The organism is Formosa sp. Hel1_33_131 (genome assembly GCF_001735745.1).
Classification (GTDB): Bacteria; Bacteroidota; Bacteroidia; order Flavobacteriales; family Flavobacteriaceae; genus Hel1-33-131.
In genome coordinates this window covers 2,226,013-2,283,683 of the sequence record NZ_CP017260.1, presented here as the reverse complement: position 1 = coordinate 2,283,683, position 57,671 = coordinate 2,226,013, and the positions used below count along the sequence as shown (strand labels likewise).

At 36.9% G+C, this 57,671-nt stretch carries 45 protein-coding genes and 4 tRNA genes (2 of these 49 only partly in view); 17 read left to right on the top strand and 32 right to left on the bottom strand.

Annotated elements, in window-relative coordinates; translation table 11 throughout:
• A protein-coding gene (locus FORMB_RS10540) for an ion transporter (RefSeq protein ID WP_069677415.1) crosses the window boundary here: on the bottom strand, positions 1–3 show its 5' end (the start). It extends 687 nt beyond the left edge of the window; 3 of the gene's 690 nt are visible here — the first part of the coding sequence; it begins with the start codon at positions 1–3; its stop codon lies beyond the left edge, outside the window.
• Between the two features lie 13 nt (positions 4–16).
• Positions 17–1,045 carry a type I restriction enzyme HsdR N-terminal domain-containing protein gene (locus FORMB_RS10535; RefSeq protein ID WP_069677414.1) on the bottom strand — a complete coding sequence of 343 codons (1,029 nt, stop codon included), beginning with the start codon at positions 1,043–1,045 and terminating at the stop codon, positions 17–19.
• 474 nt (positions 1,046–1,519) lie between these two features.
• On the opposite strand from FORMB_RS10535, the gene FORMB_RS13040 reads away from it, so the two are divergent.
• The gene (locus FORMB_RS13040) at positions 1,520–1,738 is read left to right on the top strand and encodes a hypothetical protein (protein WP_157498148.1); all 219 of its coding nucleotides are present in this window, start codon (positions 1,520–1,522) and stop codon (positions 1,736–1,738) included.
• 4 nt (positions 1,739–1,742) lie between these two features.
• Here the strand turns inward: FORMB_RS13040 and FORMB_RS10530 are convergent, their stop codons facing one another.
• Positions 1,743–2,129, bottom strand: a complete 387-nt coding sequence (locus tag FORMB_RS10530) for a hypothetical protein (protein WP_069677413.1) — start codon at positions 2,127–2,129, stop codon at positions 1,743–1,745.
• A 159-nt stretch (positions 2,130–2,288) separates the two neighbouring features.
• Positions 2,289–3,071, bottom strand: a complete 783-nt coding sequence (locus FORMB_RS10525) for a hypothetical protein (RefSeq protein WP_069677412.1) — start codon at positions 3,069–3,071, stop codon at positions 2,289–2,291.
• Between the two features lie 689 nt (positions 3,072–3,760).
• Between FORMB_RS10525 and FORMB_RS10520 the strand changes: the two genes are divergently transcribed.
• Positions 3,761–5,917, top strand: coding sequence for a DUF3987 domain-containing protein (locus tag FORMB_RS10520; RefSeq protein ID WP_197493469.1), 2,157 nt, complete (start codon positions 3,761–3,763; stop codon positions 5,915–5,917).
• Positions 5,918–6,619: 702 nt separating this feature from the next.
• Here the strand turns inward: FORMB_RS10520 and FORMB_RS10515 are convergent.
• The 5 genes from FORMB_RS10515 to FORMB_RS10495 all read right to left on the bottom strand — a co-directional run bounded on the left by FORMB_RS10515 (position 6,620) and on the right by FORMB_RS10495 (position 9,500).
• A tRNA-Arg gene (locus FORMB_RS10515) sits at positions 6,620–6,693 on the bottom strand.
• A 6-nt stretch (positions 6,694–6,699) separates the two neighbouring features.
• Positions 6,700–6,774, bottom strand: a tRNA-Pro gene (locus FORMB_RS10510).
• Between the two features lie 387 nt (positions 6,775–7,161).
• A tRNA-Pro gene (locus FORMB_RS10505) sits at positions 7,162–7,236 on the bottom strand.
• A 31-nt stretch (positions 7,237–7,267) separates the two neighbouring features.
• A tRNA-Ser gene (locus FORMB_RS10500) sits at positions 7,268–7,351 on the bottom strand.
• Positions 7,352–7,451: 100 nt separating this feature from the next.
• Entirely contained in the window at positions 7,452–9,500 is a 2,049-nt protein-coding gene (locus FORMB_RS10495; protein WP_069677410.1) for an HD family phosphohydrolase, read from the bottom strand.
• A gap of 219 nt (positions 9,501–9,719) precedes the next feature.
• Between FORMB_RS10495 and FORMB_RS10490 the strand changes: the two genes are divergently transcribed.
• Together FORMB_RS10490 and FORMB_RS10485 are read left to right on the top strand one after the other, a co-directional pair.
• On the top strand, positions 9,720–10,901 hold the full coding sequence (locus tag FORMB_RS10490) for an acetyl-CoA C-acyltransferase (protein ID WP_069677409.1): 1,182 nt from the start codon (positions 9,720–9,722) through the stop codon (positions 10,899–10,901).
• A 3-nt stretch (positions 10,902–10,904) separates the two neighbouring features.
• Positions 10,905–11,657, top strand: a complete 753-nt coding sequence (locus tag FORMB_RS10485; protein ID WP_069677408.1) for a C40 family peptidase — start codon at positions 10,905–10,907, stop codon at positions 11,655–11,657.
• 48 nt (positions 11,658–11,705) lie between these two features.
• Here FORMB_RS10485 and FORMB_RS10480 read toward each other — a convergent pair whose 3' ends face one another.
• Entirely contained in the window at positions 11,706–12,962 is a 1,257-nt protein-coding gene (locus FORMB_RS10480) for a tetratricopeptide repeat protein (RefSeq protein WP_069677407.1), read from the bottom strand.
• A gap of 32 nt (positions 12,963–12,994) precedes the next feature.
• Positions 12,995–15,541, bottom strand: coding sequence for a DNA gyrase subunit A (gene gyrA / locus FORMB_RS10475; RefSeq protein ID WP_069677406.1), 2,547 nt, complete (start codon positions 15,539–15,541; stop codon positions 12,995–12,997).
• Positions 15,542–15,791: 250 nt separating this feature from the next.
• Here gyrA and FORMB_RS10470 point away from each other — a divergent pair, with 250 nt between their 5' ends.
• On the top strand, positions 15,792–18,338 hold the full coding sequence (locus tag FORMB_RS10470; RefSeq protein WP_069677405.1) for an ATP-dependent Clp protease ATP-binding subunit: 2,547 nt from the start codon (positions 15,792–15,794) through the stop codon (positions 18,336–18,338).
• 172 nt (positions 18,339–18,510) lie between these two features.
• Here FORMB_RS10470 and hutH read toward each other — a convergent pair whose 3' ends face one another.
• Positions 18,511–20,010, bottom strand: a complete 1,500-nt coding sequence (hutH, locus tag FORMB_RS10465; RefSeq protein ID WP_069677404.1) for a histidine ammonia-lyase — start codon at positions 20,008–20,010, stop codon at positions 18,511–18,513.
• A gap of 141 nt (positions 20,011–20,151) precedes the next feature.
• Between hutH and FORMB_RS10460 the strand changes: the two genes are divergently transcribed.
• Positions 20,152–21,186: a TlpA family protein disulfide reductase gene (locus FORMB_RS10460; protein WP_069677403.1), complete on the top strand. Its 1,035-nt coding sequence runs from the start codon at positions 20,152–20,154 to the stop codon at positions 21,184–21,186.
• 4 nt (positions 21,187–21,190) lie between these two features.
• Here FORMB_RS10460 and ytxJ read toward each other — a convergent pair whose 3' ends face one another.
• The gene (ytxJ, locus tag FORMB_RS10455) at positions 21,191–21,571 is read right to left on the bottom strand and encodes a bacillithiol system redox-active protein YtxJ (protein ID WP_069677402.1); all 381 of its coding nucleotides are present in this window, start codon (positions 21,569–21,571) and stop codon (positions 21,191–21,193) included.
• A 279-nt stretch (positions 21,572–21,850) separates the two neighbouring features.
• Between ytxJ and FORMB_RS10450 the strand changes: the two genes are divergently transcribed.
• The 3 genes from FORMB_RS10450 to FORMB_RS10440 are packed head-to-tail and all read left to right on the top strand — an operon-like array spanning position 21,851 to position 25,404.
• Positions 21,851–22,363: a SixA phosphatase family protein gene (locus FORMB_RS10450; RefSeq protein WP_069677401.1), complete on the top strand. Its 513-nt coding sequence runs from the start codon at positions 21,851–21,853 to the stop codon at positions 22,361–22,363.
• Between the two features lie 25 nt (positions 22,364–22,388).
• Positions 22,389–22,847: an SsrA-binding protein SmpB gene (gene smpB, locus FORMB_RS10445; protein ID WP_069677400.1), complete on the top strand. Its 459-nt coding sequence runs from the start codon at positions 22,389–22,391 to the stop codon at positions 22,845–22,847.
• A 25-nt stretch (positions 22,848–22,872) separates the two neighbouring features.
• Positions 22,873–25,404 carry a DUF5686 and carboxypeptidase regulatory-like domain-containing protein gene (locus FORMB_RS10440; RefSeq protein ID WP_231925538.1) on the top strand — a complete coding sequence of 844 codons (2,532 nt, stop codon included), beginning with the start codon at positions 22,873–22,875 and terminating at the stop codon, positions 25,402–25,404.
• Here the strand turns inward: FORMB_RS10440 and FORMB_RS10435 are convergent.
• Both FORMB_RS10435 and FORMB_RS10430 read right to left on the bottom strand, forming a co-directional pair.
• Complete coding sequence (locus tag FORMB_RS10435) at positions 25,401–26,042, bottom strand: protein-L-isoaspartate(D-aspartate) O-methyltransferase (protein WP_069677398.1); 642 nt, start codon at positions 26,040–26,042, stop codon at positions 25,401–25,403. The two genes, FORMB_RS10440 and FORMB_RS10435, sit on opposite strands and share 4 nt — an antisense overlap.
• Positions 26,043–26,128: 86 nt before the next feature.
• Positions 26,129–26,434: a hypothetical protein gene (locus FORMB_RS10430; RefSeq protein ID WP_157498146.1), complete on the bottom strand. Its 306-nt coding sequence runs from the start codon at positions 26,432–26,434 to the stop codon at positions 26,129–26,131.
• A gap of 40 nt (positions 26,435–26,474) precedes the next feature.
• Here FORMB_RS10430 and FORMB_RS10425 point away from each other — a divergent pair, with 40 nt between their 5' ends.
• Positions 26,475–26,771 (top strand): ISL3 family transposase, encoded by a 297-nt coding sequence (locus FORMB_RS10425; protein ID WP_442856536.1) that lies wholly within the window; start codon positions 26,475–26,477, stop codon positions 26,769–26,771.
• A 214-nt stretch (positions 26,772–26,985) separates the two neighbouring features.
• Here the strand turns inward: FORMB_RS10425 and FORMB_RS10420 are convergent, their stop codons facing one another.
• The 7 genes from FORMB_RS10420 to FORMB_RS10390 form a co-directional block, all read right to left on the bottom strand.
• On the bottom strand, positions 26,986–32,448 hold the full coding sequence (locus FORMB_RS10420) for a tail fiber domain-containing protein (protein WP_069677395.1): 5,463 nt from the start codon (positions 32,446–32,448) through the stop codon (positions 26,986–26,988).
• Between the two features lie 182 nt (positions 32,449–32,630).
• Positions 32,631–33,182: a hypothetical protein gene (locus FORMB_RS10415; RefSeq protein ID WP_069677394.1), complete on the bottom strand. Its 552-nt coding sequence runs from the start codon at positions 33,180–33,182 to the stop codon at positions 32,631–32,633.
• A 149-nt stretch (positions 33,183–33,331) separates the two neighbouring features.
• A complete protein-coding gene (locus FORMB_RS10410; RefSeq protein WP_069677393.1) occupies positions 33,332–33,592 on the bottom strand; it encodes a hypothetical protein in 261 nt (86 codons plus the stop codon).
• A 45-nt stretch (positions 33,593–33,637) separates the two neighbouring features.
• Positions 33,638–34,231 (bottom strand): hypothetical protein, encoded by a 594-nt coding sequence (locus FORMB_RS10405; protein ID WP_069677392.1) that lies wholly within the window; start codon positions 34,229–34,231, stop codon positions 33,638–33,640.
• Between the two features lie 27 nt (positions 34,232–34,258).
• On the bottom strand, positions 34,259–34,759 hold the full coding sequence (locus FORMB_RS10400; RefSeq protein ID WP_157498144.1) for a hypothetical protein: 501 nt from the start codon (positions 34,757–34,759) through the stop codon (positions 34,259–34,261).
• Between the two features lie 88 nt (positions 34,760–34,847).
• On the bottom strand, positions 34,848–35,486 hold the full coding sequence (locus tag FORMB_RS10395) for a hypothetical protein (RefSeq protein ID WP_069677390.1): 639 nt from the start codon (positions 35,484–35,486) through the stop codon (positions 34,848–34,850).
• Between the two features lie 9 nt (positions 35,487–35,495).
• Positions 35,496–36,080, bottom strand: a complete 585-nt coding sequence (locus FORMB_RS10390; protein ID WP_197493468.1) for a T9SS type A sorting domain-containing protein — start codon at positions 36,078–36,080, stop codon at positions 35,496–35,498.
• 282 nt (positions 36,081–36,362) lie between these two features.
• On the opposite strand from FORMB_RS10390, the gene FORMB_RS10385 reads away from it, so the two are divergent.
• The 7 genes from FORMB_RS10385 to miaA are packed head-to-tail and all read left to right on the top strand — an operon-like array spanning position 36,363 to position 43,308.
• The gene (locus tag FORMB_RS10385) at positions 36,363–37,325 is read left to right on the top strand and encodes a Gfo/Idh/MocA family protein (RefSeq protein ID WP_069677388.1); all 963 of its coding nucleotides are present in this window, start codon (positions 36,363–36,365) and stop codon (positions 37,323–37,325) included.
• 10 nt (positions 37,326–37,335) lie between these two features.
• Complete coding sequence (locus FORMB_RS10380; protein WP_069677387.1) at positions 37,336–38,223, top strand: 3-hydroxyacyl-CoA dehydrogenase family protein; 888 nt, start codon at positions 37,336–37,338, stop codon at positions 38,221–38,223.
• Positions 38,224–38,264: 41 nt separating this feature from the next.
• Positions 38,265–39,500 (top strand): DUF1015 domain-containing protein, encoded by a 1,236-nt coding sequence (locus FORMB_RS10375; RefSeq protein ID WP_069677386.1) that lies wholly within the window; start codon positions 38,265–38,267, stop codon positions 39,498–39,500.
• Positions 39,501–39,502: 2 nt separating this feature from the next.
• Positions 39,503–40,165 carry a YggS family pyridoxal phosphate-dependent enzyme gene (locus FORMB_RS10370; protein ID WP_069677385.1) on the top strand — a complete coding sequence of 221 codons (663 nt, stop codon included), beginning with the start codon at positions 39,503–39,505 and terminating at the stop codon, positions 40,163–40,165.
• A 9-nt stretch (positions 40,166–40,174) separates the two neighbouring features.
• Positions 40,175–41,542 (top strand): exonuclease domain-containing protein, encoded by a 1,368-nt coding sequence (locus tag FORMB_RS10365; protein ID WP_069677384.1) that lies wholly within the window; start codon positions 40,175–40,177, stop codon positions 41,540–41,542.
• Between the two features lie 22 nt (positions 41,543–41,564).
• Positions 41,565–42,401, top strand: a complete 837-nt coding sequence (locus tag FORMB_RS10360) for an ion transporter (protein WP_069677383.1) — start codon at positions 41,565–41,567, stop codon at positions 42,399–42,401.
• Positions 42,391–43,308 carry a tRNA (adenosine(37)-N6)-dimethylallyltransferase MiaA gene (miaA, locus tag FORMB_RS10355; protein ID WP_231925537.1) on the top strand — a complete coding sequence of 306 codons (918 nt, stop codon included), beginning with the start codon at positions 42,391–42,393 and terminating at the stop codon, positions 43,306–43,308. Before FORMB_RS10360 ends, miaA begins: the two co-directional genes overlap by 11 nt.
• A gap of 87 nt (positions 43,309–43,395) precedes the next feature.
• Here miaA and FORMB_RS10350 read toward each other — a convergent pair whose 3' ends face one another.
• The 10 genes from FORMB_RS10350 to coaBC form a co-directional block, all read right to left on the bottom strand.
• On the bottom strand, positions 43,396–44,100 hold the full coding sequence (locus tag FORMB_RS10350; protein ID WP_069677381.1) for a response regulator transcription factor: 705 nt from the start codon (positions 44,098–44,100) through the stop codon (positions 43,396–43,398).
• Between the two features lie 4 nt (positions 44,101–44,104).
• Positions 44,105–45,673 (bottom strand): sensor histidine kinase, encoded by a 1,569-nt coding sequence (locus FORMB_RS10345; RefSeq protein ID WP_069677380.1) that lies wholly within the window; start codon positions 45,671–45,673, stop codon positions 44,105–44,107.
• 70 nt (positions 45,674–45,743) lie between these two features.
• Entirely contained in the window at positions 45,744–46,340 is a 597-nt protein-coding gene (gene coaE, locus FORMB_RS10340) for a dephospho-CoA kinase (protein ID WP_069677379.1), read from the bottom strand.
• Complete coding sequence (locus FORMB_RS10335) at positions 46,333–47,304, bottom strand: CdaR family protein (protein WP_069677378.1); 972 nt, start codon at positions 47,302–47,304, stop codon at positions 46,333–46,335. Before FORMB_RS10335 ends, coaE begins: the two co-directional genes overlap by 8 nt.
• Positions 47,301–48,311, bottom strand: a complete 1,011-nt coding sequence (locus tag FORMB_RS10330) for a glycosyltransferase (protein ID WP_069677377.1) — start codon at positions 48,309–48,311, stop codon at positions 47,301–47,303. The genes FORMB_RS10335 and FORMB_RS10330 overlap by 4 nt, the downstream gene beginning before the upstream one ends.
• A gap of 208 nt (positions 48,312–48,519) precedes the next feature.
• Positions 48,520–53,238: a T9SS-dependent choice-of-anchor J family protein gene (locus FORMB_RS10325; RefSeq protein ID WP_069677376.1), complete on the bottom strand. Its 4,719-nt coding sequence runs from the start codon at positions 53,236–53,238 to the stop codon at positions 48,520–48,522.
• A 223-nt stretch (positions 53,239–53,461) separates the two neighbouring features.
• On the bottom strand, positions 53,462–54,283 hold the full coding sequence (locus FORMB_RS10320; RefSeq protein ID WP_069677375.1) for an enoyl-ACP reductase FabI: 822 nt from the start codon (positions 54,281–54,283) through the stop codon (positions 53,462–53,464).
• Between the two features lie 52 nt (positions 54,284–54,335).
• Entirely contained in the window at positions 54,336–55,988 is a 1,653-nt protein-coding gene (gene recN / locus FORMB_RS10315) for a DNA repair protein RecN (RefSeq protein WP_069677374.1), read from the bottom strand.
• A gap of 68 nt (positions 55,989–56,056) precedes the next feature.
• Positions 56,057–56,947, bottom strand: a complete 891-nt coding sequence (locus tag FORMB_RS10310) for a type IX secretion system protein PorD (protein WP_069677373.1) — start codon at positions 56,945–56,947, stop codon at positions 56,057–56,059.
• On the bottom strand, positions 56,940–57,671 hold the 3' portion of the coding sequence (gene coaBC, locus FORMB_RS10305; protein WP_069677372.1) for a bifunctional phosphopantothenoylcysteine decarboxylase/phosphopantothenate--cysteine ligase CoaBC. Its footprint extends 480 nt past the window's final position; only the last 732 of its 1,212 coding nucleotides appear in the window; its start codon lies beyond the right edge, outside the window — the gene reads right to left on this strand; its stop codon occupies positions 56,940–56,942. The genes FORMB_RS10310 and coaBC overlap by 8 nt, the downstream gene beginning before the upstream one ends.

Sequence of the window (57,671 nt, the reverse complement as noted above, 5' to 3'; positions counted from 1 at the left end):
CATATAATCAAAAAAATTAAACGTGTTGAAGTGCAGATTCTAGTAATTGCTTTTTTAGTTTAGTTATTGAAGCTATACTAGTGTCTTCTAGAGGAAATTTATCCTCACCAATTTCAACAACTTTTGATTTTTCTTTAAGTATTAGAGAGCAAATTTTCTTTTTTTGATTATCATCAAATAGGACTAAAAACTTACCCTTTAAGTCTCTATAACTGATTCTTTGTAAATCATTATTTTTAAACTTGCTAGACATTGCCATAATTGTTTTTATGACATTATATGCCTTTATTTCTTCATCTGTGGTAATGATGCCAGAATTAGACATTGAGGCTTCATATTTAATAATTCTATTTGAAGTACTAATTAAGGATGTACCATTTATTAATTCTTTTATTTTGGAATAAATCTTATCTGATTTTCTCTTACCACCCATATTTGCATAAATAATTCTAATAAGATCTTCTGATGGGTTTACCATAGTATCATAAAGTGCTTCATCGAAATTATCTAAAAAATATGTTTCTTCTGCTGCTTCCAAAATTGAATTTATGTCAATTACATTTCGCATAAAAAGAGAAAGTGTTTCTAAATCTTGATTATCATAATCACTCAAGTCAAATTCAAAAAAAGGAGAAGTTTGAAGTGTGCTAGTATTGTTTCTTGTATAAAACTTATAAACTATTCCATTTGTTAATATTCCAATTTTCGCAGTATTTGTATCTGTACAATATTCTCGAAGTTGTCTATAGTGGTTGTCATTTAATTTAGCTGTAGATTTTTTACATTCAATTAAAATAACTGGATTTTTGCCCCCTAATGTAATAGCAACGTCTACTTTCTTCCCTTTTTTCTTCCCTAAATCTGCTGTAACCTCGTGAGTGTAATCATCTATTCTATCATAATTAAGCAAATCAAGAAATGGATGTATTAAATAATCTCTTGTGGTAGCTTCAATTTGACTGTTAGCAAGTGCTTTTTCCCAATCCCAATTTTCAAATTTTTCATTCAATGCTTTTACTAGTTGTCTTACCTTCTTGCTATCCATAATCTTGTTTAAGAGTAAAATTAGTTTTCAAACAAATTTAGTAAATTATAACTAAAAAAAATATAGTTCTTATGGAAAGCTGCGTTGTACGTCTTCATACCAAAGTGGAATATTTTCAATTAAATTTAGTAAATAGTTTTTACATTTCATAATTATGCTGATATCAGCTTTTGTTTTAAATATTACTAAACATCAAGTGTGTGAGTTACTTGATAATAAAACCAGCATCTATTACAGACATTTGAAAACATTAAAAATTAGAGGTACACTATTATCCGCATAAATGCTAAAAAGTGTGTACTCAAAAATAAGTTTTACAGGTTAGATTTAGTTTGCGTAAATTTTACTATTAGAGCAATATTTAAATAACAACAATCGTATGAGAGATTAACCTTTTAGTCTACTTTACTTAGGCATAACACACAGCATAAAAAAGAGTTTGATTAATCAAGTTTTTTCAATTAGGCTAGTGGGGTGATAAACAGCCTTTTTAAGCTTCTTTTAGAAGCCACTGAAATAGACGACATTCAATGTCGCTATGTAGCCTTTAAATTATCCGAAAACAGCGTTAAAACGATTATCAGTATAGAGCGAATAGAAACGCTTAAATACACGCTTAAAACGAACAATGGAAGCTATTTAGTAGAAGCAACTGACTTGCTATTGCCGATTAGCAGGGTTGAAAAGTGTTAATTATTTATTGTCTTTGATATGTAAAAACATAATAATGAGGCTCATCAAAACATTCTATTTGTTGGGTTTGATTGTATATTTTTAATTTGTCGTTTTCTATACTAAATGGCGTGCTGTCATCTTGAGGTTCAGTTGTCTCATTACATATAAGGTTTTCTTCAATATAATCTGAATAGTTTATAATAGAATTATTCAAGTTATAACTGGCGGTACTGATATATACATTTGTACATCCATCAACTATCATAATATCTCCATTTTGACAATCAGAACTTTCTTCTTCCCAAAAGGTATATGCAGTGAAAGTACTGTCAGTAAATTCAACATAGTCTGAATTTAATTGACAGTCGCCCATATCAAAACAATCAGTTCCGCTTATTATAAAATCCATCAATAATTCATCATTTTGATTAAATATTTGAATATTATAAAGTTTCCAAGTCCCAATTATACTATCATTTTGAGCATTATTATTATCATTCGTATCCGAACTTTAATCACTTGAACAAGCGAAGATTAATAAAGCGGAGAGTAAGAGTAGTTTTTTCATTTAGTTGTTGTAAGTGAGTTTATAAGTTATTAATCTTCTAGGCAAGTCTTTACCATAATCAAACTCATTGTTTTCGTATGTTGCAAGGTCAATTTTTATATAAATCGGATAATTTTCATCATCCATTACATATGACCACATACTTTCGCTTAGGATTTCCCCATTTGAATTACGTTTAATTGTTCTAAGCGGTAAATTTGTTAAGGTTTTTCCTGCAGCACCACTAACTATTAAAGCAATATACTCACCACTCAATGCTAAATCAGTATCAACAAATAAAGGATGAATAAAATTTGTGTTATTCAGAATAGATGAATAGTCTATTGATAAAAGACTATAGTTTTCTATTTCTGCCTGTAATACATTCCCACCTTCCCAAGCAAAGGTTATATCTCCATTTGATATCAATTCTCCATTTAGAAATTGAACCCCAATAGCTAGTCCATTTTCATCAAGATTAACCTCACCTTCATCTTCTGGACTAGTTACAAGAATTTTATTAGATAAATATTCATAATTAGTTTGGTATCTATTGTTGTAATTCCAATTGTCTGAATTATTTGAATAGCAAGAAGACCTATAACCTTGATATGATTTAGTAATAATTTTATCATTTTCATAAATACAGCTGTAGTTTTTTCCGCCAACACACAAGTTATCATCCTCAATAATCTCAAAAGATACTAGCTTTTTTTGTCCAGTAGTTGTATTTTCCTCATTATTACTATCATCACTACTACAAGCGAAAATTAGAAAGGCGGAGAGTAAGAGTAGTTTTTTCATTATTAAATTGGTTTATATTTCAAAGATAAGAAATTTCAATTAACCCTTCCACTAGTCATTATTTTAGTCTTTTTAGTAAGAACTAACATATTCCACAGATTGTATGAAGCAAAAAAGTTTTAATAGCTCTAATTTTTAAATTGTAAAGTTAGTAATATTTTTAATTTAAGGATAGTAATTTTCATTATTTGAAATGATGAAACCCTTCTAAAAGCATCGATATTTGCTAGCCTAATCTACAAATTATTGTGTGCTTGAAACAAACAATAAACAAATAAAAAACAAATAATACGCAAGTAATAAACAGCTAATAATCAAGAACTTATGTTGAAAACTTTGTTGATATGTTTGGCCCTTATTTTTTTGAAAAAGTTCTGTAATCCACGACCTTTGAGAAAGTAAAAAAGCCAATAGAATTGACCGAAATCGAAAACCATTGACTTGATGTTTAAGCACCTCAAAGATACGGATTATTCAACTTCATTCAAAAACTGTTGGCATAAACATTATGCCAATGAAATAGTATTTCCTCGACATCTAATTTATAGTTACAGAATAATAGTACGTAGCTATCAAAAAAAGACTCCCAAAATGGGAGCAAGAATAACTCTGCCTAATTTCAAAAGGTTTCTCTGTCTCAAAAGGCAGGTTTGGCGGTTTGGCAAACCTTTAATTTTAAAATGAAAAAAATGAAAAAAATTATTTTTTCAGACTCATTAGATGGGTCAAACAACAGAACAGTAGAGGTTCAAAAAGTTCTTGAACAAATCAAGAAAGGCTTTTGGAAAAAGCAAATAGAAGATATTCAGTATCAAGTAAATAGTGGAAATACTAAACAAGCAAATGAGTTAAAATTAAAACTCCCTGCTTTTACTATATCTGCTACTTATAAAGGTAAGCGTAAAAAAGAAAATGTAGAATCTTATTCAGGCTTATTACATTTAGATTACGACAAGCTTGATAATGTTCAAGATATAAAGTCTAAAATAATAAGCAATCCTTATACCTATGCTGCTTTTGTAAGTCCTTCAGGAAAAGGATTAAAAGTATTAGTTAAATGTGATAATGATTTAAGCACACACACCTATGCTTTTAATGCATTAAGAAGCTATTATGACAACCTATTAGATGTTGAGTCTGATAAGTCTGTAAAAGATGTTTTAAGGCTTTGTTTTGTATCCTATGATAGTGATATGTATTTAAATGAAAACTCAAAGGTTTTCAATTATCAAAGCTATCCAAGTAATGAAACCATATCTCAAAAGGATTTAGATTGGGTTTGGAATTTTACTGCAAACAAAGAAGAATTTATTGAAGGTAATAGAAATAACTTTGTCTTCTCTTTTGCTTGTAATGCAAATAGGTGTGGTGTTGATATTAGTGACACCTGTAACTATGCTTGTTCTTATAGTGATGATTCTTTTCCTGAAAATGAGATAGAATCTGCCATTAAAAGTGGCTATGAGAATAATGTAAACGAGAATGGTAGCGCTCGCCAACCTGCCATATCTGCCAAAGATGATGTTGTTGAGGTTGTTGTGGATTCTTCACCAATGATTCCTGAATATATTTATGAGGCTTTACCTATAACACTCAGAGATGCTTGTAATGTTTTCGATGGAAGAAAAAGGGACGTCTTCCTAACCTCTGCATTGTCTGTAATTAGTGGCGGCTTACACAACGTCTATGGGTTATATGACAAGGAGAAGGTGTTTCCTAACCTGTATAGCTTTGTAATTGCACCTCCAGCTAGTGGTAAGGGTAGTATGAAGTTTGCTAAACAACTGGGAGACTGCTTTCATGACTTACTATTTAGTCAGAGTAAGGAGGAGCTTAAGGAGTATAAGAAGGCAAAACGTTTGTTTGGCTTAAAACTTAAAAAGGCAAAAACTGATGCGCAGCTAGAGGCTCTAATTGAGCCTGAAGAGCCAAAGACAAGCATGTACTTTATACCTGCCGACACCTCATCTGCCATGATGATAAAACATCTAGAGGATAATGATGGTATGGGCTGTATCTGTGAGACAGAGGCAGACACGCTAACCAATACATTAAAACAAGATTGGGGTAGCTACTCGGATGTTCTCAGGAAAGGATTCCATGCTGAAATAATATCAAAAAGCAGGATGACAGACCTTGACTATTCTGAAATTAAGGAACCTAAATTTAGTGTTGCAATTACAGGAACACCCAACCAGCTAGACACCTTAATTACATCAATTCAAGACGGCTTGTTTAGTAGGTTTATATTTTACTCCTTTAGTGCTAAACAGAAGTGGAGAAGTACTTATACGGAGGCTATAACAGTTAGTAACAACGAGATATTTAAGGGCTTTAGCGCTGACTTATGTAATAAGTTTAGAAGCAACAACATTCAGAAATTTGTTATGACTAGAGCGCAGGGTATGCAGCTGGATGAGGTATTCTCTGAGGCTCTTGGACACAACTCTGTTCTCTACAATGATGATGTTTCAGGTATTATTTATAGACTGGGACTGATGACTTTTAAGATTGCAATGACACTTGCAGCATTAAGGTCTGATGAGCCTGAGATTACCTGCAGTGACTTAGAGTTTAAAACTTCGCTGGACCTTGTTGAGAAGGTGTATTTAACACACAGTATTGGTATACTAAATAAGATAAATAAGGACTCAAGTAAGCTTAATAAAACCCAGAATCAATTACTAACTTGGATGAAATCTCAAGGAGAAGTAAAAAGGGTTGATATCTTAGAAAAGGCTAAGGCGCTTAATATAAAAGAGAGAACTTTGGCTGATATATTGAGAAGGTTTATTGACTTAAAACTTATAAGAAAAGTGACTCATGGTGTTTACGTGGTGAGATAAAGGTAACCCCTCTGCCACATTTTACACTCCCTAACAAAACATGGGGTTAACAAAAACGTTAGCCCTTTGTTTTTATGTGATAAAAATCACATTATAAATAAATTGTAATCAGGGTTAATCGTAAAGGTTAATCCTTTTTTATGATCTAATATAAATTTGAAAAGACAATACACAGTCTTTCGTAAAGAGATAGAAGGTAACCCCTGCACGAAGTTTTATAACGCTTAACAAAAATACTCTTAATACGTAGACTAATAACTTCGTTTACATAGTTTTAACCCCTATTTCATCTGTATAATGGTAACCAATAAATTATTTCACAAGCTTAGGTTTTGGGTAATACCCTGTTCTACGAAGATAACCCTAAAAAGGAAAGTGATATTATTTAGGTAGTGGGGTGTTATTATTATGGATTGGTAAGTCTAGTTTTTTTGGGTTTTTACTCAGGACAATTCAAGTTAGTAGTGGAAGTGTGGCAAAAAAAATATTAATATTACTAACTAAGCCCCTAAATTGGAGAATTTTGTCAGGAAAATGTCTGTCAAATGTCTGTCAAATATTTATAAATTTTGATTAATTAAAGTAAAAAGCTATTTTTACAAAAGCTCTTTTAAAAAATGATTTCAATGTAGAGAAGCTCTGTATACCCTGTCAATAAAAGGATACAAACAAAAAAGCCTCACATTTCTGTGAAGCTTTAAGTGATCGCACTAGGATTCGAACCTAGGACCGCCTCCTTAGAAGGGAGGTGCTCTATCCAGCTGAGCTATGCGACCTCTTTGTCGGGGTGGCAGGATTCGAACCTGCGGCCTCCACGTCCCAAACGTGGCGCGATAACCGGGCTACGCTACACCCCGAATTGGTTATCTAAATATCTTCTCGCACCTCTTTTTTTGATTTTACGCTCCAAAATTAATGCTTCACTTCTACTATGAACTTAACTAAAAAATACATGAAAATTCATTCATATCCTTTTTAATGTGGTGGTCACGCCTCAGCGTGACGGCCTCCACGTCCCAAACGTGGCGCGATAACAATTCCGTTGGCTTTGCAAGCCGGGCTACGTCCTGTCACGCATTTTCTGCGTGATACACCCCGAATTTGTTATCAAATTTGTTCTTAAAATAAATTAAAAACTAAAAAACAAATTAACAACAGACATTCTATTAATTTTAAAAGTGCCTACGAATAAACGAAAACACTTTAGTCGGGGTGGTCACGCTTCTAGCGTGACGACCTCTTTGTCGGGGTGGCAGGATTCGAACCTGCGGCCTCCACGTCCCAAACGTGGCGCGATAACCGGGCTACGCTACACCCCGAATTGATTATCTGTTGTTAATTTACTTCTTGCGGAGAGACAGGGACTCGAACCCTGGCGACAGTTACCCGTCGACAGATTAGCAATCTGCTCCATTACCACTCTGGCACCTCTCCTATTAAATGAACTTCAGCAATTAAAATTGCGGTTGCAAATGTAACTTTTCATTATCTAGAACGCAAACTATTTTTTTACTTTTTTGTAAGCTTTTTTAATTTAGTCCGGATATTCAATGCGCAAGTGGTACATGTTGGCCAATTTTTGCTTCAACACCTTCTTAATGGATTGTATTTCTTTCAAAGTAATATCTGCATTCAAAAATTGATCTGTATCCATTTGTTTGGAAATAATCGCATCTACAAAATTATTTATCTTAGTGGAATTGGGATCCTTTAAACTTTTGGACGCCGCTTCCACGCTATCACACATCATAAGGATGGCCGTTTCTTTATTAAATGGCTTGGGTCCATTGTACGAAAAATCACTATTTTCAAAATCTAAATTCGACTCTTTTTGTTTGTTATAAAAGTAATACACAGTACTTGTACCATGATGCGTTCTAATAAAATCTATAACACGGTCGGGCAAATTGTTTTTCTTAGCCAATTCGACCCCATCAATAACATGGTTGATAATGATTTTCGCACTTTCTTTTGGAGACAACTCATCATGTGCATTGGTTCCTGTCATTTGGTTTTCGGTGAAATAGGTAGGGTTTTTCATTTTGCCGATATCGTGATACAAGGCTCCTACCCTTACAAGCATTGTATTGGCGCCTATTTCGTTAGCGGCAGCTTCTGCTAAATTTGCTACATTTAAAGAGTGGTGGAAGGTTCCTGGCGCCTTATCAGACAGTTCTTTCAAGAGTTTAGAGTTGGTATCTGACAATTCTAACAACGATACATCCGAAACAAGTCCGAAGAGTTTTTCATACACATATATGAGAGGCTGCACAAACAGCGTCGCCAATCCACACAAAACAAACAACAAAAAGGTTTCCCATTTTAAATTATCAATACTTCCTTCATGAATTACAAAAAATGCAAAATAAGACACTATGTATATTAGAGTGATTTGTCCCACAGATATAAATAAATTTGCGCGCTTATAAAGTTCCGAAACGGTTAAGATTGTGACAATACCAGCGATGATTTGCAAAAACATATACTCATAGTTATTTGCGACTACAAATCCTAACAATAGTACCGTGATCACATGCGTAAACAAGCCCAATCGGGCATCAAAAAAGGCTTTCAGTATTAAAGGCAAAATACACAGGGGAACAATATAAATATAAGATGAATTGAAGTTGACAACCAAAGTGGTTAAGAATACCATCAAAACGATATTGAAAAAAATAAAGGTGACTTTGGTATTGTTTGAAAACACCTCCATTCTGTATTTTTTCATAAACAACAATAGCATCAATAAAGCCAATGAAACCAAAACTGTATAAGCCGTCACAACTAGAGTATAGTTTGAATCGGTCCATACCTGTGATTCATATTCAGACACTAATGAGTTTAGAACGGCATACTTATCGCCTTGAACCACTTCCCCTTTTGAGATAATAAGGGTTTGCTTATCGACACGCCCTCTTACTAATTTCATTTGACTTAAGCGTTCTTCAAACGAAATTTGAGTAATGACTTTGTTTAATTGAGCATTGGGTTTTACAACGTCAAAAAACAGTGCCAAGTAACGTTGCTTATAGGCTTCTAAACCCAAAGCTTCCACACTCGATTCTACAAATGATTTTAAATTCGTTTGAAGAAAAAAGCTATCAAAACGTTTGACCCCACTTTGCGTTTTATCAACCAAAATAGAGATCTGCTGATTGGTATCATAATCGTATGAATCTTGAAGTACACCACTTTGATACAATTCATCCAAAAGTACAACTCCCCTATAATATAAGTCTATTTTGATTTGGTCTCTTGGTAGCTCAAAAAACAAGCGGTCAAATGCTGAAGAATACTCCTTTTTAACCGAAGTGATTAGGGTGGTATCCACATCGAAAAAGACAGGAGACTGTAGTGTAATTTGCTGTTTTTCTGCCTCAATTTCTTCGGCTGTTTTTTTGATTGCAAAATCAAAAGGTGCGTATAGATTTTCGGACTGCCAAGGTTTTCCTTTTTCAAAACTGTATCTGAAAGTTCCACTTTTCGGAAACAAATAGACAATTACAAAAGTGGTCAACACAAAAAGAAAGACCTTATAAATTAAGGAGTGATTTTTATGAAAAAGGTTCATTATATCTTTCATGTGTATTTATTATTTATTGTTTCAAACACCATGCTTTAATATGAGTTGGTTCATCTCGCAATTGGAGAGCTTATACTTCAACTAATCCTAACATTATATGATTGTCAACACCCAAAAGTAATAAAAAGAAGTATCTTTTCTCTCTATATTAAAATATTACTACTTTATATATCCTAAATTTTAGTTATTTTCGCATGAACCATCTCTAAATTCTAAATTATGAGTAAAGACGTTGTAATTGTATCCGCAGCAAGAACCCCTATCGGGAGTTTTTTAGGAGGTTTATCCTCTGTTCCTGCGCCAAAATTAGGTGCGATTGCTATTAAAGGCGCGCTTGATAAAATCAATCTAAGCCCTGAACTTGTAGATGAGGTTCTAATGGGCAATGTTGTACAAGCTGGCACTGGGCAAGCCCCAGCAAGACAGGCCGCTATTTATGCGGGCATTCCTGATTCGGTACCCTGTACCACGGTCAACAAAGTTTGTGCCTCTGGAATGAAAACGATTATGCAAGCCGCCCAATCAATTGCTTTGGGAGATGCTGATATTATTGTTGCGGGTGGTATGGAAAACATGAGTTCAATTCCGCACTATCACCATGCACGTTCGGCACATAAATTTGGCTCCGTGACATTTGATGATGGCTTACAGAAAGATGGTTTGGTGGATGCTTATGCAAATCAAGCCATGGGAATTTTTGCAGATACTTGTGCAACAGAATATAAGTTTACAAGAGAAGCACAAGATGCTTTTGCGATTCAATCGTACAAACGCTCTACAGATGCATGGAATGAAGGTAAATTTGATTCTGAAGTGGTTCCTGTAGAAGTCCCACAACGAAGAGGAGAACCTATTGTTGTCGATAGAGATGAAGAATACACAAACGTTCGTTTAGAAAAAATACCGAGCTTGCGTGCTGCTTTCACAAAAGACGGAACTGTAACCGCTGCAAATGCATCCACCATAAATGATGGTGCCGCTGCATTGGTCCTTATGAGTAAAGAAAAAGCAAAAGAATTAGGTTTGAAACCTTTAGCCACTATAAAAGGCTATGCCGATGCTGCAAGAGAACCCGAATGGTTCACTGTAGCACCTTCAAAAGCACTGCCTAAAGCATTGGCAAAAGCAGCGATTGATATTTCGGAAGTAGATTTCTTTGAATTCAATGAAGCATTTTCGGTAGTGGGCTTAGCAAACATGAAATTATTGGGGCTAAACGATTCAAATGTAAATGTCAATGGAGGTGCCGTTTCTTTAGGCCACCCCCTTGGATGTTCGGGTGCTCGAATTGTGGTAACCTTATTGAGTGTCCTCGAACAAAATAATGGGAAAATTGGAGCTGCAGCGATTTGTAATGGCGGTGGCGGTGCTTCGGCATTGATCCTAGAACGAAATATTTAAGGAATGCAATACGGCCTTTGCTACCTCAGCGTTGTTGCTTTAAGATCTGAAGCTACGGATACGAGCGAATTAATTTCGCAAGTACTCTATGGCGATCATTTTAAGGTTTTAGAGCACCGTAAATCTTGGAGTCGCATCCGGTTGGGATTTGATAAATATGAAGGATGGATTGACAATAAACAGTTTCAATTTATTGACGAATTGGAATATAAAGAGCTCCACAAATCCGATCCTTTAATGACCACGGATTTGGTTGATTTTATCACAAATCAAAAACAACAATTACATCCTATTTTGTTAGGTTCAGCGCTTAATGGCCTCTCCTATTTAAAACATACATTTGAAGGAGCAAAAGCTATTGGGTCTAAAGACAAATCTAAACTTGTAGAGACTGCTATACTATACCTCAACACTCCTTATTTATGGGGAGGAAAAACACCTTTTGGGATTGACTGTTCTGGATTCGTTCAAATGGTTTATAAACTAAATGGATTCAAAATTTTAAGAGATGCCTCTCAACAAGCATCTCAAGGGGATGCCCTTAGTTTTATCGAGGAAAGTGAACCTGGTGATTTAGCTTTTTTTGATAATAATGAAGGGGAGATTATTCATGTAGGGATGATCATGGAAGACCATCACATTATTCATGCGCATGGTAAAGTTCGGATTGACCTCCTCGATCAAAGTGGCATCTATAATGTAGATACTAAAACACACTCTCACAAACTGAGAGTCATCAAAAAAATTATCCCATAAAAAAAGTCATTCAAATTGAATGACTTTTTAATATCGTAAAACTAAACGTTACTCTTTTGGTTTTAATGAATCCGAAAGTGCTTTAAATTCTTTGTATTTATCCGTATTCCCTACAGCACTGTATATGTTTGCTAAGGTTTTAGCCGCTTGATAATTGCTTGGATCTATGCCAAATGCACTTTCTAAATAAGGAATTGCATCTAAGTATAACTGGTTTCGCTTTGCTTTTAATTCATCGTACTTTCGGTCGTCTGCAGCAGATGATCCTAATTTGTTCATTTCCTCTAGCACTGATTCTTCTTGTCCTAAGATTAAAGCCGCTAAATTTATATAAGCATTGGTATAATCTGGCTTTAATTCGATGGCTCTTTGGTAATATTTTTTAGAACTTTCTAAATCATCCGTTTCTGCAGAAATAACTCCTAAGTTATATTGTAATTCAGAATTATTAGGATCTTTTTGAATGGCAACTTCCAACAACTCTTTAAATTTTACGGTATTACCCATTGAGTAATAAACATTTGCTTCTGTCAATAATAAATTTAAATCTTCAGGAGCTTCTGCTCTTGCTACAGCCATGGCTTGAAGTGCTTTTTCATTGTCTCCATTTTGAACATATATGAGCGCGATGTTTTTAATGATTTCTGGAAACTTAGATTTAGTGGTTTCATCTTTGGGATTGATATGCGATTTAGCTTTCACCGAAAGGTCTCTCAACATCATATTACCAAACGCTTCTTCAACTTGTGTTTCTTTGTTTGTAGCGAGGTAATTTTTTTCAATCCCCGTATAACCTAGACTTCTCAATTCTTCATACATCATAAGGGAACGGTCATATTGCTTGGCATTGACCGCTGTAGAAGCAGCATAAAACAAATAAACCGTATCGTTAGGAGATAATTTATAGGCGTTTTCAAAATAACCTGAAGATGCTTCATATTCATCTGTTCTCAAAAGGGAACTTCCTTTATTAACCAAATGGGCTTTTAAATTTAGCGTTTGATCTTTAACTCCTTGTGCCTGCGCTGGTGCAGTGACTAATTTTAAAGCTTCAATCGATTTTTTGATGGTACTAAAATCGGGCTCGCCATTGTTTAGGTAATAGATACTTCTTTGTAAGTAATATTGACTTTTATATTTTTCGTCCATAGAACCTAAAAGTGCTTCGGCAGCATCAAGTGCCACGCCTGCTTTTTCATAATTTCCCTTTGCTATCTCCTTCGTCGCTGTTTTAATTTCTTTCTTTTGGGCAACAGCAGAAAATCCTAGAGTTAGTGCTATTACAAATACAAGATATTTTTTCATCTTATTTAAATTTTAATAGTTAGTATTAATAGTTATTCTTCTTCTTGAGTATCAACAGTTGTGTCATCTGTTTCAGTAGCACCTGTGGTTTCTTCAGCGCCTTCTTCCGTTAAACCTTCAATTGCTTCGATGTCTTCTTCATCTTCCCGCATTACTTTTGCAACGGCAGCAATCGAATCATTCCCTTTAAGGTTGATCAAACGAACGCCTTGTGTGGCACGTCCCATCACTCTTAAATCTTCTACAGCCAATCGGATTGCAACGCCTGATTTATTAATGATCATTAAATCATCTTCATCGGTTACATTTTTGATGGATACTAAATTACCTGTTTTATCTGTAATTGAAATGGTCTTGACACCTTTTCCACCTCTATTTGTGATTCGGTAATCTTCCAAGCTAGATCGTTTACCATAGCCGTTTTCAGATACGACTAGGATGTTACTTTCCATGTCATCTACAGCAATCATTCCGATCACCTCATCCGCTTCATGCGCTAAAGTAATCCCGCGAACTCCTGAAGCACCACGGCCCATTGGACGGGTTTTGGCTTCTTCAAATCGAATGGCTTTCCCAGATTTTAATGCTAACATCACTTGACTTTCGCCTGTGGTAAGTTTTGCTTCTAGTAATTCATCATCTTCTTTGATCGTAATGGCATTAATTCCATTCGTTCTTGGTCGAGAATATTGTTCTAAAGATGTTTTTTTAACCTGACCTTTTTTGGTGGCCATAATCACATAGTGCGAATTCGTGTATTCTTCGTCTTTTAAATCCTGAGTACAAATAAACGCTTTGACTTTATCGTCTTGTTCTATGTTTATTAAATTTTGAATGGCGCGCCCCTTAGACGTTTTACTACCTTCTGGGATTTCATAAACACGCATCCAGAAACATTTTCCTTTTTGAGTGAAGAACAACATATACTGGTGGTTGGTTCCTACAAATAAATGTTCTAAGAAATCTTCGTTACGAGTGGTGGATGCTTTTTGTCCAACTCCACCTCTATTTTGAGTTCTATATTCTGTTAATGACGTACGTTTGATATACCCTGCATGTGAAATTGTAATGACAACTTGCTCATTAGGAATCATGTCCTCAATCGATAAATCACCTCCAGCATATTCAATCACAGAGCGACGTTCATCACCATACTTATCTTTAACAACAGCAAGCTCTTCTTTAATGATGAGCATACGACGTTCTTTTTTATCAAGAATGTCTTTTAACTCATCAATCGTTTTCATGATTGCATCGTACTCGCCACGTAATTTATCTTGTTCTAAGCCTGTTAATTGTCTTAATCGCATTTCAACAATCGCTTTGGATTGTAGTTCGCTCAGTTTAAAACGTTCGATTAATTTTTCACGGGCTTCTTCAGCATTTGAACAACCTCTAATAATTGCGATGACTTCATCGATATTATCGGAAGCAATGATCAATCCTTCTAATATATGAGCGCGTTCTTCGGCTTTTCTAAGTTCGTAGGTTGTACGACGTACGACCACTTCGTGACGGTGCTCTACAAAATGATGAATCATATCTTTTAGATTCAACATTTCTGGGCGTCCATTTACCAACGCAATATTATTCACACTAAAAGAAGACTGAAGTGCTGTATATTTATAAAGTTTATTTAAGACAATATTAGGAATGGCATCTCTTTTTAAAACATAAACAATGCGCATTCCATTTCTATCTGATTCATCACGAATGGTAGAAATCCCTTCCATCTTTTTATCATTCACCAAATCAGCAGTTTTCTTAATCATGTCTGCTTTATTGACTTGGTATGGAATTTCGGTAACGATTATGCACTCACGTCCATTCACGTCTTCTATATTCGCTTTGGCACGCATAACGACACGGCCACGACCTGTTTTAAACGCTTCTTTCACACCATCATAGCCATAAATAATTCCTCCTGTAGGAAAATCAGGTGCTTTAACATATGTGATTAATTCATCAATATCGATGTCTGTGTTATCTATATATGCTGTAATTCCATCCACTACTTCCGAAAGGTTGTGAGGAGGCATGTTGGTGGCCATACCCACAGCAATTCCTGAAGCACCATTTACTAATAGGCCTGGAATTCGTGTTGGTAATACAGTAGGTTCTTGAAGTGTATCATCAAAATTTAACTTATGATCAACCGTTTCCTTATCAATATCCGCAAGCATATCTTCCGATATTTTACGCATTCTGGCTTCTGTATAACGCATTGCTGCAGGACTGTCACCATCAATCGACCCAAAATTCCCTTGCCCATCAACCAGCATATATCGCAAACTCCATTCTTGAGCCATACGAACCATTGCGTCATAAACAGAGGTATCTCCGTGTGGGTGATACTTACCTAAAACTTCACCAACAATTCTTGCCGATTTTTTGTGCGCTGTATTGGATCGAACACCAAGTTCATGCATTCCAAATAAGACCCGGCGATGCACAGGTTTTAATCCATCCCTTACGTCAGGAAGTGCCCGAGACACTATTACCGACATCGAATAATCGATGTAAGCTGACTTCATTTCATCTTCTATATTAATGGGGATTAACTTTTCTCCTTCTACCATACTACGTTATATTTTTATTTATTAAATAACCTAGCTAATATACTACTTTTCAAATTATTACTGAGTGAATTTTCATGACTTTTTTTAATCAAATTTATCAACAATTTTAAGAGGCAAAATGGTTAATAAATAGTGGCTTAAAAATTTTGATTTTAATTAGTTTTTGCTATCATTTGTATAAATAAAAAATAAAAAGGTATAGTTTTTGATTTAATGCCTTTGAATTTGTAAATTTAACCAAAGATTTTTTATGGATGATAATTTTTCCCCCAGAGTTAAAGATGTTATTTCTTTCAGTAAAGAAGAAGCACTTCGTTTAGGTCACGATTTTATTGGCACTGAACATTTGATGCTTGGACTTTTAAGAGATGGCAATGGCAAGGCAATCGATATTTTGAACGCTTTAGACGTTGACCTTAGTCATTTGCGTCGTAAGGTTGAAATCCTCAGTCCTTCCAACCCCAATATTATGATTGCTTCTGATGAGAAAAAAAACCTCCACTTGACACGTCAAGCAGAACGGGCTTTAAAAACAACTTTTTTAGAAGCGAAGCTTTTTCAAAGTAAATCTATAAATACAGCACATTTACTTTTATGTGTGTTGAGAAATGAAAATGACCCTACAACAAAGCTATTGAATAAACTAAAAGTAGATTACGATAACGCTAAAGAACAATTTAAATATATGATCACAAACGACGACTACACGGAGACTCCAAAAGCAGCCGCTTTTCCAAGTGAAGATATGCCTAAAGATGAAAATAAAGACAGTTCATTTGGTCAAAGCAGCGTTCAAAAAGGAGTGAAAAAATCGAAAACCCCCGTTCTAGATAATTTTGGAAGAGACCTTACTGAAATGGCAGAACAAGGGAAATTAGACCCTGTAGTCGGACGTGAAAAAGAAATTCAACGTGTCTCTCAGATTTTAAGCCGTCGTAAGAAAAACAATCCTTTGTTGATTGGTGAACCTGGTGTTGGCAAATCTGCTATTGCCGAAGGCTTGGCCATTCGAATCATCAAACGTAAAGTCTCTCGAATTTTATTCAATAAACGCGTGGTTACTTTAGATTTGGCCAGCATTGTAGCTGGTACCAAATACCGTGGTCAGTTTGAAGAGCGCATGAAAGCGGTGATGAATGAGTTGGAAAAAAATGACGATATTATTTTATTCATCGATGAAATCCATACGATTGTAGGGGCCGGTGGCGCTACGGGAAGTTTGGATGCTTCTAATATGTTTAAACCCGCATTGGCACGTGGCGAACTGCAATGTGTAGGCGCTACAACTCTTGACGAATACAGACAGCACATCGAAAAAGACGGCGCACTTGAACGTCGTTTTCAAAAAGTCATCGTGGAGCCAACAACGGTGAGTGAAACGATTGAGATATTAAACAACATTAAAAACAAATACGAAGATCATCACAATGTAGAGTACACAGATGAAGCTATTGAAGCTTGTGTAAAATTGACCAATCGTTATATGACCGATCGGTTTTTACCAGACAAAGCGATTGATGCGTTGGACGAAGCAGGCTCAAGAGTTCACATCACAAATATTGATGTTCCTGACCAAATCGTGGAACTAGAAGCACAACTTGAAGAAGTAAAAGTGACTAAAAACTCTGTGGTTAAAAAACAGAAATATGAAGAAGCTGCCAAGCTAAGAGATGACGAAAAACGTTTAGAAAAGAGTCTTGCAGAAGCGCAGGAAAAATGGGAAATAGAATCTAAATTAAATCGCATTGTTGTCAGTGAAGACAATGTAGCTGAGGTAGTTTCCATGATGACTAGCATTCCTGTGAACCGTATTGCTCAAAAGGAAAGTAATAAATTATCAAAACTTCCAGAGCTCATAAACGGAAAAGTAATTGGTCAAGATGAAGCGGTTTCAAAGGTGGTGAAAGCTATTCAGAGGAATCGTGCGGGACTTAAAGACCCCAATAAGCCCATTGGGTCATTTATCTTTTTAGGACAAACTGGCGTCGGTAAAACACAGCTTGCCAAAGTACTTGCTAGAGAATTATTTGATAGTGAAGATGCATTGATACGAATTGACATGAGTGAATACATGGAGAAATTTGCCATCTCACGATTGGTCGGTGCACCTCCAGGATACGTTGGTTATGAAGAAGGTGGACAACTGACCGAAAAAATCAGACGTAAACCTTACGCAGTGGTTCTTTTAGATGAAATTGAAAAAGCACATCCAGATGTATTTAACATGCTTCTTCAAGTGCTTGATGATGGATTTTTAACGGATAGTTTGGGTCGAAAAATTGATTTTAGCAATACAATCATTATCATGACCTCGAATATTGGCGCTCGAAAATTGAAGGATTTTGGCTCTGGTGTTGGGTTTGGAACTGCCGCTCAAAAATCTCAAGAAAGTTCCAATGCACGTTCGGTGATTGAAAACGCACTTAAAAAAGCTTTTGCACCAGAATTTCTAAACAGAATTGACGATGTGGTCGTTTTCAACAACTTAGAAAAAGAAGATATTGATAAAATTATTGACATCGAACTTGCGAAACTTTTGGAGCGTATTTCAGAATTAGGATACACCCTTAAATTAAGCACAAAAGCAAAAAGTTTTATTGCTGAAAAAGGATTTGACAAGCAATACGGCGCGCGCCCTTTAAAACGTGCCATTCAAAAATATGTGGAAGATGCCTTAGCAGAGGAAATTATTAAATCCAATGTGCATGAAGGGGACACCATCACGATGGATATTGGCAAAGATGATGCGAAATTAGACGTCAACATAACATCGCCCAATGAGGCGAAAGAATTGTAACAATGAAGAGGCTGTCTAAAAAGCTACATTTTGTCAATCTGAACTAGTTTCAGATTCTAATAATATTTTGAAAATCAATGTATTAAAATTCTGAAATAAACCTGCCTACCGTCAGGCAGGTTCAGAATGACAGGTTTTCATACTTTTTAGACAGCCTCTTTTTTTTCAAGGTTTAATCAAATAAGACATCGTTTTCTAGTTCAAGTGTCTGAATGAATTTGATGGCTTCCTGTATATCATCATGAAGTACTCTATCTTCCGTTACTTTTGGAATTTCCGTTCTGAAACTAGACAGAATCCCTCTTAAAAATGGAGATGTTTTTTGGTTTCTAAAAAACAATGCTTGAGAAGCATTTAGCAATTCAATTGCTAAAATACGCTCTACATTTTCTAAAATTTGATAGGTTTGAATAGCCGCATTGGCACCCATACTCACATGGTCCTCTTGTCCGTTAGAAGATACAATGGAATCAACACTGGCAGGCGTTGCTAATTGCTTATTGGCACTCACAATACTTGCCGCTGTGTATTGTGGAATCATAAATCCTGAATTTAATCCCGACTTTTCAACCAGAAAAGAAGGCAATTCTCGCAAGCCTGATACCAATTGATAAGTTCTTCGTTCCGAAATATTCCCCAATTCTGCCATGGCAATTTTTAAAAAATCAAATCCAAAGGCTAAAGGTTGTCCGTGAAAATTCCCGCCAGAAATAATTTTATCGTCTTTGGAGAATATGTTAGGATTGTCGGTCACTGCATTTATTTCGGTAATAAACGTGTTTCTAACAAACATCAAGGTGTCTTTAGTCGCCCCATGTACTTGCGGCATACATCGAAACGAATACGGATCTTGAACATGCTTTTTGGGCTGCTTCATTAATTCGCTACCTTCTAAAAAACTCAGAATGCGTTCCGCTGTTTTTATCTGTCCATTGTGAGGACGTACCAAATGCACTAAGGGATCAAAAGGTTCAATTCTCCCATTGTAAGCATCTAATGACAGGGCACCAATAAGGTCCGCCATATAAGATAATTTGAACGACTTTAATAAGGAATGTATCCCGTAAGCCGTCATAAATTGTGTGCCATTCAACAATGCTAAACCTTCTTTAGACTGCAATGTGATTGGCTCCCAATCAAACGCATTTAAAACTTCCGAAGCAGGAGTCTGAACGTTTTTGTACCAAACCATCCCTTCGCCAATAAGGGGCAATGCCAAATGCGCTAAGGGTGCCAGATCCCCAGAAGCACCCAACGATCCTTGAGTATATATGACGGGTAAAATATCGTTGTTATAAAATGTAACCAAACGGTTCACGGTTTCTAACTGAATGCCACTGTGCCCATAACTCAAGGACTTAATTTTCAATAAAAGCATTAGTTTTATGATGGGTTGTGGGACACAATCTCCTGTACCACAGGCATGAGAACGCACTAAGTTTTCTTGTAATTTTGTAAGGTTTTCAGAGTGAATTCGCACATCACACAACGATCCAAACCCAGTATTGATGCCATAAATAGGATCGGAAGTTGCCTCAATTTTTTGATCTAAGTAATCTCGACATTCTTGAATTTTTTGGATCACTTCGTCTGAAAGTTCAATTTTTGAACCTTCAAACACTAAGGTTTTAAGGGTTGATAAACTTAACGCTTTGGTGCTTATAATGTGCATTTAATCGGTGTTTGTGTTGGTCAAATTTGAACATTCCATAATAGATATGCAAATAATTGTTAATTTTTTAATTTTTTAAGAGGATTAACTTATTTTTGATGACATCATTATTTAAAATTTAACACGATAAATATAAATACTATGAAATCAATCCTCACTCTATTTTCATTAATCCTATTATTTGGATCTTGTTCTAAAACGCCAAAAGACTACGCAACACTTTCTGGGAAAATCACCAATGCGAATGAATTTAAAAACATAACAATTAGCAATCGAAAGGGATACACAAAAAACATCAAAGTCAATGACGATGGGACGTTTAGCGATACACTGCATGTAAGAGAAGGTCTTTATCGGTTTTCTGACGGCAATGAAGTTGGTAGTATTTATTTAAAGAATGACAATACCATTTCCTTTACTCTCGATACGAAAGCGTTTGATGAAACTTTAAAGTTTAAAGGAGATGATGCGGATCGAAGTAATTTTATAATTGCCAACAGTCTGTTACAGGAAACTTATTTATCTGAAGATCTTTTTGACGGCACAGAAGCTGAATTCTCAAAAGCATTTGATAAATTAGAAATTGCTTACGATGCATTAAAAACAGAGTACAAACAACTTGACGCCGCTTACTTTGAAGACCAAGACAAAGATTTTAAATCCATGCAAAAAGCTTACAAGGGTTATTTCATGGGAAAACTTGAAATGCGCAAGCTATTTGCAAAAGGAACCATATCTCCTACATTTTCAAATTACGAAAACCACAGAGGCGGAACGACTTCCTTAAGCGACTTGAAAGGGAAGTATGTGTATATTGATATTTGGGCAACTTGGTGCGGTCCTTGTAAGGTTGAAATTCCATATCTGAAAAAATTAGAATCCAAATACCACGATAGAAACATTGAATTCGTTAGCATTTCTGTGGACGATGACAGACGTAGTGGAACGATGGAAAAAGCACACGACGCTTGGAGAAAAATGGTTACTGAAAAAGAATTAACAGGGGTTCAATTGTTTACGGGCTCTGGATGGAAAGCGGACTTCGTTCAAGATTATAAAGTGAGTGGGATTCCTCGATTTATACTAATCGCTCCCGATGGAACTATTGTAAATGCGGATGCTCCTCGTCCATCCAGTGAAAAACTCATCGTACTTTTTGAAGAACTCGGTATTTAGTAGGCTATAGAAAGTTAGTTAGATGTAGTTCATTAATCCCTTCGTGGGATGAATTTGCAATTGCTTTTCCATTTTTGATCACAATCAATTGTGGCGATTGGTGTTGTACCTCAAAGCGTTCAGCAATGTCGTTAGAAATATCTCTATGGTTCAATAAATCTAAATAATGGGCTCCAAATTCATCTGCTGCATAAGTGTAATGTGACGTAAAATCAGCCAACACAAAACGACTGATACTACAGCGGGTTGAATGTTTAAATATCAATTGAGGTGTTTTAAACGAAGCGCTAATGATGGTATCCAATTGATCTGCAGATTCGAGTTGTTGACCTGGCCAGTTTGAATCTTTAGTTTCTGATTTAAATAATGAATTGAAAATTCCCATGTGTTATTTTTTAGGTTTTAATATCAAATTGAAGCGTCTAATAATCCTTCGTATTAAGTTTTCAAAATTATACATTAAATCTTAAAGAAGGCCTCGTTTTATCAAAATGAATATATAAAATTGAATAAATGATTTTATTTTAATAAAAACTGTAACAATTTCAACTTAGACTCGTCCTATGAGTGTTGGTTAGTTAGTTAAAAAGCAATGCAAATTCTATTCGTTAGAACAGCATTGCTTTTTATTTTTAGTATCTTTATTTATCTTAAAACCTCCACTATGAAAAAATTCCTAAGTGCCTTATTTGTAATACTATGGATGACTCCAATTCAAGCACAGTCACCCACTGATAGTAAGGTAAGCTCGTTTTACTTTATCCGTCATGCGGAAAAAGACACTTCAAATCCAGCTGACAGAGATCCTGATTTGGTAATGGAGGGCGTTTTGAGAGCGGCACGTTGGAGTTCTGTTTTCAATCGTATTGATTTTGACATCATTTACTCTACGGATTATAAGCGGACGCGCAACACTGCGCTTCCAATCGCAGAAAAAAAGAAACTCCCACTGACCTACTACAGTCCAAACGGTTTTGACAGTGTGGACTTTGTTAAAAAAAATGCTGGCAAAACCGTATTAATTGTGGGGCATAGTAATACGGTTCCTGCAATGGTCAACGCACTTATTGGAAAAAACCAATACAAACAAATAACAGAAACTAATTACGCCAACCTATACATTATAAATATTACTGAATCTGGAGAGATTATTCACCAACTCTTAGCCATCGAATAAATATTTTGCTTAGTTTTGACCACTGATGAAAAAGTCTGTTAACATATTAAACAAAAAGGCCCGATTTACGTATGAACTCTTAGATACGTACATTGCTGGTATTGTATTGACAGGGACTGAAATCAAATCGATTCGAGAAGGCAAGGCATCCATTACCGAAAGTTTTTGTGAATTTAATTTAAGAGGTGAACTTTTTGTGATTAACATGACCATTCAAGAGTATGATTTTGGGAATCACTACAACCATGCACCCAAAGCGGAACGGAAGTTATTACTCAACAAGAAAGAACTCAAAAAACTCGAAAAAGAAGTAAAAAACACGGGGCTGACCATCATTCCCCTCAAACTTTTTATCAATGATAAGGGCTTTGCAAAACTGAGAATTTCTCTCGCAAAAGGGAAGAAACTTTTTGACAAACGCGATACCATCAAGGACCGTGACAACAAACGTGATTTGGACCGTGTGAAGAAGAATTTTAAGTAGGCTTTTACAGCTTTAAAGTAGTCACTTGAAAAACGGAACACTTTTTGTAACACCCCATAAAATCAATCGTCTTATAAATTACAATCCTATATTCAAAAGCATGCGTTATTTAATTGTATTATTTTTTTGCTCTTTATCTGTTTCCGCTCAACTCAAAGGCAGCATTTCAGATGTTGACAATCAACCCATTCCGTTTGTGAATATTTATATTGAAAATTCCTATACAGGCACCACCTCAAATGAGCAAGGGGACTATGAATTGGCACTTCCTGAATCAGGAACTTACACCATTGTTTTTCAGTTTTTGGGATTTAAAACACAAACCAAAACCATTGAAATTAAAGAATTTCCTTATGTTTTGGACATCACTTTGTTAGAAGAAAACATCTCCTTAAATGAAGTGGTCATTTCTTCTAATGAAAATCCTGCCGACCGTATTATACGTGCCGCCATTGGCGCACGAAAAGCGCAACTAGAAAAAATTAATGCGTATTCTGCTGACTTTTATTCCAAAGGCATCATCCGACTCAAAGATGCTCCAAAGAAATTTTTAGGCCAAGAAATAGGAGATATGGACGGCGTCTTAGATTCAACTGGTTCGGGAATTTTGTATCTATCGGAAACCGTTTCAAAAATAAAGTATCAAAAACCCGATAAGCTTTCAGAAAAAATAATTGCTTCTAAAGTGAGTGGAGATTCTAATGGGTTCAGTTTCAATAATGCGAGCGATGTCGATTATAATTTTTATTACAACACGATTCAAATGGGTTCAGAAATCGTGTCGCCAATTGCTGAATATGCGTTTAATTATTACCGCTACAAATTGGAAGGTGTTTTTTATGACAATGGCGGCCGTTTGATTAATAAAATTAAAGTAATTCCAAGACGTGAGAACGACCGTGTGTTTTCGGGGATCGTTTATATTGTAGAAGATCAATGGGGGTTTTACGGCCTCGAGCTGAGTGTTACGGGCAAGCAAATTCAATCGCCTGCAATAGATTTGATCACATTTAAACAAAACGCTTCTTACGATGAAGAAAGTGATTTTTGGGTGGTCCGCTCCCAGACAATTAGTTTTAAATTTGGATTTTTAGGTTTTAATGGAAATGGAAGTTTTGTGGCCAATTATTCCAATTACAAACTGAACCCCAATTTTGAGAAGTCGGTGTTTACGAATGAAGTTTTAGCCTTTGAATCCGAAGCCAATAAAAAAGATTCTACTTATTGGAATACCCTTAGACCGGTACCATTAACCAGGGAAGAGTTTAAAGATTATATTAAAAAAGACAGTCTTCAAACTTTATATAATTCCAAAACCTATTTGGATTCCATTGATGCGAGTTACAATAAATTTAAAATTGGAAATTTAGTTTCTGGATATACCTACGAAAATTCTTTTGAGGACAAGGAGTTTAGCATCAGCAGTCCCGTGGCTGGACTTAGTTTTAATACCGTACAGGGATTTAATACCAATCTAGACATCAATTATACAAAACGCTACGATGAATTTAAAAATTACCTCGCGATAGAAAATCAAGTGAATTATAGTTTTGACACCCAAACCCTTCGAGGCACTGTTGGGTTTCGGTATAAATTCAACAATGTCAATGATTTAAATGTTGGATTTAGCGCAGGTATAAAAGTCCAGCAGTTCAACGCTCAAGAGCCTATTTCGAGTCTCATTAATGAGGCGAGTAGTTTGTTTTTTGAAGACAATTATTTGAAATTATTTGAAAATCGATTTGTTAAAATAAATTATGGGCAGGAGCTTTTTAACGGCTTCCGTTTTGGAACCGCGCTCAGTTATGAAAACCGCAGAGGACTCTTCAATAGCAGCGATTATACGACTATTAATTACGATGATAAATCGTATTCGAGCAACAATCCTTTAGACCCTTTAAATTTTGATTCGGCGCCCTTTGAAAATCACAACATTCTTAAATTTAAATTCAATGGTGCGTTTCGATTTGGGCAAAAATATCTCAGCTATCCGGGCAGTAAATACAATTTAAATACGCCCAAATATCCGAAGTTAAATTTTAGTTTTGAAAAAGGATTTGGGGCTACAAATTCAAACTATAATTATGACCATCTGAGTGTGAATCTTTCTCAAAATTTTAGTCTCGAAAACAAAGGAAATTTTAGTTACAACTTATTTGGAGGTACTTTTTTCGGCACTTCCACAACAGCGTTTATGGATGCTAAACACATCAATGGAAATCAAACCCATGTAAGTCTCGACAATACGTATTTATCAAGTTTTAAAAACGTGGGCTATTACGACTTTAGTACTACCGAAAATTATTTTGAATACCACTTAGAACATGATTTTAAGGGTTATATCTTAGGTAAAATTCCGTTGATTAATAAACTGAATTACAACTTGATTGTTGGGGTTCATGGGTTTTCAGCAAAAGATCAAAAACCGTATCAGGAATTTAGCTTGGGAATAAATAATATCGGATGGAAAAAGTACCGTTTTTTAAGGGTTGATTATGTGCGGTCTTACCATTCTGGCTTTGTAAACGATGGGGTGTTATTTGGAATTAGTTTCTAGTTTTTATTTTCTAAAAGCGGTACAAACTTAAAGTTTCCTAATTCGTGTTTTTCAAATTCTTTGGTTCCTTTCCGAATGTAGAGGGTCATTATTTGATCTTTGTCTCCGACAGGAATGACCAAACGTCCTCCTATTTTTAGTTGCGATAGTAATGGTTTCGGGACAAAAGGTGCGCCGGCAGTGACTATAATACTGTCAAAAGGAGCTTCTTCTTTCAGTCCTTTATAGCCGTCTCCAAAAATTAAGCGTTTAGCCACATAGCCGATTTTTGGTAAAAATTGACTGGTTTTTTTAAACAATTCTAACTGGCGTTCAATACTATAGACTTGGGCTCCCAACAAACACAGTACGGCTGTTTGATAGCCGCTACCCGTACCAATTTCGAGGATCTTATCTCCAGACTTAACTTCTAACAACTCCGATTGAAATGCGACGGTGTAGGGTTGTGAGATAGTTTGACTGGCTGCAATGGGAAACGCCTTGTCTTGATACGCATGGTCTAAAAAACTAGAATCCATAAAAAGATGTCGGGGTATAGAGTCAATGGCATCTAAAACTGCAGGATTTTTAATTCCCTTAGCGATTAACGTTGCAACCAATTGTTTCCGAAGTCCTTTGTGTTTAAATGTATCTTTCAAAGTTGTAAGTGCGTTGAAGAAAACTCTCCTCTTTTAAAAAAAGTAAAGATAGACTAAAGACTAAATGATGTCAAATTTATAAGGCTCTAATTAGATTTAAGAAGCAAGATTGCTAAACTGGCTTTAAAAGTCTTATTTATTTTTATGTTCTGTTTTTGTATATATATTACAAAACAGAATCCAATAATTCCGATTGCTATAAATACATCAGATTTACTTACTGAATAATGCTGAACAAGCAATGCAACCTTTGCTATAAAATAAAAAATTGCTCCAAGCAAAGGGATGCTTTTTTTACCACCAATTTCTTTAGAGAGTTTAAATCCTGTGTCGTTTACAACCGTAAATATCAATAAGAAGCCTACACTACCTGCTGCTGAAATACTCTCCAATTTTAAGGTATTAACTAACAAAAATTAATTAACTCCTAAAATCAAAGAAAAAAGGGATTTACTACTAGAAATGTATCCCAAATTAGGCGAAGGTTATAGATTTAAATACCTTTTTAAAGACTTTTGGGACATAGAGGACAAACAAGCTGAAGGTTATTTAGCCTTCTGGTGCGATAGAGCTGATGACAGTGGCATTTCCCCTTTTCAAAAGGCTGTAAAGACAATAAAAGTACATTGGAGTGGTATTATAAATTACATTGAAAGTAAAATTAATAATGGAATACTAGAGGACTTAAATTCTAAAATTCAACTTGCTAAAAAAAGAGCTAGGGTATAGAAATATAAATAATTTTATCAATATGATTTACTTCATTTGCGGTAAACTCAAATTTGATTACCCATTACAAACAACATAGAGCCAAAAACAAACTATACTACTTACTTTTTTAATTTTAAATTTCTCTAATTAATTATTACAAACTATTCTAAGTTCTTGATTCTTATACTCTCATCATAGTTTATATTTATTTATGTTAAATTGTAGGCTATCGTTATTCCTTAACCCCTAATGCTTTTTCAATTTTAACCATTCTAATTTTTAGAGCTTCATTACTTGCTTTTAAGTCCTCTATTGCTTTTTCTTTCGCTTTTAGCTGTGCTTGTTGTTCTTGTATGGCATTGATAACAGTCCATAAGATTTCAGAACTATCAAATTGTCTTTTGTCAGCAAATCCACTTGGCCCATTGGAATCATCGAATTCTGTCACTGTCTCTGGAAGTATTTTGGCAATTTCTTGTGCGGTGATACCTACATAGTCTTTCTTCAAAAATTCCCCTGTATATCCTGATTTTGCATTATAGTTAAAGATAATCGGATTTATTTTTAGAATTTCGGCAAGTCCTTTACCATAAGAACGAATGTTTTCTTTTACGCGTTCATCTGAAAATGTAGCCCATGACCCTCCTCCTACCTTGGAAGCATTCCCATTAACTGAAAGGAGGTGGGTTGGAGTATCCGTTCCTATTCCTACATTTCCGTTATTGGTTGCTAGTACAGTTGTTACATTATCTGTTAAGTATCGAATAATTACAACACCACTTCCGCCGTTTGCACCAGTTATTATGCTTGAACCTGCATTACCTGTTCCACCTGCTCCACCACCAAATCCATCTATTCCATTTCCTCCCAATCCTCCAGGTAATCCACCATTACCTGCGTTAGTTCCTCCAGGGACTAGCGTTAAAAAACTCCTATGAGCTCCACCACCACCAGAACCATACACTTGAGATGTTCCTGAAATACTTGAAGACAATCCCTCTCCACCTGCACCTGGTGTGTTTCCTGCTGCATCTGCTCCAGCTGCTGAAGCTCCACCTCCACCTCCAGAGTTGGGATTTGCTCCTTGTCCACCTGTATTACCTTGACCTGCTGTGGGCTGACCACCTGCTGTATTTGTGTTAGCTCTACCACCGCCCCCACCAGAACCACCATTTAGTCCTGCTCCATAAATGGGTGCTGCAACACCTCCTATTGTGTTAACCACATGACTAGAACCTCCAGCTCCACCTCCAGTAGCTGTAATTCCTCCTAGGGAACTGTCCCCTCCGTTTGTAGCACTAGATGTACTAAATACACCAGTAAAAACAGGGACTCCACCTTGTCCTACTACAATTGGTGTGTTGGCGTTTGCTATTGTGGTTGTGTTTGTGAGAACTCCTCCACCTCCACCTCCACCAGAAGGAGAGAATCCACCACTAATACCCGCAGAACCGCCACCTCCAACAATAAGGTATTCAATGTTCGTATTCCCGTTTGGTACAAATGTACCACTTGTTGTAAAAGTATGGACTGTGTGTGCTCCATCAGTAGTAATCACTCCCCCAATAGCTAACCCATTTCCATCTAAAACAAGTAAGTCCTTAGCTGATATTCCGTCATTTTCATCAATAACTGTTGGTTTCCAATTTGTTGTATCTGCATTTGGTAATGTATCTAAGTTTATACCTGTAAGATTTTTGTACAAAACTCCACTGTAGTTAATAATGTCGTCGATAGCATATGATCCTCCGTTGGTATCAGATTTCCATAATGGCACAATGACTCCACTTCCCCTAGCCTCAGTCGCATTGAAATAGAAGCTCCCTGCATTGTCTGTAATGTGAGCGAGGTATCTAGTATTAGATTTTAATGTTAAGCCTCCTGTTTTCACATCTGCCTCTGCCCCACCATTCCTTAGAAAGGCTCCTGTAAAAGAGGTGAATGTTAACAGTCGGTCCATTCCTGATGTATTAGTTATATAAAAGTTTGTTCCGTCGTTTACATCTACTTTTGCTATAGACAAATCTCCCGTATTTTCTACATGAATATCTGCGTTATTGTGGTCTGCGTGTTTTATGGCAAGTGTAGTAACAGCATTATGATGTACTGTTTGATTACCAAGATATGAATTTGTTTGTGCCCAGTTTGTAGTGTCTGAGCTTGGGATTGTGTCAAGATTCATTCCTGTAAGATTTTTGTATAAAACCCCGTTGTAATTTACAATATCATTGGTACTGTATAATCCTCCATTTGTGTCAGATTTCCATAATGGCACAATGACTCCACTTCCCCTAGCCTCAGTCGCATTGAAATAGAAGCTCCCTGCATTGTCTGTGACATGAGCGAGGTATCTCGTATTAGATTTTAATGTTAAGCCTCCTGTTTTCACATCTGCCTCTGCCCCACCATTCCTTAGAAAGGCTCCTGTAAATCCTACAAAAGATAAAGTTCTATCTGCCCCTGTTGTATTTGTTATGTAAAAATTTGTTCCGTCGTTTACATCTGTATTAGTAATCGATAAATCCCCTATGCTTTCAATATGGATATCTGCGTTATTGTGTAATACATGAGTTATATCTAAATCATTTGTCGTCGCTCCAAAAAGTTCTATGTTATTTACCCCTGGATTAGTACTTACCCTATCTGTGGCTGTTAAAATTATCTTTCTTATTACCTGAGGAGTAACTACGAGGTCAAAATATTCTGAACCTGTTGTGGTGGTATCTACAGCAGTCGCCAAAGAATTATTACCAGCGTCATACACTGTCATAGAGAGATCTTTGTAGTACTCGATTGGACGACCGTTCCCTCTCATTTTAGAGAATTTAACATCGCTATCAAAAGTTATGGTAATAGTTTCTGTACCTTGCCCAGCTGTGGCATGGTCGTTTCCTGTAAGAGCATCTTCAATATCATAAGACCCAGAATATGATGAATTAGTAGTTATTGTAGCTCCTACCCCATCATAAACAAAAGTAGCATTTGTAGAAGTTACTGAAACTATACTAGATAATGTTTCTTTTGTTGGATTGGCTGATAAACTTAATGTATTATAATGGATTGTTTTATTACCAAGATATGAATCTGTTTGTGCCCAGTTTGTAGTGTCTGAGCTTGGGATTGTGTCAAGATTCATTCCTGTAAGATTTTTGTATAAAACCCCGTTGTAATTTACAATATCATTGGTACTGTATAATCCTCCATTTGTGTCAGATTTCCACAGTGGCACAATGTCTCCACTTCCCCCTGCCTCAGTCGCATTGAAATAGAAGCTCCCTGAGTTGTCTGTAACATGAGCGAGGTATCTAGTATTAGATTTTAATGTTAAGCCTCCTGTTTTCACATCTGCCTCTGCCCCACCATTCCTTAGAAAGGCTCCTGTAAAAGAGGCGAATGTTAACAGTCGGTCCATTCCTGATGTATTAGTTATATAAAAGTTTGTTCCGTCGTTTACATCTACTTTTGCTATAGACAAATCTCCCGTATTTTCTACATGAATATCTGCGTTATTGTGGTCTGCGTGTTTTATGGCAAGTGTAGTAACAGCATTATGATGTACTGTTTGATTACCAAGATATGAATTTGTTTGTGCCCAGTTTGTAGTGTCTGAGCTTGGGATTGTGTCGAGGTTTGATCCTAAGAGGTTTCTGTAAATCACTCCACTGTAAGAAACAAGATCATTTATTGCATAAATCCCTCCGTTTGTATTGTTTACCCATTCTCGTACCGCAGAAACATCGGCCGATATTTCTGTCCAAGTAGCTCCTGTTGTTCCGATTACAAAAGCAGTAGTTGCAGGAATAGCATCATTGGCTTGATACAGTTTAGTGTCTTTAATTACAACATTACCTATTTGGTAAGTATCTGCCAAATCATAAATTCTGATATTACCAATACCATAACTTAATTTGCTAACAATCATATTGTTAGTATTGGCATTTAAAAGATAGTGATTACCATCAGAGTCATAGCGATAACCCAATTGGTCACCTACTTGCAAATCTACAACACCGTCAATAAGGAAATTGGCATGCACAGCTGAACCAGGAACATATTGAGAATTACCTCCGTCAGCTTTAGTAATATTTTGCCATACCCCGCCTCTTCTTATTGCTAAACTCATCCAGTGATATGTCCCATGGTGATATACATTACCAGAAAATGTAATACGATATTTCCCTGCTACATTAACAACTGGATATGTTCCATCATGTCCAAGATGGTTTGTTGGGTCATCAACTACTTGTGCACTAAGCGTCCAGTAATCACCAAAACCTCTTAATTGACTGCTTATTGTCTCAGAAAATACTGCGGTTGGTGTATCGTATGTTTGTCTATTAGCGTCTTCATAAATTTCTTTCCAAGTGGCTCCTGCTGTTCCTGTGGCAAATAGAGTACCACTTGGAATATTTCCATTTGCTATATAGATTTTCTCGTCTTTAATTACTGAATCCCCTGTACTGTAATCAGTATTCACATCGTAAAGGGCTATTCCTGTTCCACCACCACGAGATAATTCGATAACTTGTAGATAACCAAAAGAATTTCCTTGGGCTGTGAACTCACTTCCTTCAACAACTACCTCTAAATGGACATCTATGTCTGCGGTAGGGGTGTAAACAGCACTTGCTTCAGGGGTTTCTGCATAGTTCTCGTAAACACTTCCAGGCATTTGTCTTGACAATTCTCCAATTTTAACACCATTAGCATCTTCCCATTGCAAACGCAATTCATTATTAGTTGAGCTATTAAAATAACCACTGACAGCGCCTCTCAATAAATAGGTTGTCCCTTGTTTAAGAGAAATAGCATTTCCTGTATAAGATAATCCTCTTGACTCATTTACAGTAAAAGCTAGAGTACTACCTTGTGTGACACCAGTAGTTGTAATTTCAGCTTGTAAATAGTTTGGATTACCTGTTGGAGAAACACCACCTGCAAAAACCTCCCAATTGGCGGCATCCGCATTTGGCAAGGTATCAAAATTATCTCCCGTGAGGTTTTTGTATAAATTACCATCATAATTAATAATATCGTTTATAGCATAATCACCTCCATTTGTATCAGATTTCCACAGTGGCACAATGTCTCCACTTCCCCCTGCCTCAGTTGCGTTAAAATAAAATCCTGAATTTTCTGTAATATGGCACAAATAACGGGTATTGGGTTTTAGGGTTAAACCGTAAACAGATCGGTCTGCTTCCGCACCTCCATTCCTTAGAAAGGCTCCTGTAAATCCTGCAAAAGATAAAGCTTTATCTGCCCCTGTTGTATTTGTTATGTAAAAGTTTGTGCCGTCATTTACAGCTGTATTCGTAATTGATAGCCCTGCCACACCTTCAATATGGATATCTGCATTGTTATGAAGTGCATGTGTGATGGCAAGAGGCATTGTGGCGTGGTTATGATGGATAGTTTTGTACCCAAGCCATGTATTTATTTTTACCCAGTTTGTACCATCCCAAATTTCAGATATCAATGTATCAGTTTCAAACCAAACATCTCCTATTACTGGATTCGTAGGCTTCGCAGTAGCGAGCGATGTGGTTACTTGATTATTGTTGACATCAGTAATAGTTCCTTTTCTGTCAATGACCTTAACAACTTGAGCCTGCGATTGAAAGCTCAATAAACCTACCACCAAAAGTGTGATGATATAGCGTCTAGATTTGTTTAGAGTGAAGGTAATTTTCATAGTTTATAAGTTAAAAATGGCTGTTGATATCTGCTATTCTCCCTTAAAATGGGAGTGGTATTAAATAAATGTAGAACTCTTAATAAACTCAACTGCTCCTTTTGGTATAAAAAGCAGCTGAGATATAATATAAAAATTGTATTAACAACTTGTGTTAAGTTGTAGAAAATAGTTGTGTGGGGTTATTTAATCCACTGTATTTCAAAAATATCATCAGTATATAATTGCCAACCATCCGTCGATGTTCCAACTCCATCAACTATAGCAGTAATAGTACTTCCTGCTACTATTGTGGTTACTCCAACGGCATTTGCCGTGAAAGAAAACCCATCTACAGTAACTGTAGCTTTTGTTGACGCCGTTCCATCGACAATGCTTCCAATTACACTAGTCCCAGCAACAATTGTTGTAGGAACAATATTATTTGCTGTAAAAGCAGTACCAGCAATCGATATAGTTGCAGCACTACCAGCGGTAGTAGGTGATTTTTCCGTTACGGTAACTTCATCAGCCGCAACAGTAAAGTCCACGCCGTAAATTAACTTAGCACCATTGCGATACACCCATATTTTAGCTCTATCCGTAGCTGTTGCTGGAATTCCAGTAGCCGTTATCGCTTTAAATCCATTACCTTCATCTGTCGCATCAGCTGTGTAATCTACAAAGCCACTTACAATCAAATCCGTAGCTTTTAACTTTTTAATATCTCCTGTTGATTCATCTCTTACAAGCAATGTCCAACCTGACCCTGTTCCTCCATGAACAGATTTATTTGTGGCATTTGTAGAAGCTTGAGAAGTTGCAATATTAACTAATTCAATCCTATCAAGACCAAAGACTTTACCAGATACATCAATATAGGTGTCATCTACTAAGCTACCACCTAATTGCCAAGTAGTTGTAGTTGCACTACCCGCTGTAGTAGAGGTAATGGATGTAATACCATTGTTAGTTTGTAGGTATTTGAAGTTCCCTTGTTGTCTATCAATTTGACGGACACTCCTGCTCCAGCTCCTTTAACAAGACCTGCGTCTGTAGTTGCAGTCGTCTGCGCTTGCAGCGCAGTTCCTGCGATCATCATCAGGGCTAGTATGCCCCCTTTTAAATATTTGTTTTTCATAATGTTTGGTTTTTGTGTTCTCATAATGTTTAGATTTGTTATTATTGTTATTATTGTTATTAAAGATTATTAATTAGTAAATTGTATGATTCTTATTTCATCTCCTGCATAGCAAACAGCAGCAGGTTCTAACTCTACCATTGTATTGTTATTGACTACCGTAAACCCTATACGAACGCCATTGCGGTAAATATTAATTTTTTTATCGTCTGTTATTGGTGAAGGGGTTGCAAACTGATTTTGTCCATCATTTGCCGCAATGGTTAATGTGACTTCTTCTTGAAAAACATTGCCTAAAGGCGTCCTAGAAATGACTCCAGAATTTGTGTCTATCAATACTATGTTTTTATCAATAGTCGACGTTGTTTCTTGCAATCCGTCAATGGAAAGTGTATTGGTGGCATCTGTCGTCAATTTGGTTGGCTCTACAAGTGCGCCTCCAAATTTGATAGTCGTATTTGCGCCGATATTGATTCCGTTAGTCGCCGAAATAGCCCCTAAAGAACTGATATCCGTCCAAGTATTACCATCATAAACTTGAATACAATCACAAGCTTGATTCCAAACTTGTTCACCAGTATTGGGCGTGGGAAATTGAAGGTCTCGATTGTTATTGTCTAAGGCTACTACAAGTGCAAATTCGTTTTCAGGATCAAAATCCATTTGTGCAGGACGCCATTGATTACCGTCTCAAACCATTAATGAAGAATTTCCAAGACCGTCCGCATCTAGTATCCAAATAATATCCCCAACATCATTATCAGCCATTGGAACATTGGTCATGTCGTTTACAATATCAATTGTGGAGCCTGTACCACTTTGAGGCAAATACAATATTTTTTGAATATCCAGAAAAACATAGCCTTGGTTTTGACTGTGAATATCAATTTCAATATTCAAATATTTTAGAGTTCCATTCCACACAATGGCATCAAAAGTTGAGAATAAAGGGGTTCCACTACCAACTATTAAAGAGACCATCCCATTTTCATCTGTGGTAATCGATTGTTCTTCAATATACAAATCTTGAAATGTTTCATCTGATATCGTAAAACGAAATGAAACATCTTCGAGACCTAAAGCGACTTGGTTTTCCTCAACATCCGCACCAGGAATTTGAATGACTTCAGAATTGAGAATTAATGCTTGGTAATTAATTCCTGCAGACTGAGCGAATAACCCTTTACTCATAAAAATGAATATCGAAACTATTACTATTTGTTTTAGAATTTTCATCATTAGTCTTTAATTATTGTTTTTTATAAAGTTTGCTAAACATCTAGAGTTTATTTAATTTAAAACGGAATCCCATCAAAATAGACGTTGCATTTAATCGGTAGGATTCGTCGCCATCAATGCTATTTGTAAGTCCATTTTTAGAATCATAGCTCATATATAATGAACTCGAATTACTTAACGTGATTTCGACAGCAACCCCGTAATGGTAATTCATCACTAGTTTACTAAAGTTTTTCCCCTCCAATAAATCATCATATACATCGCTATACTGATTCGATCCGAAAATTAAATGATCTAGAGAACTGTGTGCATGAAGCTGTAATTTAACTCTTGAATGATTGATCAATGAAAAATAAGGCCCTGTTTTCAAAGACACATAGTTGAGATTATACTCCGTTGGAATGGAAGTATTTAAACTGGTATTGATTTTATATTTATTGAAATTCAAGCCCAAATCCCATTTTAAACGATTGTTGTCTGTGACATTCAAAATCGCACCGACGCCAATTCCAAATTCAACGGGCCTCGAATACTTATTATCAAGCGTGTTAACACCATCATCGCTTTTAAAATCGTCAAACGAAGCACTTGAAAGAGACGTTTCTACATAAATATCTTGCGCATAACTCACGGAGACACCTACTAAAAATACAACATATTTAAAAACAGTCAAATTCATATAACTCGTTTAATTGATTCCTTTAATTAACTTTTTAAGATACTCCTGACTTCCACTTGAAACTCGGATCATATAACTGGCGTCTTCTAAACGTTCTGTTGGTACTGTAATCATATCTGAGGGCTGAAATTCTTGATCTAAAACCAAACGCCCTCTCACATCAAACACTTCTATAAATATTGGATGTACGGGCAGTTTTGAAAATTTAACTTTCACAAACGCTTTGAATGGGTTTGGAAAAATAGATAACAGATTGAACGTTTTAACAAATTCAGAATTTGTATTGTCGACCTTTAATGTATTTATACGATTTAGAAATCCTTGCTGAACAGAACTTAGAGAGGTGTTTGATAATCCAACCGTTCCATGTTGACCAATACTTTGCCGGACACTGGTGGTTCTTGTTATGCCTGATGCATCTGAATGTTCATACGAAACAGTACTTGAACCTGCATGGGTTAGTACCGATTTTATCAACTTAGGAGATTGACTTATCAATCCCTGAGAAAATACATTCGTTACTGAAAACATCACAAAAGCAACAGCAATATAACGGATGCCACAAGTCATTGTAATTTTGTTAATTGATTTCATTGATTTCATTGAGTACAAATATATTACACTACACTTCATTTTAACAGTGCCATGTAACGAACGGCGTATCTACGTAATAAGCGGGCGTTTTCTTGTAATAATCGGAAAAAGCAACTAAAATCGATTGTTTATTTTATTTAAAATAACAATAAACACTCACTACGTAACGGTTGGTTTTCAAAAACTTTCAGTAAGCAGTAAATCAACTGATTTTTGATAAAATTTTGTTAGGATATTAGATATGCTGTAAAAAAATCATAATTTTACAAAAAAACTCATATTATGAAGCTAAAAGCAGGCGTCTTAGGGGCTGGTCATCTCGGAAAAATACATCTTAAACTCCTTCAGCAATCTGAAAAATATGAACTTGTAGGGTTTTATGACCCAGATGCATCCAATGGACAAAAAGTTGAAAGTGAATTTGGATACAAGTTTTTCAACTCCTTAGAAGCACTTATAAGTGCTGTGGATGTGGTTGACATTGTAACCCCCACACTTTCTCATTATACGTGCGCCATCAAAGCCATCACTAAAGGAAAGCATCTTTTTATTGAAAAGCCGATTACAAATACGATCGAAGAAGCCGAACACATTCGTTTGTTGGTTTCTGAAAACAACCTTAGAGGACAAGTTGGACACGTAGAACGTTTTAACCCCGCATTTAAAGCCGTTAAAAACGACATCCAATCGCCTATGTTTATTGAAACACATCGTTTGGCTGAATTCAATCCGCGTGGAACCGATGTTCCTGTGGTTTTGGATTTAATGATTCATGATATTGACATTATATTAAGTGTCGTCAAATCACCAGTAAAAAACATTACTGCGAGTGGCGTCTCTGTAATCAGCGAAACACCCGATATTGCCAATGCACGGATTGAGTTTGAAAATGGCTGTGTTGCTAACCTGACAGCGAGTCGTATTTCTATGAAGAATATGCGAAAAAGTCGCTTTTTCCAAAAGGATGCTTATATCAGTGTTGACTTTTTAGAGAAACAAGTGGAGGTCGTAAAAATGAAAGATGCTCCAGAAACCCCAGGAGATTTTGATATGGTATTACAAAATGCCGAAGGCGTTAAAAAACAAATCTATTTTGAAAACCCCGAAATTACGCCAAATAACGCTATTTTAGATGAACTAGAAAGTTTTGCTGACGCGATAAACAACAACACTACACCTGTTGTGACACTCAGAGATGGCGTAGATGCCTTGAGAGTCGCGTATCAAATTATAGATTGTTTTTAAATATATACTTATGAAGAACATTGCAGTTATTGGAGCCGGAACCATGGGTAATGGTATTGCTCACACGTTTGCGCAAGCAGGCTTTAAAGTTCAATTAATCGATGTGAATGAAACAGCGCTGACAAGCGCGATGGCGACGATTTCTAAAAACTTAGACCGTCTAATCGCTAAAGAAAAAATAGCAGCATCCGACAAAGTTAAAACATTGGCTAATATTTCAACCTTCACCACAATTGCTGAAGGGGTACAAAACACAAGTCTGGTCATTGAAGCAGCTACAGAGAATGTGGACTTAAAACTTCAAATCTTTAAACAACTAGATAAAACTTGCTCAGAAGACACTATCCTAGCCACCAATACGTCCTCTATTTCTATTACACAAATTGCCGCGAAAATCTCAAATCCAGAGCGTGTGATTGGAATGCATTTTATGAACCCTGTACCTCTTATGAAGTTAGTGGAGATTATTGCAGGCTATAGTACATCTAAAACAGTCATCGATTTCATCGTAAATCTGACTGAAAAAATTCGTAAAACTCCCGTCATTGTAAATGATTACCCCGGATTTGTGGCCAACCGTATTTTAATGCCCATGCTTAATGAAGCCATCGAAACCTTGTTTTCAGGAGTTGCAGGAGTTAAAGAAATTGATACGGTGATGAAACTTGGAATGGGCCATCCTATGGGACCTCTGGAATTAGCCGATTTTATTGGACTCGACGTTTGTTTATCTATTTTAGAAGTGATGTATGACGGCTTTAAAAACCCGAAATACGCTCCAAACCCACTCTTAGTCAACATGGTGCGTGCCGGGAAATATGGAGTTAAAACTGGCGAAGGTTTTTACGATTATTCAACAGAACGCAAAGCAGTCATCGTTGCTGCTCAATTTTCTTAAAAATTCATCGCAAATATATCCTAAATTCATCCCCATAAAAAATGGCAAAAATCAATCCCTTTAAAGGAGTTCGTCCTTCAAAAACGAACGTTCAGAATTTTAGCTCAAAATCCTTTAAAACGTACTCTAAAAACGAATTAGAAGAAGAATTAAAAAAACATCCCACTTCTTTTTTGAGTATTATTAATATAAAGAAAAACCCCAGTTTAGAAATCGAAAAACCTAAACGCTATGAATTGGTGAAAGAAAAGTTTGAAGCATTTAAAGCTTCAAATATTCTCATCACAGACACTGCTCCATCCTATTATATTTATGAAACAACACAAGCAAACGGACACTTGTTTTGTGGGGTCATTGCCACTGCCCACGTAGAAGATTATGACACTCACGTCATCAAAAAACATGAAGCAACTATATCGAAACGCGAAAATACGTTTAAAAATTATTTAGAAACGGTTCGTTTCAATGCTGCACCCGTGCTACTCACCTATCCGGACGATTTGACGTTGGAAACAGGCATTCAAAATGCCAAAAAAAAGGCATCTGAGTTTAACTCTTGGGCAACTGAAAATGAAACCCATAAACTTTGGTGTGTCGATGATCCAGAAGATGTTATTTTTATTCAAAAAGCGTTTCAAAACATCCCCTCGCTTTACATCGCTGATGGACACCACCGTTCCGCATCATCGGCACTTTTGGCTCGCGAACTAAAATTAGAGGAACACCCTACAACTGAGGCTTCTTACAATCATTTTTTAAGCTATTTAATTCCGGAAAGCCAACTCAAAATATACGATTATAACAGAGTGATTAAAGACTTGAACGGATTAAGCACCGATGCTTTTTTAGAAAAAATCAGTGTTGATTTTAAGCTCGAAAATAAAGGCTCAAAACCTTATAAAAGTTCGAAACGACACGATATTTCCATGTATTTAGAGGGAACATTTTATTCCTTATCTTTACGTACAACAAAGCAAAACAATCAGTCCGCTATCGATCAACTCGACACCCACATTTTACAAACGCATCTGTTGGAACCTATTTTAGGAATTACCAACGTTCGTACCAATTTACGTATTGGGTATGTTTATGATTCTGACAGTATGGAGCAGATCAAAACAACAGTGGATCGTGGAGATCATGCTGTAGGGTTTGGGCTGTTTCCTATTGAAGCCAAAGAATTAATGGCCATCGCAGATTCGGATGCTGTGATGCCTCCAAAAAGCACCTACATTTATCCAAAATTAAGAAGTGGAATCACTATATACGAGTTTTAATTATGTCTATAAAAACCAATTTATCTGAAATTCAATCTCAACTTCCGAGTCATGTAAGCTTGGTGGCGGTGTCTAAAACAAAACCCGTGGAAGATTTGATGGAAGCCTACGAATCTGGGCAACGCATTTTTGGAGAAAATAAAATTCAAGAAATGGCGGATAAACACCAACAAATGCCTAAAGATATTCAGTGGCACATGATTGGGAATGTACAGCGCAATAAAGTCAAATACATGGCTGAATTTGTTGATTTGATTCACGGGGTGGACTCCGAGAAATTACTCAATGAAATTAATAAGCAAGCGGAAAAACACCAGCGTACCATCAACTGTCTGTTACAACTGAAAATTGCTCAAGAAGACACCAAATTTGGAATGACCGCGGAAGCAGCCCATACTTTATTGGAGTCCGATCATTTTAAAAGTTTAAAAAATATAGCGATTGTGGGCGTGATGGGAATGGCTAGTTTTACGGAGAACAGCGCTCAAATTAAAGAAGAATTTACAACGCTTAAAAGTACTTTTGAGAGCTTAAAAAAAATAAGCCCAGAACTTGAAATAATTTCGATGGGAATGAGTGGCGACTATCCTTTAGCTATTGACTGCGGAAGTACCATGGTTCGCGTTGGAAGTCGTATCTTTGGAGCGAGAAATTATGCCATTTAAAACAGCACTATCTACGTAGTCTTAGACATAGAAACCACCGGAGGAAAATTTAATGAAGAAGGCATTACGGAAATTGCCATCTATAAATTTGACGGTCATAAAATTGTAGATCAATTTATCAGCCTTGTGAACCCCGAACGCGACATCCAACCGTTTGTGGTGAATCTGACGGGAATCAACAGTAAAATGCTGCGCTCTGCTCCCAAGTTTTACGAAGTTGCCAAACGGATTGTAGAAATTACTAAGGATTGTATTTTGGTCGCTCACAATGCCCAGTTTGATTATCGAATTTTAAAGACGGAGTTTAGACGTCTTGGTTTTGATTTTGAACGCGAAAATTTATGTACGGTTGAGCTTTCTAAACAACTAATTCCTGACCTTCCCTCCTACAGCTTGGGAAAACTCGTGCGGTCTTTAGGCATTCCCGTGAGCGATCGGCACCGTGCTGCGGGCGATGCAACAGCAACCGTCAAACTGTTTAAGATGCTACTGGACAAGGATGTTGAGAAAACTATTATCAAAGCCGCCATTCGTCTGGATCCAAAACATCAGATGGAACCGAAATTAACCGATATCATTTCTAAATTACCATCCGTTACTGGCGTGTATTATGTGCATCAAGCCGATGGTGAGATTGTATATATTGGCAAAAGTAAAAATATTAAAAGTAGAATCAATCAGCATTTTACAGGCCAGACACCGAAATCAAAAAAAATTCAGCTCGCAGTCGCCACAGTTACTTATGATGAAACGGGCAGTGAATTGGTTGCCTTGCTCAAAGAAAGTGAAGAAATAAAACGCAACAAGCCCAAATTCAATCGGGCACTTCGACGTACCATTTTTACCCATGGATTGTTTAGTTTTAGAGATGCTGAGGGCTATATCAATTTAAAAGTAGAGAAAATAAAAGGGAATCAAAAACCCATCACCACCTTCTCAAATCATGACAGTGGAAAAAGTTTTATGACTAAAATTGTAGAACAAAATCAATTGTGTCAAAAACTTTGTGGGCTCTATAAAACTGCCAATTCCTGTTTTGGATACGATATTAAAAGTTGTGCTGGCGCCTGTATTTCAGAAGAGCCCGCCGAGGCTTACAATAAAAGAGTGTTAAACCTTATTGAATCCCATACCTTTAAGGATCAAAACATGATTCTCATCGATGATGGTCGTGAAGTGGATGAACGCAGTGCAATCCTGATTGAAAACGGTGTTTTTAGAGGATATGCCTACTATAATTTAAACTTTCAAATTCATACGACCGCGGTGTTAAAATCGATTTTAACTCCGATGGAACACAATAAAGATGCGCAGCATATCATTCAAAGTTTTATGCGCCGTCACAAAAGATTAAAAATAATTAAACTTCAAGACTAAACTTTTTTAGTATTTTTGAAATATGTCTAAATCAAATCAATCAAAAAGTTGGAGAGAAAAGGTTCATGAAATTATTTATGAAGCGGACACTCCAGCAGGTAAATTATTTGATGTTCTTCTTTTAATTGTCATTCTCATTAGCATCTTGCTAGTGATGCTCGAAAGTGTCGAAAGTATTGAGGCTGAATATTCAGCAATTCTGAACACTTCAGAATGGGTCATTACGATTTTATTTAGTTTGGAATACATCGTTCGTATCATCATTGTTAAAAAACCGAGAGCCTATATTTTTAGTTTTTATGGCATCATCGACTTACTCTCAACCATTCCTAAATATCTTTCTCTATTTTTTGTAGGCACGCACTCTTTGATCGCTTTAAGAGCCTTGCGATTGATGCGAGTATTTAGAATTTTAAAGCTTACCCGTTTCATTGGTGAAACTGCTAATTTCGGAAAAGCCCTGAAGCGAAGTCGGGTAAAAATAGCGGTGTTTCTTTCGTTTGTCATCGTGCTATGTGTCATTTTAGGCACCGTGATGTACTTGGTAGAAAGCGAACAAGACAGTGGTTTCTCAAGCATTCCGCGCAGCGTCTATTGGGCGGTTGTCACACTGACCACAGTTGGTTATGGAGACATTGCTCCTATTACCGCTTTGGGGCAGTTTATCGCCTCTTTAATCATGATTTTAGGATATGGAATTATAGCAATTCCTACGGGGATCGTGACCTCAGAAATGACCAAAACAGAAGAAAAACTGATTCCACACAATACACAGGCTTGTTCAAACTGTAACGAAACCTACCACCAAGACGATGCCGAATACTGCCACAAATGTGGTTATAAAATTCATGATGAATAAGTATCTTATTTCGATTGTAGGCCCTACAGGCATCGGCAAAACAGCCCTTAGTTTGAAGCTGGCTTCGCAGTTCAATACAGACATTATTTCGGCAGATTCACGTCAGTTTTACAAAGAAATTCCCATTGGAACAGCAGCACCGACTCCTGACGAATTAGCGGTTGCACCCCATCATTTTATCCATCACAAATCGATTGAAGAGTCATATAGTGTGGGTGCTTTTGAAAAAGAGGCCCTTGAAAAACTTGAATTACTACATGCATCCAACGCTGTTGTGGTGATGGTTGGCGGCTCTGGATTGTATGTCAATGCCGTGCTTAAAGGCTTTGACGAATTCCCTGATATTACACCGGAAATTAGAGCAGAACTCAACTCGGAATTGGAATCAAAAGGGTTGGAGGTTCTTCAAGAGGAATTAAAGCGACTGGACCCTAAAAGCTACGGAACCATTGCACTCCAAAATCCGCATCGGGTCATTCGAGCGCTTGAAATTTGTAGAGGCACAGGAAAGCCTTATGCGTCTTTTTTAAACAAAAATAAAGGACAAAGAAATTTTAAAACGATTTTAATTGGTTTAAAAGCAGAACGCCCCTTGATTTATGAACGGATTAACAATCGGGTCGATCAAATGATCGAAAACGGTTTGTTGGAAGAAGCCAAAACAGTGTTTGAACACAGAGACTTAAACGCACTCAATACTGTGGGGTATAAAGAATTGTTTCATTATTTTGACGGACAGTGGACGCTTGATTTTGCGATTTCAGAAATTAAGAAAAACACGAGACGATTTGCCAAACGTCAGATGACATGGTTCCAAAAGTACCCCGAAACGCAGTGGTTTGAATACGATACCGAGTTGCAAGATATTATAGATTACTTAGATAAAGAGCTAAAAAAAGAGATCTAAAAAGTTATTGATTTGCAATGCTTTTAGATTCTGAAATAAATTCAGAATGACAGCTTTACTTACTTTTAAGATCCCCTCTTTAAACTGTTATTTATTGACCACCAATCGAAAACCTTCCCCGTGAATATTGAGGATTTCTACTTTCGGATCGAGCTTCAAATACTTTCTTAATTTGGCAATGTAAACGTCCATACTTCGCGATGTGAAATAATTATCATCTCTCCATATTTTTGTCAACGCAATTTCGCGAGGCATCAAATCGTCTTCGTGTAAAATTAACAAGCGAAGCAATTCATTTTCTTTGGGTGATAACTTAGCTGGTTTTTCACCTTTATGGCTTAAGAATCTCAACTTAGAGTTCAGACTGAATTCGCCAATAGTAAATTCAAATTGTTTGCTATCTGCGAGCGTATCCACGGTTTTTCGTTGGATGATCGCTTTGATTTTCATCAAAAGAACTTCACTGTCAAAAGGCTTGTTCAGGTAATCATCTGCACCCACTTTATAACCTTTTAAAACATCTTCTTTCAGCGCTTTGGCGGTGAGGAAAATGATTGGAATTTCTGTGTTTTTTTCACGTATTTCTTTGGCGAGGGTAAACCCATCTTTATAGGGCATCATCACATCTAAAATACATAAATGGTAATCTGTTTTTTTGAATTTCTCAAAGCCTTCCATTCCATTTTTGGCATGAACAACTTCATAACCATTGAGAGTCAGATATTCTTTTAGGACGGTTCCGAAATTTGGATCGTCTTCGACTAGTAATATTTTTTTTAAACTTTCTTCCATGATATTATGCGATTAATGGTAATTTTATAGTGAAGGTACTTCCTCTGCCTTTTTCACTTTCGACAGAAACGGTTCCTTGATGATTTTCTACAATTCGTTTGACATTTGCTAAGCCCAATCCATGGCCTTTAACGTTGTGCACATTGCCCGTATATTCTCTATAGAACTCTTCAAATATACGTTTTTGTACGGCTTTATTCATTCCCATCCCCTGATCTTTGACACTCAACAAAATGTTGTTCCCTACATTTTCAGTGAAGACATCAATTTTAGGTGCCTCTGGGGAGTATTTTATGGCATTGTCTAATATGTTTACGATCACATTCGTAAAGTAGGTTTCATTCGCCAATATAGACGATTTAGCAGCCTTGAAATGTGTTTTGATATAGCCTTTCCGATCTTCTACAATGAGCTCCACATGCGTTACGGCATCTTCTATTAAATCGTGTAATTTTAGACGGTCTTTGCTAATATTGAGTTGCTTTTTCTGAAGCTGAGAAATTCGTAATACATTTTCAACCTGCGCATTCATACGCTTATTTTCTTCCTTAATCATTCGAAGGTAGCGTTTCACCTTTTCTTGATCGTTAATGATTTGTGGGTTTCTAATGGCATCCAACGCTAGATTGATGGTAGCGATGGGTGTTTTAAATTCGTGCGTCATATTGTTAATGAAATCAGATTTCATTTGCGAAATTTTACGCTGTTTGATCAGTTGGTACAAAGCACTGGTATAAGCAATAATGATAATCAAGGTAAATAATACCGATAACAATGTGACCCCAATAATTGAAGAAATAATGAATTTTTTACGTTCAGGAAAATTGATGTAAAGTTTAAAATCACTCTCGTCATTATCATCTAAAAAAATAGGGGCGCCAATGGTAGGAGCCAAAGATTGGTCAAAATTTTTAGATTGAATTTTAGTGCCAAGGTCATTGTGAAAAATTGCAAATTCAAAACCAATACCGATGTTGTCTTCTCTTAACTTTTTGACTAATAATTTTTGAATTCCATAAGGCGAAACACGTTGATGGATTGGAGTGTTTTTGATTTCTGATTTGTATTGCGATTCAAAAGTAGCTTTTTGTAATTTGTCCATATTCAGAACTTTCTCAAAAGACTCCTCTGTGGTCGAGATGAGATCCCCTCCAAAAACATTATTTTCATAAATTTTGGTGGTCGTTTTTCCTCTAAAACTACTCAAACCTAAACTGTCGACATTGAGATCAATAAGTGAGGGCACTTTAAAGTTCTCTTCGAGAATTCCGGTATTGTAGATAATAATTTGATTGGTGTTGTTGTCCTGCTTGTAAACGGTGATATTACGAATGGCAGTAGTGTCCGGCTCTTTTCCTTCAGAAATAATTTTATTGAGTGCCTTGACATATTTTTTATACTCAATGTCTGCCACTTGGTTGGTGGTATAAGTCAAAGCCTTTTTTACGTTGAACGTAAATTGTTCTTCTTTTGTTTCAAGCGAATTATTGATATAATAGGCTTGGACAAAAATAATTCCGATAAGTGATAAACTCATCAGAATGACCAATAAAGTGAACAATTTTTTATTCATCAGCCAAAATTAAGGTTTTAAATTATGTTAAAATTTCTTTTAACCTCAAGTTAACACGAATGTTAAATTTTTAGGAATTCTCAATCAATTTTAGAATTTCATTGTGAATTTCTTGCACTTTCCGCTGTGTTTCTAAAATTGTGTTATTAAAAATCACAAAATGTGATTGATTTATTTTTTCATCCTCCGATAATTGGTTTTTAATCACCAATTCGACATCCGATTTTGTTTTTTGATCTCTATCCATCACCCGTTGGATGCGTGTTTCCACAGGAGCTGTGACCGTCAGAATAAAATCAAAAAGATGTTGAGATCCCGTTTCAAAAAGGATGGCGACTTCTTTGATTACATAAGGAGTGTTTTGTTTGGCATGCCAGGCTTCAAAATGAGCCGCTACTTTTGGGTGAACGATGGCGTTTATTTTTTCTAACAACGCTTTATCCGCAAATACTTTAGAAGCAATAAAAGAACGGTTCAACTGTTCGTTTTGATAACAGTTAACCCCGAGTAATTGTATCAATTCTCGTTTTAGGATTTCAGAGCTTTGCATCAAGGCTTTCGCTTCGTCGTCTGCATTGTAAACAGGAACACCCAAAGCTTTAAACATTTGAGCCACGGTGGTTTTCCCACTGCCAATACCGCCGGTAAGTCCTACAATTTTAGTCATTTTTTGGCGTGATTACATATTCAAATTCAGTGCCTTTTAATGCAGCCGTTTTCACTGTTGTAGGTTGCTTGACCAACACAGGATTTAGATAACTATTTTCGGCCGTTAAGGTATTAAAATCACATTCAACAGAAAAATCTCTGGCATCAATGCTGTTATAAGCTTTGAGAGACGCATAGAATATGACGGTTATTTCTTTGGGGAAAAAATTAAGTGTAAGATTGTCCGGTACATTCACAATGGTGACGGGTACATTGACGCTGCCTTCTGTAAATTTCTCAACCTCTCCTCTTACTGAAACGGTTTGCTCAGAATAGCTGAGCTGATCTGAAGTGGTGGGAATATCCAAAGCTACTACCCTATCAATATTGGCGTTGACATCTGTTAAATCTAGGGGTTTTGTTTTAATGGATGAAATTGTTTTTACGAGAGATTCAGGTCCCATAAGGGTAATTGAATCGGGAACCGCACGAAAGGGGTTGACCAAATCAAATCCGACTGCAAAACTTGCGTTTACCAAAACTTCTACGGGAATTTTTTTAATAAACTGTCGGTCGTAGGGAAATAAAAGGGTGTCGGGGTTGATCGATTTTACCGTGATTTTTGAATCAAAATGATTGATGATTTTTTCAAGCTGGCTGCGTTCTGTCCAGAAATAATGGGCTTTGTTTTTGTTTAATTCCGAGAAATCAACGTCAATAGTTGGAGTTTCTATATAGTATTTTAGGAGCGCAAATCCTTTGCCTGAAATGGTGACGTTGATTGTTTTAGCATCCTTTGAAACCAGTACTTCGTTCGATTTTAGCTGTGTGGGCTGCAGCTCAAATTGAAGTGTTTGGGTATAGGTGTTTGACAATTTTGAGAGTAATGAAATCAAAAACGACAAAAATAGAAACAACACAAATACGTTCAAACGTTTGCCTTGCACTAAATTGGATTTTATATGTTTAATTTTTTTGATCATTGGGCTCTGAAAAATAAATTAGGAAACAGGAGGGTTTCATCTTTTCTCGAAAGCCCCAACTTTAGGGTGGCTTTGAGAAATCCAAACCCATAGCCAAAAAACTGAATGGCAATGGCGGGCAGTACTAAAAAGGCGACTATGATGTTGTTAGTGGCACGAAAAGCGCCGATCATAGCTGCTAAAAAATAGAGTGCATACATGATCAGAAACCCATAAAAACCAATGAGAGCAAATAGGCTGCTTACCACAAAACCGAGAGTGAACAATGTTGGAAACCAATAGGTCAACCGTTTGGATTGGGGGTGCCATTTATTGAGAATGGGGCGGGCTTGCCCAAATTTATTGACTTGTGTGTAAAAACTTTCTAGGGATATGCGGCGTTTATGAAACACAAACGCTTCGGGGATGAGATGAAGGTGGTAGCCCATTTCTTTGAGTCGGATGGACAAATCAGGGTCTTCTCCAGGGTGTATGCGTCCAAAACCGCCTGTGGCTTGAAAGGCTTCTTTAGAAATTCCCATATTAAAACTTCGGGGTTCGTAATTGTCAACGGGGATTTTACCGCCACGAATACCTCCGGTAGTCATATAAGAAGTCATCGAGAAATTAATGGCTTTTTGGAGGTCTGTAAAAGTGTCTTTGGCAGCATCTGGCCCTCCAAATCCATCTACATACTGGGTGTTTAATTTAGAAATAACGGCTTCTAGATATGGTGGTGGGAGAATGCAATCCGAATCTAAAATAATAAAATAACGGCCTTTAGCGCGTTCCATACCGTAGTTTCTGGAATGTCCAGGCCCTGTGTTTTCTTTGGCGTAATAGCTGATTTTAAGACGGTCTTGAAAATGATCGACAATGAGTTTAGAGTCTAAAGTAGAGCCGTCTTCAATGATGACAATTTCAAACGTCTTGGGCGATTCTAAGGCACAAAAACTTTCAAGAAGTTCTCTAATTTCTTCAGGTCGGTTAAAAACAGGAATGATAAATGAAAAATCACTTGCAATCATAGACACAAAGTTACACAAAGTGTTTGAATTGAAGTGAGTTGTTGTTGTATAAAAAAGAGAGGGGCTAAAAAGTCTTTTTATTGTCAAGCTGAACTCGTTTCAGCTTCTCATTGTTATTGAATTTCAATAATTTTAGATTCTGAAATAAATTCAGAATGACAGATATATTTACTTTTTAGACCCTCTCTTATAGATAATGAAATCTAATTTAATTTTTAATCACTCGTACAGTTTCTATACTGTTGTTGATGGCTACTTGAACAAAGTAAGCACCTGTCTGTAATCCAGACATGTCAACAGTAGTTGTCGTAGTGTTTGGTGTCGATCTCACAACCGTTTGCCCTAACATATTGTAAACGGTAATACTGTCAATACTTGCTTGCGCTTTGATAGACAATACATTGTTTACTGGGTTCGGGAAATAGGTGAAGTTAGATTTTGATACGGTATCCATTCCTAAAGAAGAATCTATAGTGATTTTATAATCTTCAGCTTCTGCTCTCGTACCATTGAAAGCACAAGCATCATCATTAGGGTTTGAATCATTATAATCAACCATTAGTCGCATTCTATAATCACCATCTGCAAGTGTTTCCGGTAATGCTATTGTTGCCGTAAACGGTCCATTTGCATAACTTGTGGTATTGAAAACAACTTCAGTTGAGTCAAATGTTAAATCATTATTATAATCAATCCACACTGCAAATCCAGCTGTTCCTCCAACAATAGTTGCAGTTAAATCAAACGAAGCTCCTGCTAAAGATTGTATAGCATACGTACTAAAGTAATTGGCATAACCAGTCTCAGAGTATCCATCAGCACCATTATTCAAATCTGAAAATGCTCCAGTTGAAGTTACACTATCGATAAAAGTAGAAGAACTAGATGATGAGGGTACACAATACCCTGTAAAAATAGTTATTGGCCCTACCCATGTACTGGTATCTCCAGCACCGCAATCCGCTTGCACATAGACGTCATAGCTTGTATTGGCTGCGAGCCCCGTGAGTGCGTAAGAATTTGCTGTTACAGCAACCGTAGTTCCAGCGCCTTGTACAAAGCCTGTAGCGCCATATTCTAGGTTCCAAGCTGTTTCTGTAGCTCCCGCTGTCCAGCTCAAATCTGCTGATGTAGTCGTGAGGTTGGTTACTGCTAAATCGGTAACTTCTAAACAGGATGGAATCGCTTCAACAGTGAAATCATCAACGTATAAATAATAACCATCAAGACCATCAGCTGGAACATGAATTGCAATGTAAACATTCCCAGAATAGGCACTTAAATCGATTACCTGTTCTGTATGGGTTGCAGTCGATACTGTTAAAGCCATTAGATCTGTCGTAAAATCTGTTGGGTCATTACTAGAAGTTGACAGTACAACTTTATAGTCATTTGGCTCTCCAGAAGATCTAGATCTCACACTAAATTTTAAACGCTCATTTCCTGTTAACGCAAATTGAGGGAGTATTAAATAGTCATCATTATTAGTACCTGGGCCAGACCAAGAACCATCGATATTATAATCTGTATACATACCTGCCGCATTGCTACTAGCAACTCCGTAAGTATCATATGTTTTCCAAAAATCGGTATCAGCATTGTTATCGTTTTCAGACCAACAGGATGGTAAGCTTGGTGTTGTAATCCCTTCAAAATCCTCAGTCCATGGGAATGTTGTTACCGCATCACAAAGGGTTGTAAAGGTAAAAGGCCCTACCCATGCACTCGTTCCATTTCCTCCACAGTCGGCTTGTACATAAAAATCGTAGCTCGTATTGGCTGTGAGCCCCATAAGTGCGTAAGAATTTGCTGTTACAGCAACCGTAGTTCCTGCGCCTAGAGCGAAGCCTGTAGCGCCATATTCTATGTTCCAAGCTGCTTCTGTAGCTCCCGCTGTCCAGCTCAAATTTGCTGATGTAGTCGTGATAAGAGAGGCTGCCATAGAGTTAGCGGCTGGCGCAAAACAAGATGGTGGTGTTCTTACTGCAAAATTATCGATAAAGAAGTCTAAATCACCTCCAGAAGTACTTCCTTCAAGTGCAAATACTGCAAATTGAACGGTTACACTTGTTACTGTAGAAACATCTATTGTAACATTATCTCCTGTATTTGATGGTGAGTTATTAGCATCCCATGTATAAATAGTAGTCCACGTAGTACCTCCATCAATTGATTGCATTACATATACAGCATCATCAGCACGAATTGTTTCTGATAACGTTGCTGCTGCGTAATCCGTTAACGCAACATCTAAGTTTACTTCATAGCCTCCTGAACTTAAGTCAAAAGTCGGTGAGATCAACCAAGATTCATCTCCCGTACCGTATATATTGATTCCCGCAGATTGCCCTAAAGCATCTGTATTTGCAAATTCATCTTGAAACCAAATAGAACTTGTTGTACCTGCAGTTGGCCCTGCAATAGGTCCTGTTGCTTCTGTCCAACAAATTCCTGTATAAGGATCAAACCCTTGTGTGTAATCTGGTATTTCAGTAGCACATAACGTTGTAAAGCTTAAAGGCCCCACCCATACACTTGTATCACCAGCACCACAATTGGCTTGTAAATAAACATCATAACTGGTGTTTGCTGTTAGTGCAGTAAACGCATACGGATTTGCTGTTACGGCAACCGTAGTTCCTGAACCATCACCTTGTGTAAAACCATCAGCACCATATTCAATATTCCATGCTGATTCGTTTGAAGCACTTACAGTCCAAGTTAGGTTTGCTGATGTTACAGTAACTGCAGCGACCTCTAAATCAGTAGGTACAAAACACGAAGGAGCAGGAACTAAAACAGCATCTAAACAAAAATCGGTGGATTGTGGAAAAGGATACGTTGAGATTTGAATGTAATAAACTTCACCAGCTATTAAGGCATCCGATTCAAAATTTAAAGCCCCTGAACCAGAACTCGTTTGTACTCCTACACAAGTACCAGCACCCCCTTCAGGACATCCCTGAGACATTGCAAAACCTGTATATCCAAGTTGTCCAGTAATCGTTAAATCTAACTTATCCCCTGTATTTGTAGCAGTGTAAGAAAATATATAGTCATCTCCACCGTCATAATTACCTAGACACACACTGTCATCAAATAGGTCTCCAAACTCGTTAGTATTGCCACATTGTTGTGTGCCAATCGTCAACGCCGTAGCTCCATCACAAGCCCCAGCCGCTTCAACGGTTACGGTTCTTACAACTTCGGTTGCTGCGTTTCCGGCGGCATCCGATACATTATAGGTCACTGAGTAAGATCCAGCTGTTGCTGTATCTACTGCTGTTGCGTCTATTAAAATAGCGGCTGACAAAGCTGTATCATCATCCGTATCATCTGTTGCTGTAGCATTTAATTCAACGTAAGCATCGCCTACTGCTAATTCCTGTGGATTAGCACCTATTAGCTCTATAACTGGTGCAGTTGTATCTGCTGTTTTCCAGAAGTATATATTATCGATATAGACATCTGAAGGGTTTGTCCCTGTTTGTCCATCAAATTTTAATTGTAAAACACTGTCCCAGATCATCCCTGTAAATGATGCTTTTGGAAGATCTACACTGCTCCAACCTGCATCGACTAAAGTAACAGTTGTTAGAACCTCGGCAACTCCTGTACCATTGTTTATTGGTGTAACCTGTAAAACTGCTCCAGCGGTCGCTGTCCAAACATCAACATGCAAATACTCCATTGAAGATGCATCTTGAGCATCAAATTCAGTTCCTTGGTAATTGAAGTTTGTGTATGCTATAACGGTGTTGTTTCCTTCTCCTGTTGGATCGTAAGCTATATCAACCGTAGTGAATCCTGTCTGACCCCAATTTGGATTGAAATCAGAGACAGTAATGTTTGAGTATGCATCACTATAAATAGAGATGACATCTCCTGCTTCACGTGCATCAGGGGTTGGTGCATTTGTTACAGGCGCTGTTAAAGGCGCTACTGCTGCTTTCCAGAAGTATATATTATCGATATAGACATCTGAAGGGTTTGTCCCTGTTTGTCCATCAAATTTTAATTGTAAAACACTGTCCCAGATCATCCCTGTAAATGATGCTTTTGGAAGATCTACACTGCTCCAACCTGCATCGACTAAAGTAACAGTTGTTAGAACCTCGGCAGCTCCTGTACCACTGTTTATTGGTGTAACCTGTAAAACTGCTCCAGCGGTCGCTGTCCAAACATCAACATGCAAATACTCCATTGAAGATGCATCTTGAGCATCAAATTCAGTTCCTTGGTAATTGAAGTTTGTGTATGCTATAACGGAGTTGTTTCCTTCTCCTGTTGGATCGTAAGCTATATCAACCGTAGTGAATCCTGTCTGACCCCAATTTGGATTGAAATCAGAGACAGTAATGTTTGAGTATGCATCACTATAAATAGAGATGACATCTCCTGCTTCACGTGCATCAGGGGTTGGTGCATTTGTTACAGGTGCTGATGGAGATGACACTCCAGTCAGAATTAAGTTCTTTAATCTATTTCCTCTTCCAGCAACTCCTGTGTTCGTCAATTTAATCACCACTTGAGCGGAAGGCGTTACCGTAAAGGTTCCTCCAGCTATGTAAGAAGATGAAGTCGGAACAGCTGTGGTTCCAGATGAAGTGTAAGTAGTACCTCCATCATAAGAAAATTCGATGGTAGCCGAATTGTTATCTCCCGAACCAAAAGTGGCTACGTCCAAACTGAATTCAGCAGAACTGTATGCACTTAGATCATAGACCGCTGATACAATAATATCAGATGGGCCTCCGGAATCTAACAAAAAGTAAGAACCTTTGTCAATATCATTGGTTGCTACATTGTTTGTTGCGGTCCATCCGTCTGGAAATGCACCACCACCTGCTAAATTAAAAACTTCAACTTGCCCAAAAGACAGCGAAGAAATCGCAAGTGTTAATAATAAATAGTAAATCTTTTTCATAATAAAATTTAAATTGGTTAATTAAAGTTCTAATATATTGTTTAGTATTTAACTTAAAAAATTAAACAATATAAATCCGATGAACGGTTAAATTATGATGACAAACAACTCACTATAACACAATAAAGTCTTTAAAAAATTATGAGATCCCTAATATCTAGGGCTGAAATAAAAAAAACCCATAGCTTAGCTATGGGTTTAAAGTGTATATGGTAATTAGTGTTTATGCATCGTCTTCCGTAAAGGTATCCATGACGGCGTCACTGACACCCATATTGCTAAAACCACCATCGTTAAATAGGTTTTGAAGTGTGACACGTTTGGTTAAATCACTAAACAACGAAACAGTATAATTAGCACAATCCAGAGCGGTTGCATTTCCTAAAGGCGACATTTTATCGGCATAAGCAATAAAGCCATCAAATCCTTTCACTCCTTTACCGGCAGTGGTGGGTGTTGGCGATTGTGAGATGGTATTGACACGCACGTTTTTGTCGCGTCCAAAAAAGTATCCGAAACTTCTGGCAATACTTTCTAAATAGGCTTTGTTATCTGCCATGTCGTTATAATCCGGAAACACGCGTTGTGCTGCCATATAGGTAAGCGCTACAATACTCCCCCATTCGTTCATCGCATCGTGCTTGTAAAGCGTTTGCATCACTTTGTGAAAAGACATCGCAGAAACATCGGTTCCTTTTTGAGTCCAATCGTATTTTTGATCGGTATAGGCACGGCCTTTTCTTACATTGACAGACATCCCAATAGAGTGCAATACAAAATCGAGCTTGCCGCCTAAAATCTCCGTAGCTTGTTGTACTAAATTTTCTAAATCTTCAACAGAAGTAGCATCTGCTGCAATCACTTGCGAGCCTGTTTTTTTGGCCAATTCGTCAATCTGCCCCATTCGCATTGCGATCGGTGCGTTGGACAATACAAAGGTACCGCCTTCTTCATGAACACGTTCGGCTGTGATCCATGCAATTGAATTGGGATCTAAAGCTCCAAAAATAATTCCGCGTTTTCCTTTTAGTAAATTGTAAGACATAATTATATATTTAAGTATCGATATTTATTTAATTTCTGGGGCAAATATAACATTAATTCAATAACTGATTTGCATGTGCGATTGCGGATGCAGATAATTCTTTGCCGCCTAGCATTTGCGCAATTTCTTCGACACGCTCCTGTGTTGTTAGTTTTTTAAGAGACGTCACTGTTGTGTTTTGTGTGTCTTGCTTAAAAACTTTAAAATGCGACTGCCCTTTGGCTGCAATTTGTGGGAGGTGGGTAATTGAAAAGACTTGCATATAGGCACTCATCTGATTCATGATGTCCCCCATTTTGTGGGCAATTTCACCTGAAACACCGGTGTCAATTTCATCAAACATAATGGTTGGCAATTGCTGGTATTTAGATAAGACGGATTTGATTGCCAACATAATTCGAGAAAGCTCACCTCCAGACGCTGCTTTTTTAAGGGGTAAAAACTGCCCTCCTTTGTTGGCGGTGAATAAAAATTCTAACTGATCTTTTCCGTTATACAAATAGGTTTCGGATGGATTTAACAATAATTTAAAACGCGCATTGGGCATTCCCAAATCCGTCAGAATGGTTTCTAACTGATGGATTAAATCTGGTAATACCTGTTGCCGTTGTTTGTGTATAGTTGCAGCTTGTTTGTCTAGTTTTTTAACCAGTGATTCCAGTGTGTTTTCAAGGGTGGATATGGTGTCGTCCAAAGAGGCTAAAGTGTCTAATTGGGTGGATAAATCAGTTTCTATATCTATAAGTGCTTCTACAGAGTTTACATTGTGTTTCGTAAACAAGTTATGTATGACTTGAAGCATCGCATCAATTTCACTCAGTCGTGTGGGGTTGACTTCTAGCTTGGTTTGTTCGGATTCTATCTCACTGAACACATCGTCCAATTCAATCGCAACACTTTCAATGCGTTCGGATAACGAACTGTAAACAGATGAAATTTCGGAGAGTTTATGAACTACTTGTTTGAGGGTTCTCAGATTGGAGGCGACGCCTAAATCTTCGGTACTTATAATTTGATTGGCCAAAGCGAGTTCGGTTTGAATGGACTCCACATTGTTCAAGGTATTGTATTCGAGTTCTAAGGCTTCTAAATGGATGCCTTGAAGCTTTGCTTCGGTTAATTCGTTTAATAAAAAAGACTGGTAGTCTTGTTCTTTTTCAGATTGTAATTTGGATTCGCTTAATTCCCTGAGTTGTTTTTGGGTTGCTTTGTAAGATTTCAACAACTGTTGGTAGGTCTCCACCGCTGTGCTATTTTTTGCCAAGGCATCAATGATTTGAAATTGAAAATCATCATTGGTCAATTCCTGAGTTTGTTGTTGCGAATGGATGTCTATCAATTGCCCACCGAGTTCGGCTAAAATTGCAAGGTTTACTGGTGAGTCGTTTACAAATGCCCTGGATTTTCCAGAAGGTAAAATCTCTCTTCGCAAGATAGTATGAGATTCAAAATCGAGATCCTGCTCCTCAAAAAAGGGTTGGAGGTTAAAATTCTCAATATTGAATGTTGCTTCAATTATACATTTTTGAGTGGGGTCATTGATGTTTGATAAATCGGCACGCTTTCCAAGTACCAATGCCAAACCGCCTAATAAAATAGATTTACCCGCGCCTGTCTCCCCCGTGATGCTGGTAAAACCAGAATCAAATTGAACCTGAAGGGTGTCAATTAGAGCGTAATTTTTTATGGTGAGTTCTGAAAGCAAGGTTTTTATTTATTTTAGGAACAAGATAAACTATCTATGAAACTAATTTGAAATGAAATCGAAAAACTTTAAAATTTTATATTTCGCCATTTCCTAGAATACATGGGTGCAATTCTGGAAAGTGTTGAAACTAAATTTGCAATGTTCACAGCAGGTCCATCTGAAAAGACATCTGAAATCTCATCTGCTTTTGCATCAAAAAAGACACGAAGCAAAAAGGAGTTTGGACGTCTGTTGTGTAAGTTTTCCAATTGAGACAAGGCGGTCGCAACTGCTGTCTTGCCGTCTTTTACATTGTCTGCCATCAAATCCATCCCTTTTAAGTGGTAGTCAAACAAGACGGAACGAAATTCTTTGAAGGTTGGCGATAAGATGTTGGTGATTAATACATTTCGGGTTTGATCGCCTCCCGATGGTGGCGCCCAACCTTTAGAGTTGGTTTGCTGTGAGTAGCTGACAATATCACGGGCTTGTTTGTAATATTCATCGCCGCCATTGAGCTCAAAGGTGTCGGCATCCATTCCTAAAATCATATAGACATGAAATGCGATGACTGAGACTAGATTGGATTCAAATTGATTGGCACTGAAATTTAGATTCTGATATTCTAAATACTTGAATGTAAAATCTTTGTCATTGAAATTGTAAACCGAACTGGCATAAGACGCGTTATGCACTGGGCGTGCGGACTGAATTTGAATAGACGCTTGAAAGGTATCCGATTGGTAATCTTGAACGGTAATGACCATGCTGCACTCAATGTGCTCTTGGGGTTTGAAGGTTTTATCAGTCCAACGGGTGTTGTTTACAAATTCATTGAGTTGTTTCTCTAGGGTTTTAAACACCTGAACATTCTCATTACCTGTTTGCTGTGCATTGACAACGACCGTGCAATTCAGCTCTTGCGAACTTCCATACATCGAAGTGAAAATAGCAACTAAAAGAATTAATCTACGCATTGAATTGTTTTAAAAGTTCATTCATAATATCAATAGCAACTTCAGCTTTTGATTTTAGAGGGAATTCTGTTTGGACTAAATTTTTATCGATAAGGGTGACTTTATTGGTGGTTCCTCCAAATCCGGCACCTGCATCATTTAACGAATTTAACACAATTAAATCTAAATTTTTAGATTTTAGCTTTTTTATCGCATTGGCAACCTCATCATTGGTTTCTAATGCGAAACCGACAAGAAGTTGGTGGGATTTGATAGCTCCTAGCGATGCCAAAATATCTTTTGTTTTTTCTAATTCTAAGGATAACGTTGGGGAGGCCTTTTTTATTTTGGAAGTGGCGGTCGTTTTTGGTTTATAATCGGCGACTGCTGCAGACAAGATTGCGATGTCAACAGATTGAAAATTGGCATGTACTTGTGTGTACATTTCCTCTGCACTCACAACGGGAATGGTTTTGATGCGAGAATGGTCAGTTTTGTAATGTGTGGGCCCCGTAATGTAAATGACCTCTGCTCCTAGTTGTGCCGCGTGGTTGGCAATTTCAAATCCCATGAGTCCGCTAGAATGGTTTCCAATAAAACGAACGGGGTCGATGGCTTCATAGGTAGGGCCTGCAGTGACCAATACGGTTTTTCCGTACAAGGGCATTGTTTCTAAAATATGAGACTCTATATGGTTTACAATGGCTTCTGGCTCTGCCATTCTTCCTTCTCCAACCAAGCCACT

Bases quoted from the DNA above. Each gene is read 5' to 3' on its own strand.
- FORMB_RS10535 (WP_069677414.1), bottom strand. From the start codon at position 1,045: ATGGATAGCAAGAAGGTAAGACAACTAGTAAAAGCATTGAATGAAAAA.
- FORMB_RS10530 (WP_069677413.1), bottom strand. From the start codon at position 2,129: ATGGATTTTATAATAAGCGGAACTGATTGTTTTGATATGGGCGACTGT.
- FORMB_RS10525 (WP_069677412.1), bottom strand. From the start codon at position 3,071: ATGAAAAAACTACTCTTACTCTCCGCCTTTCTAATTTTCGCTTGTAGT.
- FORMB_RS10520 (WP_197493469.1), top strand. From the start codon at position 3,761: ATGAAAAAAATTATTTTTTCAGACTCATTAGATGGGTCAAACAACAGA.
- FORMB_RS10495 (WP_069677410.1), bottom strand. From the start codon at position 9,500: ATGAAAGATATAATGAACCTTTTTCATAAAAATCACTCCTTAATTTAT.
- FORMB_RS10490 (WP_069677409.1), top strand. From the start codon at position 9,720: ATGAGTAAAGACGTTGTAATTGTATCCGCAGCAAGAACCCCTATCGGG.
- FORMB_RS10485 (WP_069677408.1), top strand. From the start codon at position 10,905: ATGCAATACGGCCTTTGCTACCTCAGCGTTGTTGCTTTAAGATCTGAA.
- FORMB_RS10480 (WP_069677407.1), bottom strand. From the start codon at position 12,962: ATGAAAAAATATCTTGTATTTGTAATAGCACTAACTCTAGGATTTTCT.
- gyrA (WP_069677406.1), bottom strand. From the start codon at position 15,541: ATGGTAGAAGGAGAAAAGTTAATCCCCATTAATATAGAAGATGAAATG.
- FORMB_RS10470 (WP_069677405.1), top strand. From the start codon at position 15,792: ATGGATGATAATTTTTCCCCCAGAGTTAAAGATGTTATTTCTTTCAGT.
- hutH (WP_069677404.1), bottom strand. From the start codon at position 20,010: ATGCACATTATAAGCACCAAAGCGTTAAGTTTATCAACCCTTAAAACC.
- FORMB_RS10460 (WP_069677403.1), top strand. From the start codon at position 20,152: ATGAAATCAATCCTCACTCTATTTTCATTAATCCTATTATTTGGATCT.
- ytxJ (WP_069677402.1), bottom strand. From the start codon at position 21,571: ATGGGAATTTTCAATTCATTATTTAAATCAGAAACTAAAGATTCAAAC.
- FORMB_RS10450 (WP_069677401.1), top strand. From the start codon at position 21,851: ATGAAAAAATTCCTAAGTGCCTTATTTGTAATACTATGGATGACTCCA.
- smpB (WP_069677400.1), top strand. From the start codon at position 22,389: ATGAAAAAGTCTGTTAACATATTAAACAAAAAGGCCCGATTTACGTAT.
- FORMB_RS10420 (WP_069677395.1), bottom strand. From the start codon at position 32,448: ATGAAAATTACCTTCACTCTAAACAAATCTAGACGCTATATCATCACA.
- FORMB_RS10410 (WP_069677393.1), bottom strand. From the start codon at position 33,592: ATGAGAACACAAAAACCAAACATTATGAAAAACAAATATTTAAAAGGG.
- FORMB_RS10405 (WP_069677392.1), bottom strand. From the start codon at position 34,231: ATGGATTTTGATCCTGAAAACGAATTTGCACTTGTAGTAGCCTTAGAC.
- FORMB_RS10400 (WP_157498144.1), bottom strand. From the start codon at position 34,759: ATGAGTAAAGGGTTATTCGCTCAGTCTGCAGGAATTAATTACCAAGCA.
- FORMB_RS10395 (WP_069677390.1), bottom strand. From the start codon at position 35,486: ATGAATTTGACTGTTTTTAAATATGTTGTATTTTTAGTAGGTGTCTCC.
- FORMB_RS10390 (WP_197493468.1), bottom strand. From the start codon at position 36,080: ATGAAATCAATTAACAAAATTACAATGACTTGTGGCATCCGTTATATT.
- FORMB_RS10385 (WP_069677388.1), top strand. From the start codon at position 36,363: ATGAAGCTAAAAGCAGGCGTCTTAGGGGCTGGTCATCTCGGAAAAATA.
- FORMB_RS10380 (WP_069677387.1), top strand. From the start codon at position 37,336: ATGAAGAACATTGCAGTTATTGGAGCCGGAACCATGGGTAATGGTATT.
- FORMB_RS10375 (WP_069677386.1), top strand. From the start codon at position 38,265: ATGGCAAAAATCAATCCCTTTAAAGGAGTTCGTCCTTCAAAAACGAAC.
- FORMB_RS10370 (WP_069677385.1), top strand. From the start codon at position 39,503: ATGTCTATAAAAACCAATTTATCTGAAATTCAATCTCAACTTCCGAGT.
- FORMB_RS10360 (WP_069677383.1), top strand. From the start codon at position 41,565: ATGTCTAAATCAAATCAATCAAAAAGTTGGAGAGAAAAGGTTCATGAA.
- miaA (WP_231925537.1), top strand. From the start codon at position 42,391: ATGATGAATAAGTATCTTATTTCGATTGTAGGCCCTACAGGCATCGGC.
- FORMB_RS10350 (WP_069677381.1), bottom strand. From the start codon at position 44,100: ATGGAAGAAAGTTTAAAAAAAATATTACTAGTCGAAGACGATCCAAAT.
- FORMB_RS10345 (WP_069677380.1), bottom strand. From the start codon at position 45,673: ATGAATAAAAAATTGTTCACTTTATTGGTCATTCTGATGAGTTTATCA.
- coaE (WP_069677379.1), bottom strand. From the start codon at position 46,340: ATGACTAAAATTGTAGGACTTACCGGCGGTATTGGCAGTGGGAAAACC.
- FORMB_RS10335 (WP_069677378.1), bottom strand. From the start codon at position 47,304: ATGATCAAAAAAATTAAACATATAAAATCCAATTTAGTGCAAGGCAAA.
- FORMB_RS10330 (WP_069677377.1), bottom strand. From the start codon at position 48,311: ATGATTGCAAGTGATTTTTCATTTATCATTCCTGTTTTTAACCGACCT.
- FORMB_RS10325 (WP_069677376.1), bottom strand. From the start codon at position 53,238: ATGAAAAAGATTTACTATTTATTATTAACACTTGCGATTTCTTCGCTG.
- FORMB_RS10320 (WP_069677375.1), bottom strand. From the start codon at position 54,283: ATGTCTTACAATTTACTAAAAGGAAAACGCGGAATTATTTTTGGAGCT.
- FORMB_RS10310 (WP_069677373.1), bottom strand. From the start codon at position 56,947: ATGCGTAGATTAATTCTTTTAGTTGCTATTTTCACTTCGATGTATGGA.